Annotated in this window: 54 protein-coding genes (2 of these 54 running past the window's edge); 22 read left to right on the top strand and 32 right to left on the bottom strand. The window is 73.4% G+C overall.

The window, feature by feature from the left end:
• From ABTZ91_RS24850 to ABTZ91_RS24870, 5 genes are all read right to left on the bottom strand, one after another.
• On the bottom strand, positions 1 to 928 hold the 5' portion of the coding sequence (locus tag ABTZ91_RS24850; RefSeq protein ID WP_352079437.1) for an ABC transporter substrate-binding protein. Its footprint begins 701 nt before the window's first position; the window shows 928 of its 1,629 coding nt (coding positions 1-928); the start codon lies at positions 926 to 928; the stop codon falls past the left edge of the window.
• Between the two features lie 97 nt (positions 929 to 1,025).
• Positions 1,026 to 2,114 (bottom strand): acyl-CoA dehydrogenase family protein, encoded by a 1,089-nt coding sequence (locus ABTZ91_RS24855; RefSeq protein ID WP_352079438.1) that lies wholly within the window; start codon positions 2,112 to 2,114, stop codon positions 1,026 to 1,028.
• Positions 2,111 to 3,430 carry an acyl-CoA dehydrogenase family protein gene (locus tag ABTZ91_RS24860; protein WP_352079439.1) on the bottom strand — a complete coding sequence of 440 codons (1,320 nt, stop codon included), beginning with the start codon at positions 3,428 to 3,430 and terminating at the stop codon, positions 2,111 to 2,113. Before ABTZ91_RS24860 ends, ABTZ91_RS24855 begins: the two co-directional genes overlap by 4 nt.
• Positions 3,427 to 4,431, bottom strand: coding sequence for an NADPH:quinone oxidoreductase family protein (locus ABTZ91_RS24865; RefSeq protein ID WP_352079440.1), 1,005 nt, complete (start codon positions 4,429 to 4,431; stop codon positions 3,427 to 3,429). Before ABTZ91_RS24865 ends, ABTZ91_RS24860 begins: the two co-directional genes overlap by 4 nt.
• Positions 4,432 to 4,536: 105 nt before the next feature.
• Positions 4,537 to 5,121 carry an XRE family transcriptional regulator gene (locus ABTZ91_RS24870; protein WP_352079441.1) on the bottom strand — a complete coding sequence of 195 codons (585 nt, stop codon included), beginning with the start codon at positions 5,119 to 5,121 and terminating at the stop codon, positions 4,537 to 4,539.
• 63 nt (positions 5,122 to 5,184) lie between these two features.
• On the opposite strand from ABTZ91_RS24870, the gene ABTZ91_RS24875 reads away from it, so the two are divergent.
• The gene (locus ABTZ91_RS24875; protein ID WP_352079442.1) at positions 5,185 to 6,159 is read left to right on the top strand and encodes an NAD(P)/FAD-dependent oxidoreductase; all 975 of its coding nucleotides are present in this window, start codon (positions 5,185 to 5,187) and stop codon (positions 6,157 to 6,159) included.
• A gap of 151 nt (positions 6,160 to 6,310) precedes the next feature.
• Positions 6,311 to 7,090, top strand: coding sequence for a VOC family protein (locus tag ABTZ91_RS24880; RefSeq protein ID WP_352079443.1), 780 nt, complete (start codon positions 6,311 to 6,313; stop codon positions 7,088 to 7,090).
• 37 nt (positions 7,091 to 7,127) lie between these two features.
• On the opposite strand, the gene ABTZ91_RS24885 is transcribed toward ABTZ91_RS24880, so the two are convergent.
• The 3 genes from ABTZ91_RS24885 to ABTZ91_RS24895 form a co-directional block, all read right to left on the bottom strand.
• Positions 7,128 to 7,889, bottom strand: a complete 762-nt coding sequence (locus ABTZ91_RS24885) for a PIG-L deacetylase family protein (RefSeq protein ID WP_352079444.1) — start codon at positions 7,887 to 7,889, stop codon at positions 7,128 to 7,130.
• A gap of 67 nt (positions 7,890 to 7,956) precedes the next feature.
• On the bottom strand, positions 7,957 to 8,850 hold the full coding sequence (locus tag ABTZ91_RS24890) for an SIS domain-containing protein (RefSeq protein ID WP_352079445.1): 894 nt from the start codon (positions 8,848 to 8,850) through the stop codon (positions 7,957 to 7,959).
• A gap of 96 nt (positions 8,851 to 8,946) precedes the next feature.
• Complete coding sequence (locus ABTZ91_RS24895) at positions 8,947 to 10,068, bottom strand: substrate-binding domain-containing protein (RefSeq protein ID WP_352079446.1); 1,122 nt, start codon at positions 10,066 to 10,068, stop codon at positions 8,947 to 8,949.
• A gap of 207 nt (positions 10,069 to 10,275) precedes the next feature.
• Between ABTZ91_RS24895 and ABTZ91_RS24900 the strand changes: the two genes are divergently transcribed.
• On the top strand, positions 10,276 to 10,845 hold the full coding sequence (locus tag ABTZ91_RS24900; RefSeq protein ID WP_352079447.1) for a hypothetical protein: 570 nt from the start codon (positions 10,276 to 10,278) through the stop codon (positions 10,843 to 10,845).
• Complete coding sequence (locus tag ABTZ91_RS24905) at positions 10,842 to 11,435, top strand: TetR family transcriptional regulator (RefSeq protein ID WP_352079448.1); 594 nt, start codon at positions 10,842 to 10,844, stop codon at positions 11,433 to 11,435. The genes ABTZ91_RS24900 and ABTZ91_RS24905 overlap by 4 nt, the downstream gene beginning before the upstream one ends.
• 157 nt (positions 11,436 to 11,592) lie before the next feature.
• Here ABTZ91_RS24905 and ABTZ91_RS24910 read toward each other — a convergent pair whose 3' ends face one another.
• The 9 genes from ABTZ91_RS24910 to ABTZ91_RS24950 form a co-directional block, all read right to left on the bottom strand.
• Entirely contained in the window at positions 11,593 to 12,906 is a 1,314-nt protein-coding gene (locus tag ABTZ91_RS24910) for an alpha/beta fold hydrolase (protein ID WP_352079449.1), read from the bottom strand.
• 142 nt (positions 12,907 to 13,048) lie between these two features.
• Positions 13,049 to 14,521, bottom strand: coding sequence for a cellulase family glycosylhydrolase (locus tag ABTZ91_RS24915; RefSeq protein WP_352079450.1), 1,473 nt, complete (start codon positions 14,519 to 14,521; stop codon positions 13,049 to 13,051).
• 132 nt (positions 14,522 to 14,653) lie between these two features.
• Complete coding sequence (locus ABTZ91_RS24920; RefSeq protein WP_352079508.1) at positions 14,654 to 15,049, bottom strand: VOC family protein; 396 nt, start codon at positions 15,047 to 15,049, stop codon at positions 14,654 to 14,656.
• 143 nt (positions 15,050 to 15,192) lie between these two features.
• Entirely contained in the window at positions 15,193 to 16,023 is an 831-nt protein-coding gene (gene nadE / locus ABTZ91_RS24925) for an ammonia-dependent NAD(+) synthetase (protein ID WP_352079451.1), read from the bottom strand.
• A 100-nt stretch (positions 16,024 to 16,123) separates the two neighbouring features.
• The gene (locus tag ABTZ91_RS24930; protein WP_352079452.1) at positions 16,124 to 17,302 is read right to left on the bottom strand and encodes a sulfite oxidase; all 1,179 of its coding nucleotides are present in this window, start codon (positions 17,300 to 17,302) and stop codon (positions 16,124 to 16,126) included.
• Between the two features lie 53 nt (positions 17,303 to 17,355).
• Entirely contained in the window at positions 17,356 to 18,273 is a 918-nt protein-coding gene (locus ABTZ91_RS24935; RefSeq protein ID WP_352079453.1) for an amino acid ABC transporter permease, read from the bottom strand.
• Positions 18,270 to 18,935: an amino acid ABC transporter permease gene (locus ABTZ91_RS24940; protein ID WP_352079454.1), complete on the bottom strand. Its 666-nt coding sequence runs from the start codon at positions 18,933 to 18,935 to the stop codon at positions 18,270 to 18,272. Before ABTZ91_RS24940 ends, ABTZ91_RS24935 begins: the two co-directional genes overlap by 4 nt.
• A gap of 10 nt (positions 18,936 to 18,945) precedes the next feature.
• Positions 18,946 to 19,788 (bottom strand): glutamate ABC transporter substrate-binding protein, encoded by an 843-nt coding sequence (locus tag ABTZ91_RS24945; protein ID WP_352079455.1) that lies wholly within the window; start codon positions 19,786 to 19,788, stop codon positions 18,946 to 18,948.
• 132 nt (positions 19,789 to 19,920) lie between these two features.
• On the bottom strand, positions 19,921 to 20,676 hold the full coding sequence (locus ABTZ91_RS24950; protein WP_352079456.1) for an amino acid ABC transporter ATP-binding protein: 756 nt from the start codon (positions 20,674 to 20,676) through the stop codon (positions 19,921 to 19,923).
• Between the two features lie 243 nt (positions 20,677 to 20,919).
• On the opposite strand from ABTZ91_RS24950, the gene ABTZ91_RS24955 reads away from it, so the two are divergent.
• Complete coding sequence (locus ABTZ91_RS24955) at positions 20,920 to 21,447, top strand: hypothetical protein (protein WP_352079457.1); 528 nt, start codon at positions 20,920 to 20,922, stop codon at positions 21,445 to 21,447.
• A 150-nt stretch (positions 21,448 to 21,597) separates the two neighbouring features.
• On the top strand, positions 21,598 to 22,056 hold the full coding sequence (locus ABTZ91_RS24960; protein WP_352079458.1) for a cyclic nucleotide-binding domain-containing protein: 459 nt from the start codon (positions 21,598 to 21,600) through the stop codon (positions 22,054 to 22,056).
• A 39-nt stretch (positions 22,057 to 22,095) separates the two neighbouring features.
• Here the strand turns inward: ABTZ91_RS24960 and ABTZ91_RS24965 are convergent, their stop codons facing one another.
• Positions 22,096 to 22,599, bottom strand: a complete 504-nt coding sequence (locus ABTZ91_RS24965) for a GNAT family N-acetyltransferase (RefSeq protein ID WP_352079459.1) — start codon at positions 22,597 to 22,599, stop codon at positions 22,096 to 22,098.
• 173 nt (positions 22,600 to 22,772) lie between these two features.
• Here ABTZ91_RS24965 and ABTZ91_RS24970 point away from each other — a divergent pair, with 173 nt between their 5' ends.
• The 4 genes from ABTZ91_RS24970 to ABTZ91_RS24985 all read left to right on the top strand — a co-directional run bounded on the left by ABTZ91_RS24970 (position 22,773) and on the right by ABTZ91_RS24985 (position 26,509).
• Positions 22,773 to 24,320, top strand: coding sequence for a diacylglycerol kinase family protein (locus tag ABTZ91_RS24970; RefSeq protein WP_352079460.1), 1,548 nt, complete (start codon positions 22,773 to 22,775; stop codon positions 24,318 to 24,320).
• The gene (locus ABTZ91_RS24975) at positions 24,317 to 24,973 is read left to right on the top strand and encodes a phosphatase PAP2 family protein (protein WP_352079461.1); all 657 of its coding nucleotides are present in this window, start codon (positions 24,317 to 24,319) and stop codon (positions 24,971 to 24,973) included. The genes ABTZ91_RS24970 and ABTZ91_RS24975 overlap by 4 nt, the downstream gene beginning before the upstream one ends.
• 141 nt (positions 24,974 to 25,114) lie before the next feature.
• Positions 25,115 to 25,978, top strand: coding sequence for a MerR family transcriptional regulator (locus ABTZ91_RS24980; RefSeq protein ID WP_352079462.1), 864 nt, complete (start codon positions 25,115 to 25,117; stop codon positions 25,976 to 25,978).
• A gap of 99 nt (positions 25,979 to 26,077) precedes the next feature.
• On the top strand, positions 26,078 to 26,509 hold the full coding sequence (locus ABTZ91_RS24985) for a PPOX class F420-dependent oxidoreductase (protein ID WP_352079463.1): 432 nt from the start codon (positions 26,078 to 26,080) through the stop codon (positions 26,507 to 26,509).
• 104 nt (positions 26,510 to 26,613) lie between these two features.
• Here ABTZ91_RS24985 and ABTZ91_RS24990 read toward each other — a convergent pair whose 3' ends face one another.
• The 9 genes from ABTZ91_RS24990 to ABTZ91_RS25030 all read right to left on the bottom strand — a co-directional run bounded on the left by ABTZ91_RS24990 (position 26,614) and on the right by ABTZ91_RS25030 (position 37,118).
• Entirely contained in the window at positions 26,614 to 27,330 is a 717-nt protein-coding gene (locus tag ABTZ91_RS24990; protein ID WP_352079464.1) for a GntR family transcriptional regulator, read from the bottom strand.
• Positions 27,331 to 27,370: 40 nt separating this feature from the next.
• Complete coding sequence (locus tag ABTZ91_RS24995; protein ID WP_352079509.1) at positions 27,371 to 28,393, bottom strand: ornithine cyclodeaminase family protein; 1,023 nt, start codon at positions 28,391 to 28,393, stop codon at positions 27,371 to 27,373.
• Positions 28,394 to 28,506: 113 nt separating this feature from the next.
• Entirely contained in the window at positions 28,507 to 29,511 is a 1,005-nt protein-coding gene (locus ABTZ91_RS25000) for a proline racemase family protein (protein WP_352079465.1), read from the bottom strand.
• Positions 29,512 to 29,525: 14 nt separating this feature from the next.
• Positions 29,526 to 30,428: a dihydrodipicolinate synthase family protein gene (locus ABTZ91_RS25005; RefSeq protein ID WP_352079466.1), complete on the bottom strand. Its 903-nt coding sequence runs from the start codon at positions 30,426 to 30,428 to the stop codon at positions 29,526 to 29,528.
• Positions 30,429 to 30,501: 73 nt separating this feature from the next.
• A complete protein-coding gene (locus tag ABTZ91_RS25010; RefSeq protein ID WP_352079467.1) occupies positions 30,502 to 31,938 on the bottom strand; it encodes an NAD(P)/FAD-dependent oxidoreductase in 1,437 nt (478 codons plus the stop codon).
• Entirely contained in the window at positions 31,919 to 32,188 is a 270-nt protein-coding gene (locus ABTZ91_RS25015; RefSeq protein WP_352079468.1) for a (2Fe-2S)-binding protein, read from the bottom strand. The genes ABTZ91_RS25010 and ABTZ91_RS25015 overlap by 20 nt, the downstream gene beginning before the upstream one ends.
• On the bottom strand, positions 32,185 to 33,339 hold the full coding sequence (locus tag ABTZ91_RS25020) for an FAD-binding oxidoreductase (protein WP_352079469.1): 1,155 nt from the start codon (positions 33,337 to 33,339) through the stop codon (positions 32,185 to 32,187). Before ABTZ91_RS25020 ends, ABTZ91_RS25015 begins: the two co-directional genes overlap by 4 nt.
• 59 nt (positions 33,340 to 33,398) lie before the next feature.
• The gene (locus ABTZ91_RS25025; RefSeq protein ID WP_352079470.1) at positions 33,399 to 35,753 is read right to left on the bottom strand and encodes a collagenase; all 2,355 of its coding nucleotides are present in this window, start codon (positions 35,751 to 35,753) and stop codon (positions 33,399 to 33,401) included.
• Positions 35,754 to 35,999: 246 nt separating this feature from the next.
• On the bottom strand, positions 36,000 to 37,118 hold the full coding sequence (locus ABTZ91_RS25030; RefSeq protein ID WP_352079471.1) for a serine hydrolase domain-containing protein: 1,119 nt from the start codon (positions 37,116 to 37,118) through the stop codon (positions 36,000 to 36,002).
• Positions 37,119 to 37,292: 174 nt separating this feature from the next.
• Here ABTZ91_RS25030 and ABTZ91_RS25035 point away from each other — a divergent pair, with 174 nt between their 5' ends.
• The 3 genes from ABTZ91_RS25035 to ABTZ91_RS25045 all read left to right on the top strand — a co-directional run bounded on the left by ABTZ91_RS25035 (position 37,293) and on the right by ABTZ91_RS25045 (position 40,867).
• Complete coding sequence (locus tag ABTZ91_RS25035; RefSeq protein WP_352079472.1) at positions 37,293 to 37,967, top strand: TetR/AcrR family transcriptional regulator; 675 nt, start codon at positions 37,293 to 37,295, stop codon at positions 37,965 to 37,967.
• 89 nt (positions 37,968 to 38,056) lie between these two features.
• Entirely contained in the window at positions 38,057 to 38,650 is a 594-nt protein-coding gene (locus ABTZ91_RS25040) for a TetR/AcrR family transcriptional regulator (protein ID WP_352079473.1), read from the top strand.
• 147 nt (positions 38,651 to 38,797) lie between these two features.
• On the top strand, positions 38,798 to 40,867 hold the full coding sequence (locus ABTZ91_RS25045; protein ID WP_352079474.1) for a discoidin domain-containing protein: 2,070 nt from the start codon (positions 38,798 to 38,800) through the stop codon (positions 40,865 to 40,867).
• 93 nt (positions 40,868 to 40,960) lie between these two features.
• On the opposite strand, the gene ABTZ91_RS25050 is transcribed toward ABTZ91_RS25045, so the two are convergent.
• The gene (locus ABTZ91_RS25050) at positions 40,961 to 42,250 is read right to left on the bottom strand and encodes a YncE family protein (RefSeq protein WP_352079475.1); all 1,290 of its coding nucleotides are present in this window, start codon (positions 42,248 to 42,250) and stop codon (positions 40,961 to 40,963) included.
• 241 nt (positions 42,251 to 42,491) lie between these two features.
• Between ABTZ91_RS25050 and ABTZ91_RS25055 the strand changes: the two genes are divergently transcribed.
• From ABTZ91_RS25055 to ABTZ91_RS25070, 4 genes are all read left to right on the top strand, one after another.
• The gene (locus ABTZ91_RS25055) at positions 42,492 to 43,685 is read left to right on the top strand and encodes a hypothetical protein (RefSeq protein ID WP_352079476.1); all 1,194 of its coding nucleotides are present in this window, start codon (positions 42,492 to 42,494) and stop codon (positions 43,683 to 43,685) included.
• Positions 43,673 to 44,317 carry a response regulator transcription factor gene (locus ABTZ91_RS25060; RefSeq protein WP_352079477.1) on the top strand — a complete coding sequence of 215 codons (645 nt, stop codon included), beginning with the start codon at positions 43,673 to 43,675 and terminating at the stop codon, positions 44,315 to 44,317. Before ABTZ91_RS25055 ends, ABTZ91_RS25060 begins: the two co-directional genes overlap by 13 nt.
• 282 nt (positions 44,318 to 44,599) lie before the next feature.
• Entirely contained in the window at positions 44,600 to 45,361 is a 762-nt protein-coding gene (locus ABTZ91_RS25065; RefSeq protein ID WP_352079478.1) for a peptidase inhibitor family I36 protein, read from the top strand.
• Positions 45,362 to 45,363: 2 nt separating this feature from the next.
• Positions 45,364 to 46,842, top strand: a complete 1,479-nt coding sequence (locus ABTZ91_RS25070; protein ID WP_352079479.1) for a phosphodiester glycosidase family protein — start codon at positions 45,364 to 45,366, stop codon at positions 46,840 to 46,842.
• A 257-nt stretch (positions 46,843 to 47,099) separates the two neighbouring features.
• On the opposite strand, the gene ABTZ91_RS25075 is transcribed toward ABTZ91_RS25070, so the two are convergent.
• A complete protein-coding gene (locus ABTZ91_RS25075; protein WP_352079480.1) occupies positions 47,100 to 47,240 on the bottom strand; it encodes a hypothetical protein in 141 nt (46 codons plus the stop codon).
• Positions 47,241 to 47,482: 242 nt separating this feature from the next.
• Here ABTZ91_RS25075 and ABTZ91_RS25080 point away from each other — a divergent pair, with 242 nt between their 5' ends.
• The 3 genes from ABTZ91_RS25080 to ABTZ91_RS25090 all read left to right on the top strand — a co-directional run bounded on the left by ABTZ91_RS25080 (position 47,483) and on the right by ABTZ91_RS25090 (position 49,947).
• A complete protein-coding gene (locus ABTZ91_RS25080; protein ID WP_352079481.1) occupies positions 47,483 to 47,953 on the top strand; it encodes a TrkA C-terminal domain-containing protein in 471 nt (156 codons plus the stop codon).
• Positions 47,954 to 47,956: 3 nt separating this feature from the next.
• The gene (locus ABTZ91_RS25085; protein ID WP_352079482.1) at positions 47,957 to 49,267 is read left to right on the top strand and encodes a cation:proton antiporter; all 1,311 of its coding nucleotides are present in this window, start codon (positions 47,957 to 47,959) and stop codon (positions 49,265 to 49,267) included.
• 65 nt (positions 49,268 to 49,332) lie between these two features.
• Positions 49,333 to 49,947, top strand: a complete 615-nt coding sequence (locus ABTZ91_RS25090; protein WP_352079483.1) for a cysteine hydrolase family protein — start codon at positions 49,333 to 49,335, stop codon at positions 49,945 to 49,947.
• 1,119 nt (positions 49,948 to 51,066) lie between these two features.
• Here the strand turns inward: ABTZ91_RS25090 and ABTZ91_RS34175 are convergent.
• The 3 genes from ABTZ91_RS34175 to ABTZ91_RS25105 all read right to left on the bottom strand — a co-directional run bounded on the left by ABTZ91_RS34175 (position 51,067) and on the right by ABTZ91_RS25105 (position 52,829).
• A complete protein-coding gene (locus ABTZ91_RS34175; protein ID WP_407078022.1) occupies positions 51,067 to 51,519 on the bottom strand; it encodes a DUF397 domain-containing protein in 453 nt (150 codons plus the stop codon).
• Positions 51,426 to 52,121 (bottom strand): transcriptional repressor LexA, encoded by a 696-nt coding sequence (gene lexA / locus ABTZ91_RS25100; RefSeq protein WP_352079484.1) that lies wholly within the window; start codon positions 52,119 to 52,121, stop codon positions 51,426 to 51,428. The genes ABTZ91_RS34175 and lexA overlap by 94 nt, the downstream gene beginning before the upstream one ends.
• Before the next feature lie 87 nt (positions 52,122 to 52,208).
• Positions 52,209 to 52,829 (bottom strand): L-threonylcarbamoyladenylate synthase, encoded by a 621-nt coding sequence (locus tag ABTZ91_RS25105; RefSeq protein ID WP_352079485.1) that lies wholly within the window; start codon positions 52,827 to 52,829, stop codon positions 52,209 to 52,211.
• Between the two features lie 169 nt (positions 52,830 to 52,998).
• Between ABTZ91_RS25105 and ABTZ91_RS25110 the strand changes: the two genes are divergently transcribed.
• Both ABTZ91_RS25110 and ABTZ91_RS25115 read left to right on the top strand, forming a co-directional pair.
• Positions 52,999 to 54,156: an acyl-CoA dehydrogenase family protein gene (locus ABTZ91_RS25110; RefSeq protein WP_352079486.1), complete on the top strand. Its 1,158-nt coding sequence runs from the start codon at positions 52,999 to 53,001 to the stop codon at positions 54,154 to 54,156.
• 11 nt (positions 54,157 to 54,167) lie between these two features.
• Positions 54,168 to 55,084: the start of a thiamine pyrophosphate-dependent enzyme gene (locus tag ABTZ91_RS25115; protein ID WP_352079487.1), read on the top strand. Its footprint extends 925 nt past the window's final position; 917 of the gene's 1,842 nt are visible here — the first part of the coding sequence; it begins with the start codon at positions 54,168 to 54,170; its stop codon lies beyond the right edge, outside the window.

Consider the following 55,084-nt stretch of genomic DNA (forward strand, 5'->3'; position numbering starts at 1 on the left):
TCTTGTCGACCATGGCCTGCCGGTCGACGGCGAGGTCGAGGGCGCGGCGGATCGCGGTGTCGCCGGTGACCTTGTTGTGGGTGGGGAGGGTGACCGTGCGGTAGTCGTAGGTGGTGGCCGCGTAGGTCTTCTTCGCCTTGTCGGCCTTGAAGCCGGCGGCGAGGTTGGGCGGCAGGATGGCGGCGTCGAGGTCGCCGGCGCGCAGGCGGGTGGCGCGGACGTCGTCGTCCTTGATGACGGCCATGGTGAACTTCTTCACGGCCGGGGCGCCGCCCCAGTAGTTCGGGTTGGCCTGGAAGGTGAGCTTCTCGCCCTTGGACCAGCCGGTGAGGACGTACGGGCCGGTGCCGACCGGCTTGGTGGTGAAGGGGCCGGTGTTGACGTCCTGCCGGCCCGCGACGTGCTCGGGGGCGATGGCGAGGACGGTGCGCTCGGCGAAGGGGGCGTAGGGGTACTTGAGGGTGAAGACGACGGTGTCGTCGCCGACGGCCTTGACGTCCTTCAGGGCGTCGAGCTCGGTCCTGGACGGGTTGTTGGTCTTCGGGTCGAGCACCGTCTTGTACGTGAAGACGACGTCCTTGGCGGTGAAGGGCTTGCCGTCGCTGAACTTCACGCCCGCGCGCAGCTTGTAGGTGTAGGTGAGGCCGTCGGCGCTGACCGTGGGCAGGGCGGCGGCGAGGGCGGGCCGGAGCCTCAGGTCGGCGTCGAAGGCGAGGAGGCCGTCGAAGATCTTGGAGTTGCCGTCCTTGCCGTAGCCGAGGAGGGGGCTGAGGGTGTCGGGTTCGTAGGCGATGCCGACGACGGCGGAGTCCTTGGGGCCGCCGGAGCCCGCTGCGCCGTTGCCCGGGTTGGAGCAGGCCGCCGCGGTGAGGGCGACGGCCCCCGTGAGTATCGCGGCGGTCGCGCGGCGGACGGTTCGGGCGGCCATGGTGTCCACACCCCTCTTGAAGATCGACTGTTGTTGCGAATCGATCGCAATTAAACAGTATGTCAAGGGGTGCGGACACCTGGGGTCCTTACACGTCCTACGCGGGAGCGGGCAGGTCCATCAGGGCGGCGACGGTGTCGTGGTGCCGGCCGGGGGAACCGAGCGCCGTCCGGTCGGCCACGGCCCGCTTGAGCGCCAGGTGCGCCGGGTGCTCCCAGGTCATGCCGATGCCTCCGTGCAGCTGGACGCACTCCTCGGCGGCGTGCACGGCGGCCTTGGAGCAGTACGCCTGGGCGACGGCGACGGTCAGCGCGGCGTCCGGGGCGCCGGTGGCGAGCGCGTCGGCGGCGGCCCGGGCCGCCGCCCTGGCCCCGACCAGTTCCAGCCAGAGCTGGGCCATGCGGTGCTTCAGCGCCTGGAAGGAGCCGATCGGCCGGCTGAACTGGTGGCGCTCCTTGGTGTGCCGGACGGTCTCCTCCAGGCACCACGCGGCGATCCCCAGCTGCTCGGAGGCGAGCAGCCCGGCGCCGGCGAGCAGGCCGCGCCGGACGGCGTCCCGCGCCCGCTCGGCGTCGGCGAGGCGGGTGCCGCCGGCACCGCCCGCGTCGACGCGGGCGAGCGGGCGGGTGAGGTCGAGCGGGGAGAGCGGGGTGATCACCGCGTCGGCGGCGGGCACGGCGTACAGCCCGTCGGGGCGCGGCACGAGGAGCACGTCGGCGGCGACGGCGTCCGCGACGGCGGGGACGGGGCCGTCGGTCACGGGCGGCGGGGCGCCGGGGGCGGTGGAGAGCGGGACCGCGAGGACGGCGGTCGTCCCGCCGGAGGCGAGGGCGGCGAGCAGCTCGGCGACCGGCTCCTGCGCGGTGTCGAGCGCGAGCAGGGTCTCGGTCGCGATCACGGCGCTGGTCAGGTACGGGGCCGGGGTCACCGCCCGGCCGAGCTCCTCCAGGACCACCGCCGCCTCGCGGTGGCTCGCGCCCTGGCCGCCCAGCTTCTCGGGGACGAGCAGTCCGGCGGCGCCGATCCCGGCGCCGAGGGCCTCCCACAGTCCGGGGACGTAAGGGGCCGGCTCCTCGATCCGGCCGAGCAGGGTCTGCGCGTCGGCCCGGTCGGCGAGCAGGGAGCGGACCGCCGCCCGCAGGTCGTCCTCGGTCTCGGAGTAGAGGAGGTCCGGCGTTGCGTTCATCGGGCGAGGTCCTTCCAGGCGACGTCCTTGTCGTTGCGGGGCTCGGCGGGCAGGCCGAGGACCCGCTCGGCGACGATGTTGAGCAGGACCTCGGTGGTCCCGCCCTCGATCGAGTTGCCCTTGGCGCGCAGATAGCGGTAGCCCGCGTCACGGCCGGTGAAGTCGACCAGGTCGGGCCGGACCATCGCCCACTCGCCGTACAACAGTCCTTCGTCGCCGAGGAGTTCGACCTCCAGGGCGCTGATGGCCTGGTTGAGGCGGGCGAATCCGAGCTTCATGGCGCTGCCCTCGGGGCCGGGCTGGCCCACGACGAGCTGCTGGCGCAGCCGTTCGCCGGTGAGCCGGGCGACCTCGGCGTCCACCCAGAGGTCGAGGAGGCGGCGGTGCAGGTGGTGGGTGCGCAGTTCGGGGCGGTCGCGCCAGGTGGCGGCGGCCTTCCCGATCATGCCGCCCTCGCGCGGGATGCGGGAGCCGCCGATCGTGACGCGCTCGTTCATCAGGGTGGTCTGGGCGACTCGCCAGCCGTCCCCGACCTCGCCGAGGCGATGGGCGTCGGGGATGCGGACGTCGGTGAGGAAGACCTCGTTGAACTCGGCCTCCCCGGTGATCTGGCGCAGTGGCCGGACCTCGACGCCGGGGTCGGTCATGTCGCAGACGAAGTAGGTGATGCCCCGGTGCTTGGGCAGGTCGGGGTCGGTGCGGGCGATGAGGATGGCCCAACGGGCCACATGGGCGCTGGAGGTCCACACCTTCTGCCCGTTGACGACCCAGTCGTCCCCGTCGCGGACGGCGCGGGTGCCGAGGGCGGCGAGGTCGGAGCCGGCGCCGGGTTCGCTGAAGAGCTGGCACCAGACCTCCTCGCCGACCCACAGCGGTTTGAGGAAACGTTCCTTGACCTCGTCGGAGCCGTAGGCGAGGAGGGTGGGGGCGGCCATGCCGAGGCCGATGCCGATCCGGCGGGGGTCGTTGTCGGGGGCTCCCGCGGCGGCGAGTTCGGCGTCGACGACCGCCTGCAGGGCGCGCGGGGCGTCGAGTCCGCCGAGGCCGACCGGGTAGTGCACCCAGGCGAGCCCGGCGTCGAAGCGCGCGCGCAGGAAGGCGGTGCGGTCGGTGTCGGCCGGCGGGTGCTCGGCCAGGAACCGGCGGGTGAGGTCGCGCAGGGCGTCCGCGTCGACGCTACGAGCGGCACCGCCGGTGGAGGCGGTGGCGTCGGCAGGGACGGTACGGGCGTTGCGGGCGGCACCGCCGGTGGAGGCGGTACGGGCGTCACGGGCGGCGCCATCGGTGGAGGCGGTGGGGACGTGACGGGCGGTCATGCGCGGGCTCCTTCCGCAGGTCCGTCGGCGCGTCCGTCCGCGGTCCCGGCCGGCAGGACGACCAGGCGGCCGGTGGTGACGCCCTCGGAGAGGCGCTGCACGGCGTCGGCGGCGTCCTCGAAGGGGACGCGCTCGCTCACGTACGGCTTGATCAGGCCCTTGGCGGCGAGTTCGGTGAGGGTCTCGTGGCAGCGCAGCACGGCCGCCGGGTCCTTGAGGTTGTACAGGCCCCAGTGGAGGCCCATGATCGAGTAGTTCTTCACCAGGGCGTGGTTGAGGGCGGGGCTCGGGATGGTGCCGCTGGCGAAGCCGACGACCACGATCCGGCCCTCGAAGGCCACGAGCTTGGCGGACTGCTGGTAGGCGGCGCCGCCCACCGGGTCGTAGATCACGTCGGCGCCCCGGCCGCCGGTGGCCTCCTTGACGGCGGCGACGACGTCCTCGGCGTGCCGGTCGACGACGGTGTCGCAGCCGAGTTCACGGGCGGCGGCGGCTTTGTCCGCGCCGCCGACGACGCCGATCACGGTGGCGCCGGCCGCCTTGCCGAGCTGGACCGCGGCGCTGCCGACACCGCCCGCGGCGGCGTGCACGAGGAGGGTCTCGCCCTCCTTGAGCGCGGCCCTGCGGTGGAGCCCGAACCAGCCGGTCTGGTAGCCGATGTGGAGGGCGGCGGCCTCGGCGTCGTCGAGCGCCTCGGGCGCCGGCAGCAGCGCGGCCGCGTCGGCGATCGCGTACTCGGCGAGGCCGCCGTACGGCAGCGCGGGGGTCGCGATGACCCGGCGGCCGTCCTCGGTCTCGGCGCAGACCTCCACCCCGGGGGTGAAGGGCAGCGGCGGCCGCACCTGGTACTGGCCCCGGCACAGCAGCGCGTCGGGGAAGTTCAGGCCGGTGGCGCGGACCTTCAGCAGCACCTGGCCGGGCCCGGGCTCGGGCCGCTCCACCTCGTCGCGCTGCATCACCTCGCCCGGTTCGCCGTTCTCGTGCACTCGCCATGCCTGCATGCGAAAGGCCTCCCGCAGCCGTCGTGGTCCTGGGCGCCCGCGCGGTGGTTTTCGCGCGGGTGGATCGCATACTAAGCGGTCGCTTGGGCTGACGGAACCAGGCGCTCAGGACTTCTTGGGCCGCGCCCGTACGTGCATCCGCTCGCCCTGCGGTCCGAACAGGCTCAGGAACTCCACCGGACGGTCCCCCGCGGGCCCGAACCAGTGCGGCACCCGGGTGTCGAACTCGGCCGCCTCCCCCGGCCCGAGCACCACGTCGTTCTCGCCGAGGACGAGGCGCAGCCGCCCCGAGAGCACGTACAACCACTCGTAGCCCTCGTGCACGCGCGGGTCGGGCTGCTCGGCGCCCGGCTCGTGGACGACCTTGTACGCCTGGAGGCCGCCGGGCTGGCGGGTGAGCGGGTACAGGGTGCGGCCGTGGCGCACGATCGGCCGGTTCCTGACGCGGGGGTCGCCGACCGGCGGCGCGCCGACGAGCTCGTCCAGCGGGACCTGGTGGGCGCGGGCGATCGGCAGCAGCAGCTCCAGACTGGGCCTGCGCCCGCCGGACTCCAGGCGGGAGAGGGTGCTCACCGAGATGCCGGTGGCGGCGGACAGCTCGGCCAGGGTGGATCCGCGCTCGCGCCGGATGCGGCGCAGGCGGGGTCCGACCTCGTCGAGGACGGAGGCGATGCGTTCGTCTTCGGTCATTTCCCCATTGCAGAAATGGCAACTCCGTTTGTCAACTCCGCCACGCGCGGCGAAGCTCGTGGCATGGACGAGAACAGGAACGAGAAGACCGTGGACACGGAGCACCGGCCGTACGAGGTGGTGGTGGTCGGCGGCGGCGCGGCCGGCCTGAGCGCGGCCCTGGTCCTGGGCCGGGCCCGGCGCGGCACCCTGGTGATCGACGCCGGCGAGCCGCGCAACGCCCCCGCCGCCCACATGCAGGGCTACCTCTCCCGGGACGGGATGAGTCCGGCCGAGTTCCTGGCCGTGGGCCGGGAGGAGATCGCCGCGTACGGGGTGGAGTGGACGGAGGGCCGGGTGACGGCGGCCGCGCCGGACGCCCCGGAGGGCTTCACCGTGTCGCTCGCCGACGGCCGGACGGTGCGCGCCCGGCGGCTGATCGTGACCACCGGCCTCGTCGACGTGCTCCCAGAGATCGGCGGCCTCGCCGAGCGGTGGGGCCGGGACGTGCTCCACTGCCCCTACTGCCACGGCTGGGAGGTGCGCGACCGGGCCTTCGGCGTGATCGCCCACCCCGCCCTTCCGGCGCACCAGGCCCTGGTGGTCTCGCAGTGGTCGTCCGACGTGACGCTGTTCCTGCACACGGCCCCCGAGCCCTCGGCCGAGGACACGGCCCGGCTCGCGGCGGCCGGCGTGACGGTCGTGACCGGCGAGGTGGCGGACCTCGCGGTCGAGGGCGACCGGCTGACCGGCGTACGGATGAGGGACGGGCGGACCGTGCCGCGCGAGGTGCTGTTCGTCGGCACCAGGACGGTGCCCCGCGACGGGCTCCTCACCGCCCTGGGCGCGGCCACGCACGAGACCCCGTTCGGGCGCTTCGTCACGGTCGACGAGACCGGCCGGACGAGCGTGCCCGGGGTGTGGGCGGCCGGCAACGCGATCGGCGCCCACGAGCAGGTGGTCAACGCGGCGAGCGGCGGCTACCGGGCGGCGGTCGCGGTCAACGCGGAGCTGCTGATGGCGGACCTGGACCGGCGGGTGGCGGCGGGCACGCGGTGACGGACGGGGCGGCCCGACGGGCGGCGCCGGGGCCGAGCTGTGGGCCGAGTGGATGAAACCGGCGCCCGCGGGGCACGCGGACCGGAGGCAGGGCCGAGGATCGGCCATGGTGACGGGAAGACATCCTCCAGGGAAGGACGGAACTCACCCCATGCTCGGTACGGACTTCACGACGGGCTCCCCCAGCTGGATCGACCTCGGCAGCCCCGACACCGACGCGGCGGCCGTCTTCTACGGCCGGGTCTTCGGCTGGGACTTCACCCCGGCGGGCCCCGGCGCGGGCGGCTACGGCTTCTTCCGGCAGGAGGGCCGTACGGTCGCCGCGCTCGGCCCGCTCACCGAGGAGGGTGCGAGCAGCGCCTGGACCGTCTACTTCCAGACCCCCGACGTCGAGGCCACCGAGCACGCCGCCGAGGCCAACGGCGGGACCGTGCGCGTCCACGCCCTGGACGTCATGGACGCGGGGCGGATGGCGGCCCTGACCGACCCCGGCGGCGCCGAGTTCGCCGTGTGGCAGCCCGGCACGATCAAGGGCCTGGAGCGGACCTCGGAGGACAACACCCTGGTGTGGACCGAGCTGCACACCGGCGACCCCGAGGCCACGCTCGCCTTCTACCAGGCGTTGTTCGGCTGGCGCTGGCAGGCGATGGACACGCCGGGCATGACGTACCGGGTGATCTCCACGGCCGAAGGCGACCAGCAGGACGCCTCGTTCGGGGGCGTGGCGCCGCTGCAGAGCGGCGCGTCCCGGGCGCGCTGGGTGCCGTACTTCGCGGTGACCGACGCGGACGTGATCGCCACCTCGACCCAGGAGAGCGGCGGTTCGGTCCTGATGCCGCCGGCGGACGTGCCCGACGTGGGCCGCATCGCCTGGCTCGCGGACCCCTTCGGCGCGCCGTTCGCCGTCCTGAAGCCCGCGCCCATGCGCTGACGTGGGCCCGCGCCGACCTCGCCGCCGGGGTGCCGGGTCAGTGCGGGAACACCTCGAACGTCACCGCCGGCCGGCCGCCGAAGCGGGCGGCGGCCCGCTCGGTGGACTCGGTGACGAAGTCACGGCAGTACTCCTCCGCGTCCCGGTCGGTCAGCGCCTCGATGTACGTGCGGTGGGCGAGGAGCGAGCGGGTGGCGCGTTCCAGGCCCGGACGGGCGTCGACCGCGTGGGTCGGGAGGTTGGATCCGGCGACGGCCACCCAGCGGACCCCGTTCCAGGGGGCGAGGCCCTGTTCGGTCAGTTCGGGGAAGATCCAGCGGTTGCCGGCGTCGGCGGCCGCGTCGAGGGTGGCGCGGCCGACCGCCCGGTGGTCGGGGGTGTTCCAGTAGCCGCCGGGCTCCGGGCCCCAGGTGTCACGGTGGTTGAGCGTGATGACGAGTTCGGGCCGGTGCCGGCGGATGGCCGCGGCGATGTCGCGGCGCAGGCCGAGCCCGTACTCGATCACGCCGTCCGCGTGGTCGAGGAACTCCACGGTCTCCACGCCCACCACGGCGGCGCTCTCCCGCTGCTCCCGCTCGCGCAGCGGGCCGCAGGCGGCCGGGTCCAGTCCGTCGATGCCCGCCTCGCCGCGCGTGACGAGCAGGTAGGCGACCTCCTTGCCCGCGTCCGTCCAGCCCGCGACGGCGGCGGCGCAGCCGTATTCGAGGTCGTCGGGGTGGGCGACGACGGCGAGCGCGCGCTGCCAGTCGGAGGGCATCTCTTCCAGCTGCGGCAGCGCCTGTTCGGTCTTCTCGCTCATGGCGGCAGGATACGGGGACGGCCGCGGCCGTCCCGGGGGCTCGGGACCCTGACCGGCGGCCCCGGCCTCAGTTCGCCCCGGCGAGGATCACGGAACGGGTCAGGTGCCGGGGCCGGTCGGGGTTGAGGCGCCGCCGGCCGGCGAGGGCGACGGCGAGCCGCTGGGCGCGGACCAGGGCGGCGACCGGGTCGACGGCGTCGGCGACGAACCGGGCGCCGGTGGCGAGGACCTCGTCGGCGAGCCCCGAGGGGACGGGGCCCAGGCACCAGACCAGGCTGCCGGGGTCGCTGATGCTGATCGGGCCGTGGCGGTACTCCATCGCCGGGTAGGACTCGGCCCAGGCGCGGGCGGCCCCGCGCAGCTTGAGCGCGGCCTCGTCGGCGAGGCCCGCGGTCCAGCCGGTGCCGAGGAAGGTGAACTGGCGGTGCGCCGTCCAGGCGGCGGGCAGCGGCTCGTACAGGACGAGTTCGGCGTCCGTGACGGAGGGCCCGAGGTCGACGCCGAGTCCGGCGCGCAGCAGTTGGAGGGCGGTGGTGGGGAACCGGGTCTGGACGACGGAGCGTTCGTCGGCGAAGGCGAGGTCGAGGACGGTGTCGGCCCGGTGGGCGGCGGGGCTGTCCGGGACCGCGGTGAGCAGCAGGGTCGGGATCCGGCCGGCGGCGCCGTCGAGCAGGGCGGCGACCTCGGTGGTGGTGCCGGAGCGGGACAGGGCGACGATCCGGTCGTAGCGGCGGCCGAGCGGAGTGAGGTCGGAGGCGGGGAAGGCGTCGGTCTCGCCGGCCCCCAGGGACTCGCGGAGGGCCGCGTAGGAGCGGGCGATGAAGTACGAGGTGCCGCAGCCGACGACGGCGATCCGCTCGCCGGGCCGGGGCAGCAGGTCGGCCCGTTCGGCGGCGAGGACGGCGGCGCGGCGCCAGCAGTCGGGCTGGCTCGCGATCTCGGTGTCGACATGGGTCGTCATGGCGTCCGGTTTCCTCTCTCGGGGCTCCGGACGGATGTCTATCCCGTGGCGGCCGCGCACACCATGAGCAATCAGTGAGCACCGCTTGGACTTTTGTCAGGCGCCGGTGTCGCGGGCCGCGCCGCAGGAGGCGCGGACGACCAGCCGGGGCCGCAGCTGGACCTGGTGCAGCGGGGAGGCGTCGCCGTCGGCGAGCCGGCGCAGCAGGATCTGGGCGGCGAGGCGGCCGACCTGGAACTTGGGCGGTGACACGGCCGTGAGCGGGGTCTCGGCGACGTCCGCGAACTCGTTGTCGTAACTGATCAGGGCGAGGTCGTCGGGGACCCGCAGTCCGGCCCGGCGGGCGGCGGCGAGCACCAGTGCGGCCTCGCGGTCGCCGAAGCAGAGGGCGGCGCTGGTCCCGGCCTCGCGCAGGGCGGCCACGGCCCGGTCGGCGCGCTCCGGGTTCCACTCGGCCATCACGTCGCTCTGCCGGTGGGGCGCGGGCAGCCCGAGGTCGGCGACGGCGCGGGCGAAGCCCGACTCGATGGGCGCGGTGGTGGGGGCGTCGGAGCGGACGACGAGGCCGAGCCGCCGGTGCCCGAGGGCCCGCAGATGGCGTACGGCGTCGTAGGCGCCGCCCTCGTGGTCGGTGCACACGTGCTCGGTGGGGTCGCCGGGTCCGTGGGCGGCGAGGCGCCGCTCGACGAGGACGGCGGGCACCGGCAGGGCGAGCAGTTCCTCGGCCCGCCGCCCGGGGTCGGTGGCGGTGTGCAGGGTGGGCACGAGGAGCAGCCCGTGGACGCCGGCGGTGAGCAGCCGTTCGACGGCGGCGTCCTCCTCGGCGGGGTCGTAGTGGGAGCAGGCGAGGACCAGCCGGGCGCCGGCCGCGGTGAGCTCCTGTTCGATGCCGTGGAGGACGCGCGGGTAGTAGAAGGCGGTGTCGGGGACGAGGACGCCGACCACCCGGCGGTCGGGGCGTTCCTCCTCGGTGCGCGGGGCGGCGAAGGTGCCGGCGCCCTGGCGGCGTTCGACCAGACCGAGGGCGACCAGGTCCTCGTAGGCGCGGCGGACGGTGGTCACCGACACGCCGGTCTCGGCGGCCAGGGCACGCTCGGTGGGGAGTTTGCTGCCCGGCGGCCAGGTGCCGTCGAGCATGCCCCGGCGCAGCTGGGCGACCAGGGCGCGGAACTTCAGCTCGCGTCCGGCCGCGGGCGCGGGAATCCCGCGGTGTGCCATCGGGGCCCCCTGGTGCTCCGGTCGCCGGCGGCCGCGTCGCCGGTCGATTGCGCCGGGAATCCTATCCCCGTCCGCGCGGATTGCTCCCGTTCGGAACGGTGGCTTCCGGGCAGCGACTTCGAAGGGGCGGCTTCGAGCGGTGCCCGTCGGGGGCCGGTTCCTGCCGAACACGCCCCCGGCCACCCTCTACAGATGTAGAGTCGGGCCATGACGGGAATCGCAGGCACGTTCGTTCCCCGCCCGCACTTCGGATCGCGGTACCAGACCGTCGTCCCCGCTCCGGTGGAGACGGTGTGGGCGGCGTGGCGGAAGATGGAGCAGCCCGGCGGCGAGGGATGGGGGCCGGTCGTCCGGGCCCTGTTCGCCGTACGAGGCCGGCTCGGCCGCTGGAAGAACGGCCGGAAGGAGCCGGCGATGACGGAGGACGACCTGCGGAGCGGTTTCCTGCTGCTCGCCGAGGACCCCCCGCACGAGATCGTCCGCGGGATCGTGGGGCAGTGGTGGACCATGGCGGCGGCGACCTCCCGGCCGGACGTCACCGACGCGCGGGAGTTCGCCGCCTTCGAGGAACCGGGTTACGCGAAGGCGACGTTCAGCATGCGCTTCACGCCCGATCCGGCCACCGGCGGCACCAGGGTCGTGACCGAGACCCGCGTCCTGTGCCTCGACGAGACGGCCCGTCGGGCCATGGGGCGGTACTGGCGGCTCATCAGCCCCTTCAGCGGGCTCGTACGTCTGCTGATGCTGCGCAGGCTCCGGCAGCGGGCCCTCGCGTGAGCGGGACCCGAAGCCCGCGCGTACGGGCGCTGCTCGACGCGGCCGTGACGGTCATCGCGGAGGACGGGCTGCGCGGCCTGACCCATCGGGCCGTCGACGCGCGGGCCGATGTGCCGCCCGGCTCGGCCAGTTACTACTTCCGCACCCGCCAGGCCCTGCTCGCCGCCGTCGTCGGCTTCATCGCCGAACAGGAAGTGGCGGAGATCGAGGCGGCGACCGTCTCCGGAGCGATGGCGGACGCGCCGCCGCTGCGCCGGGCGGCCGATCGCTTCGCGGGCGTCCTCGCCCACTGGCTCGGCCCGCGGCGCGACCGGACCCGCGCCCGCCTGGAGATCGTCCTCCTGACCGCCCGGCGCCCGCACGACGACGTGGGGGCGGAACTGCACCGTGTCAGAAGGCGGTTCGTCGACCAGGCCCGGCTGCTCGCGTCAGCGGTCGGCAGCCCCGACCCGGAGGAAGGCGGACGGATCCTGGTCGCCTTCGCCGAAGGACTCGCCTACGACGGGGTGACACGACCGGGCCCCGACACCACGGACCGCGCGGCCCTGCGGCGGATGACGGAGAAGGTGCTGCACACGCTCGCCGGGTAGCCGCGCTCGACGGTCCGGGCGCAGCCGCACTCCGCCGTCCAAGCCGCGCCGCCGTCCGGGCCGTACCCCGCCGTCCGGGCCGTAGCCGTAGTCCGCCGTCCGGACCGCGCGCCGCCGTCCGGACCGTGCTCCGCGAAAGGGGCGGAGCACGCCCGGATCAGAGCTCGCCGCGGGCCAGGGCGAGGAGCCGGTCGAGGACGCGCGGGCCGCCGGCCCGTACGCCGTCGTGCTCGAACTCGTCGGTGACCCAGGTGCGCAGGCCGCGGATCGCCCGCGCGGTCTGCAGGGAGTGGGCGGTGTCGACGTACATGTCGTCGTGGTAGACGGCGGCGGCGACGGGCACCTCGTTGGCGGCGAGCCGGGCGGGGTCGTAGAGCGGTGGCCAGTCGGTGCGCGCGGCGAGGTGTTCGGCGGTCTCCCGCAGCGGGCGCAGTGCCGGGTCGGTGGTGAAGTGCCAGGGGTGGATCGTCTCGCCGGTGAAGAGGACGGGGCCGTCGCCGGCCGGTGCCTTGGCCGCGTCGAACTCGGGGAACTCGGCGCGGACGCGTTCGGCGGCCCAGTCGGTCGGCCCCTGGCCGCGACTCGGGCCCTGGGCGTAGATGGCCTCGTGGAGGACGGCGTAGAGCGGGTGGGCGGCGAAGGAGAGCTGGGCCTGGACGGCCTCGAGGAAGGCGTCGGAGAGGGCGGGGCCGGCCGGGGTGGGGACGAAGGCGTGCTCCAGGAGCAGGTGGAGCTGGTGGGTGCCGGTGCCGCCGCCGAGGAGGATGCCGAGGGACTGGAAGGCCTCGGGGGTGAGCAGTCCGCCGCCGGGCAGGGTGACCCGGTGCTCGTGGAGGTGCGCGGTGACGCGGCGGGCGCGCTCGACGTCCTCGGGGTGGCGGGCGTAGTGGTCCTCGTTCTTGCGCCGGACGCGCGGGTAGGCGGCCCGGTAGACCTCGTCGGCGGTGGCGTGCAGGGAGGGCAGACCGCCGGTGACGAGGACGGTGGCGAGGCCCTCGGGGGCGGCGCCGAGGTAGTGGGTGGCGCAGAAGCCGCCGAAGCTCTGGCCGAGGACGGTCCAGGGGGCGCCGCCGGTGACCTGGCGGCGGATCAGCTCGCAGTCCCTGACGATGGAGTCGGCGCGGAAGTGCGCGAGGTAGTCGGCCTGCTCGCGCGGGGTGCCGCGCAGCGGCAGGGTCTGCCGGTTGGCGGGCGTGGAGTTCCCGGTGCCGCGCTGGTCGAGGAGGAGGACCCGGAATTCCGCGACCGCCCGGCCGAGCCAGGCCTGCCGGCCGATGAAGCGGCGGGCCCCGAAGCCGGGGCCGCCCTCCAGGTACAGCAGCCAGGGCAGGTCGGTCCGGTCGGCCTTGTCGCTCGCGACGATCTCGCGCCCGTAGAGCTCGATCGACTCGCCCGTAGGACGGTCGTGGTCGAGGGGGACGGTGAACCGGCGGTCGGTGAGGACGAGCCCCGGCTGACGGTACGTGGACACGCTGACTGCTCCTGTTCGTGACACCCCCGCCAGGACAGTGGATCACATGGCGGGGGTGCGCACCGCATCAGGAGGCCGGCGGGGTCACGGAACCGTGTCAGGGGTCGTGGTCGGTCACGGGATCCTGGGCACGGGCTCGTGGTCAGGAGGTGGGGAAGTCGTCCGCCGTCCTGATCCGGTCGCGGATCCACACCCCGGCGGGCTTGAGCGAGGTGGTCCCGGTCCACGGTCCGTTGTTCGCGCAGGTGCCGGGCTTGAAGACGGCGCCGCTGCGGCCGTCGTCGGAGTAGTTCCAGTTGACCCAGCTGATCTTCTTCGCGGCCATGAGGTCGAGGTAGCGCTGGCTCATGGCGAAGTCGTCGCTTCCCTCGCCCGCGTAGTTCTGGGTGCCGAACTCGGTGACGAAGACGGGCAGCCGGTCGGCCGCGCGGGAGAGGGTGTTCAGGTACGCGTCCCGGTGGGAGTACGCGTAGAAGTGGAAGGTGTACATGATGTTGGCGGCCTTCACCGGGTCGGCGACCACCTCGGCCTCGCTGCCGCCCTCGGAGACGCCGAAGGAGGACCAGGCGCGGGTGCCGACCAGGACGGGTGCCTCCGGGTCCTTGGCGCGGATGACCGGGATCAGCTCCTCGGCGTAGGCCCGGATCCGGGACCAGGCGACGCCGCTGGGCTCGTTGGCGATCTCGTACAGGAGGTTGGTCTTGGTGCCGTGGCGCTGGGTGATCTCGGTGAAGAAGGTCTTGGCGCGGGCGAGGTTGGCGTACGGGTCGCCCGGGTCGAGCATGTGCCAGTCGACGATCACGTACATGCCGCGCGCGGTGGCCTGGTCGATGAGGCCGGAGGCGAGCTCGGTGTACTTGCGCGGGTCGGTCTCGTAGCCGCCCTCCTGGACGTAGGTGGAGACGCGCAGCACGTCGGCGTTCCAGTCCTTGGCGAGGGCGTCGAGGGAGCCGGTGGTGAGGCACTGCGCGTACCACTGGGTGCCGTGGCTGGACATGCCGCGCAGCTGGATCGGCTTGCCGTGGCGGTTGCAGAGCTTGGTGCCGCAGACCGTGAGCTGGCCGTTGACGGCGGCGGGGGTGCCGGTGGCGGGCGGCGGGGTGGTGGCGGTGTCGACGGCGAGGTGGTCGACGTTGGGGCCGCCGACGGCGGTGGTGGCGGTGGCGCGGACGGTGTTGGTGCCCGCCCGCAAGGCGGCGGTGAGGCTCGTGGTGGACCAGCCGGTCCAGGCGCCGGTGGGCGCGAAGGCCTTGTCGTCGGCGACCGGCGTGCCGTTGACGGTGATGTCCATGGGCCGGTTCGCGGTGCTGCCGTTGGCGTACCGCAGGGTGAGCGTGCCGGTGCCGGCGGCGGCCGCGTCGACCTTCCACTCGACGTAACCGCCGGTGGTGTTGTGGTAGTTGACGAAGCCGCCGCCGGTGAATCCGGTGTGGTTGGACTCGACCACGCCCTGCGAGACGGTGGCGCTCTCGGCCTCGTGGACGACGGCGGCGGTGGGGGCGGCGGGGGCGGTGGGGGCCGCCGCGGCTGAAGAGGGCGGGGTGAGGCCGATGAGGAGGGCGGCGAGGGCGGCCGAGAGGCCGCCGGCTATGTGGACCGATCGTGCCGAAGTCATGGGGTCTCCGCGGACGATGGACTGGAAGGAAACTTTCCTAACGGAGAGATAGCAGCATCGCCGCCCCACCCACAAGAGTCATGACGCAGGACGCCGTTCAGCCGACTGACCTGTCCGCTGAACGCCCGGGTCCTAGTCCTGCATGACGGCGAGGACGTTCCTCGCCGGATCGGTGAACCATGCGATGCCGGCCGGGCCTTCGTTCCCCGTGTTGCGGACGATGCCCTTGTCGTCGAAGTCGAAGCCCGGGTACCGCTGGAAGTCGACTCCCTTCGCCTTCAGCGCGGCGACGGCGGCGTCGATGTCGTCGACCTGGAAGTTCAGGACGGTGAAGCTCGCCGGTGCGTGCTGGTCGCCCTTCGGGTAGACGAGGACCTTCGCCCCGCCGGCGAGGGTGAGGAACAGCATCCGCATGTCCCCCGTTCCCTCCTCGGCGACCTGGAGGCCCAGGGTGTCGCCGTAGAAGGTGCGGGCCGCGTCGAGGTCGTCGACCGAGAAACTGCTGAAGGCCGGGGTGCTGCCGAACAACACGGGTGGTTCTCCCTTCGGTGGAACGCTGCTGGCGTCCCCTCAGGGCACACCACCGCGAAGGCGGCCGGCCGTCCCCGCCACGCGGAAACGGCCGGATGGTCCTCCGCCTGTCACCCTCGGGTGCGGACGGCACCGTGCGGTCAGGGGGCGATCGGGAGCCGGCGCTTGTGCTCGGTCAGCTGGTAGCGGCGCACGATCGCGGCGAAGGCGGCCTCGCCGACCGGCTTGCCCTCCAGGAAGTCGTCGATCTCGTCGTACGTGACGCCGAGCGCGTCCTCGTCGGGCTTGCCCGGGTCCAGGGTCTCCAGGTCGGCCGTCGGCGTCTTCCAGACCAGCTCGGCGGGGGCGCCGAGCTCGGCCGCGACGGCGCGGACGCGGCGCTTGGTGAGGCCGGTGAGCGGGACGACGTCGGCGGCGCCGTCGCCGTACTTGGTGAAGAAGCCGGAGACGGCCTCGGCGGCGTGGTCGGTGCCGACGACCAGGCCGTTGTGGGCGCCGGCGACCGCGTACTGGGCGATCATCCGCTGGCGGGCCTTGATGTTGCCGTGCACGAAGTCCTGGTGGTGGTCGTCGCGGAAGACGACACCGGCGGCGCGGGTGGCGTCGAGGGCGGCGTCACTGGCCGGCTTGACGTCCACGGTGAGCACCTCGTCGGCCTGGACGAAGCCGAGCGCGAGCTGCGCGTCGTGCTCGTCGGCCTGGACGCCGTAGGGCAGCCGCATGGCGTAGAAGGTGGCGTCGCCGCCCGCGGCCCGGACCCGCTCCACGGCGAGCTGGCAGAGCCGTCCCGTGGTGGTGGAGTCGACACCGCCGCTGATGCCGAGGACCAGGCAGCGCAACCCGGTGGAGGTGAGGCGCTCGGCGAGGAAGGCCACCCGGCGCTCGATCTCCTCGCGCGGGTCGAAGGTCTCGGAGACCTCGAGCTCCCGGGCGATCTGCTGCTGCAGGGCGGTGGTCTCCGGGTCGGTCACGGAATGCTCCTCGGTGGTGCGGTGGTGTGCGGTGGACGTCCCGGGTCGACTCTATCCCGGGCCCGGGCGCCCTCCGGAGTCCCGCACGCTCCCGACCGCGCTACGTGAGGCAGACCACCTCGACCCGCTGGACCAGGTTGTTCCCGAAGCCGCCCCGGTTCCAGGGCGCGGTGAGGGGCTGGGTGTGCCCGGCGGCGTCCGTGGCGCGGACGCTGAGCCGGTACGGGCCCGGGGTCGCCGTCCAGGTCGTGTGCCACGCGGCCCACGCCCAGGGCCGGGCCGGGTCGGCGGTGACCTCGGTGTCGGTCCAGGTCTCCTCGTCGTCGGTGCTGAGCTCCACGCGCTCCACGGGGCCGTGCCCGGACCAGGCCCGGCCGGCGAGCGGGACGGGGCCGGGGCGGACGACGCGGGCGCGGGACATGAAGTCGGGGAAGCCGGGCGGGATCATCAGGGCCCGTGGCTCGATGACGTCCACCGGTTCGCCGGGCTCGTCGGGCTCCTGGCGGTAGCGGTAGGCGACGGACTGCTGGAAGCCCGTGAACGGGGTGTCGGTGACGGTGATGTCGCGCAGCCACTTCACGGACGCCATCCCGTACCAGCCGGGCACGACCAGGCGCAGCGGATGGCCGTGCTGGGGCGGCAGCGGGGCGCCGTTCATCGCGTACGCCACAAGCACGTCCCGCGCCGGGTCGGCGGCGACCGTCAGCGGCAGGGCCCGCTGGTAGTCCTGTTCGACGCCGCGCTCGACACCGTGGTCGGCGCCGGTGAACACGACCTCGGCGGCGCCCTCGAAGGCCCCGGCCTCGGCCAGCAGACCGGCCAGCGGGACCCCGGTCCACTCGGCGGTGCCGACGGCCTCGACCAGCCAGGGCTGGCTGACCGGCCGCGGCACGAGCCGCGCCCGGCCGTTGCCCGCGCACTCCAGCGTGACCCGGCGGGTGACCGCCGGCCGCGCGCGCAGGTCGGCGAGGTCGAGGGAGAGCGCACGACGCACCCGGCCGCCGACGGTGAGCCGCCAGCCGTCGGCGTCGGCGTCGGGGATGTCGTAGTGCACCAGCACGTAGTGCAGACCGGGCGGCGTGACGTCGTACCGCAGCGCTTCGAGGGGCAGTCCGTGATTCCGCGCCGCGAGCGCCAGCTCCGCCCCGCTGACCCCCTCGTCGAGTCCGGCGAGCCGGCCGGGTGGGCTGACGTCCCGCAGGCCGGGGGCGCCCCTCGTCGCGCCGCCGCCCACCGGGGCGCCTTCGGCCCCGGGGCCGGGGGCCGGGGAGTCGTTCATGTCTTCATGGTGCGCCGTCCGCCCCGGCGGCACCATCGCGGCCGGCGGCCCCGTCACGTGGCGCCCCCGCCCCGTGGCGGCCCGTGCTCCCCCGGCGCCGCCAGTTCCTCCACCGCGTCGGCGCCGACCACCGCGCCGGTGGACTTCTTGGCACGGCGCAGCCGGGCCTCCAGCCAGGCGGCGAAGGAGGTCAGCAGGAAGTTGAGGGCGACGAAGACGACGGCGACCACGGTGAAGCTGGCGATGGTGTTGGCGCCGTAGTTGGCGCTCATGGGACGGACGGACGCGAGGAGCTCGGAGAAGCCGAGCATCGCGCCGCCCAGGGCCGTGTCCTTGACGATGACGACGAGCTGGCTGACGAGCGCCGGCAGCATCGCGGTGACCGACTGGGGCAGCAGCACGTACGTCATGGTCTGGCCCTTGCGCATGCCGATCGCCTTCGCCGCGTCGGTCTGGCCGGCCGGGAGGGCGAGGATGCCCGCGCGGACCACCTCGGCGAGGACGGACCCGTTGTAGAGGACGAGGCCGGTGACGACCGCGTACAGCGGCCGTGTCTCGGGGCTGACGTTCGTGAACTGGGCGTACGCGGCATTGGCGAAGAGCATCAGGATGAGGACCGGGATGGCGCGGAAGAACTCCACGACGGTGCCGGCGCCCACCCTGACCCAGCGGTGGTCGGAGAGCCGGCCGATGCCGAAGAGCGCGCCGAGCGGCAGGGCGATGACCATGGCGAGGGCGGCGGCGACGACGGTGTTCTTCAGGGCCGGCAGGACGTAGGTGGTCCAGACCCGGGAGTCGGTGAAGAAGGGCGCCCACTTGTCCCAGTCGAGCTGGTTCTTGTCGGCGAGGCTCGCCACCAGCCACCAGACGGCGAAGCCGAGGGCGACGAGGAAGACGAGGGTGTAGAGGAGGTTGCGGCGGCGCGCCCTCGGGCCGGGGACGTCGTAGAGGACGGCGGGTCGGGTCTTCACCGTTTCACCGCCACCTTCTTGGCGACCCAGCCGAGGATCAGCCCGGTGGGCAGGGTGAGACAGAGGAAGCCGGCGGCGAAGATCACGGAGATGAGGATGAGCTGGGCCTCGTTCTCGATCATCTCGCGCATCAGCAGGGCCGCTTCGGCGACGCCGATGGCGGCGGCGACGGTGGTGTTCTTGGTGAGTGCGATCAGCACGTTGGCGAGCGGGCCCACGACGGACCGGAAGGCCTGCGGCAGCACGATGAGCCGCAGCGTCTGCGTGAAGTTCAGTCCGATGGCGCGGGCGGCCTCGACCTGGCCGAGCGGGACGGTGTTGATGCCGGAGCGCAGGGCCTCGCACACGAACGCCGCCGTGTACGCGATGAGTCCGAGGACCGCGAGGCGGAAGTTGACGACGGTGAAGTCCCTGGCGCCCAGGTTCACGCCGAGGGTCTGGAAGAGGCCGAGGGAGGTGAAGACGATGATGACGGTGAGGGGGATGTTGCGGACGATGTTGACGTAGACGGTGCCGAAGCCCCTCATGAGGGGGACGGGGCTGACCCGCATCGCGGCCAGCAGCGTCCCCCAGAGCAGGGAGCCCACCGCGGAGTAGACGGTCAGCTGGACGGTCGTCCAGAACGCTCCCGGCAGGTCGTAGCCTTCGAGGAAGTCGAACACGTCGGCCCGCTCACTTGACCACGGTGCCGATCTTCGGGGCGGGCTCGTTCTTGTATCCGGCCGGGCCGAAGTTCTTCTGCACGGCCTTGTCCCAGGATCCGTCGGCAACCATCTTCTCCAGCGCCTTGTTGATCCGGTCCTTGAGCTCGCTGCCCTTCTGGACGCCGATGCCGTAGTTCTCGTTGCTCAGCTTGAAGCCGCCGAGCTTGAACTTGCCCTTGAACGCGTCCTGCGAGGCGTATCCGGCGAGGATCGAGTCGTCCGTGGTGAGGGCGTCGATCACCCCGTTCTCGAGTCCGGTCAGGCACTCCGAGTAGCCGCCGTACTCCTGGAGCTGGGCGTCGGGCGCGAGCTTGTCCTTGACGTTCTGCGCGGAGGTGGATCCGGTGACGGAGCAGAGCCTCTTGTCGTTGAGGTCGGAGGGCTTCTTGATGGAGTCGTCGTCGGCGCGGATCAGCACGTCCTGGTGGGCGAGCAGGTAGGGCCCGGCGAAGTCGACCTTCTCGGCCCGCTTGTCGTTGATCGAGTACGAAGCGGCGATGAAGTCCACGTCGCCTCGCTGGAGCAGCGTCTCGCGGTCGGCGCTCTTGGCCTCCTTCCACTCGATGTCGGCGGGTTCGTGCCCGAGTTCCTTCGCGACGTACGTGGCCACGTCGACGTCGAAGCCGGTGTACGTGCCGTCCGGCGTCTTGAGGCCGATGCCGGGCTGGTCGAACTTGATGCCGATGGTGATCTTGTCCTCCCCGTGGTCGGCGGGCAGTGCGGCGGCGTACGCCGTACCGGTGAAGGAGAGGGCGACCGCGGCTGCCGCGGTCACCGCGATCCTTCGGTTCCTGAGCGGGTTCATGGTCATCACCCCAGCGGTGAGACGGTCGGAGTCGGGTCGGAGTCGGTCGTGCGGGGGGGGGCGGAGTCGGTCGTACGGGGGTCGGAGTGGTTCGTACGGGGTCGGAGTGGTCATACGGGGTCGGAGTGGTCATACGGGTCAGTGGTGCAGGATCTTTGACAGGAAGTCCTTGGCGCGGTCGCTGCGCGGGTTGCCGAAGAACTCCTCGGGGGTGGCCGCTTCGACGATCCGGCCGTCCGCCATGAAGACCACGCGGTGGGCGGCGGACCGGGCGAAGCCCATCTCGTGGGTGACGACCACCATCGTCATGCCGTCCCGGGCCAGCTGCTGCATGACCTCCAGGACCTCGTTGATCATCTCCGGGTCGAGCGCCGAGGTCGGCTCGTCGAAGAGCATCACCTTCGGGTCCATCGCGAGCGCGCGGGCGATCGCGACCCGCTGCTGCTGGCCGCCGGACAGCTGCGCCGGGTACTTGTCCGCCTGGCTGGCCACCCCGACCCGGTCGAGGAGCGTGCGGGCGCGCTCCTCGGCCTTCCGGCGGTCCTTCTTGCGGACCTTGATCTGGCCGAGGGTGACGTTCTCGAGCACGGTCTTGTGCGCGAAGAGGTTGAAGGACTGGAAGACCATGCCGACGTCCGCGCGGAGCGCCGCCAGTTCCCGCCCCTCGGCCGGCAGGGGTCTGCCGTCGATGACGATGCTGCCGGAGTCGATGGTCTCCAGGCGGTTGATGGCGCGGCAGAGCGTGGACTTCCCGGAGCCGGAGGGCCCGATGACGACCACGACCTCCCCGCGATGGATGGTGAGGTCGATGTGCTGGAGCACGTGCAGCGTGCCGAAGTGCTTGTCGACGTCTTTCAGCACGACGAGCGCGTCGCCGCCGTCCTGGACGGGCATGACACCCTCCTGGGTCACCGCCCCCGCTTGCCGCTCCCTCCCTCTTCACGTTCATGCTCCGCCCTCCGCCGGACGGGCGCACGCCGGGCGGACGGCGGCGTTCGGGAAGGGCCGCCGGTGCCGGTCCGGGCGACGGTCGGTGACCGGTGACCGGTATGCGGGACGTGGCGCGAAAGGCCTTGCCGTCCGCGGCCCTCGCTTGCTTGGATCTTTTCCGCCCTGGAACAGCGCACGACCTGGCCGGTGTCCGCGCGGACGCCGAGGAGGGAGCTCGCCATCGCCGCCGCCATCCCGGAGTATCTGCGCGCCGAGGGCGCCGTGCTCACGGACTCGCTCATCCCGCTGGTGAACCGCTTCCGGGCCCGGCAGTCCGACGACGGCACGGTCCCCGCGCCCGACGAGGCCGACCGGGCGCTGCTGCTGCGGATTCGTCAGGAGGGCGCCGCCTGGTACCGGCGGCACGCGCTCGACGAGCAGGCCGCGGCCCTGGAGGCCGACATCGACGGCTGGCTGGCCGCCGGGCTCGACAGCCGTCCGCACTTCGGGCGCTCCCGCGCGGCGCTGCCCGGACCGGTGGCCGGCGAGACCGTGTTCCTCCTGGGCTCCGACCTCGGCGTCGACGGCGGCCCGACCGCGGGCGGGCGGCTGGAGTGCGGTTTCGCGCTGTACGAACAGGCACCGGCGGCGGAGTCCGGGCGCCCCGGTGACGCCCCGGTCCACGTCCTGATCGCCGGCAGCGAGGTCTTCGCCTCCGCCGCGGCCGGGCGCTGACGGGGCCGCCTCCGGTCGTCCAGGGGTGCGGCGGAGGGTGCCCGTACGGCGGACACCCGGTAGGAGGCGCGCGTGGTGCCTGCGTACGGGGCCGGGCGGGCGGACACTGGAGGCGGACGCACCGTATCCGCTGGTCCGAGGAGGTCCGTCATGAGCAGCGCCGCACCCAAGGTCAGCACTCTGCCGCCGGAGCACCGGGAGCGGCTGATGGCCTTCGCCGAGGACGTGTACTTCGAGGCGGGGCACCGGCTCTTCGAGGAGCAGGACCGCGCCGAGCGGTTCTGGATCGTCAAGACGGGCGCGGTGACTCTGGACGCCAGGGTGCCGGGGCGCGGCCGGCCGGTCATCGAGACGCTGCGGCACGGTGAGCTGGTGGGCGTGTCGTGGCTGTTCCCGCCGTATCTGTGTCAGTCGGGCGCGGAGGCGATGACGCCGGTCAGGGCGTACGAGTTCGACGGGACGGCCGTGCGGTCGATGTGCCGGACGGACCCGGAGTTCGGCTCGTCCGTGCTGTTCTGGGTCGGTCAGATCCTGGCCCGTCGGCTGCAGGTGACCCGGGTCAGGCTGCTCGACCTGTACGCGCCGCACGGGAGCGGGATGCCGGCCTGAGGTGCCCCGCGCCGGTGCGCGGCGGCAGGGGCGGGTCCTTCAGGGGCTCGTGAGGAGCCGTACGTACCAGTCCCAGAGGGTGCCGTCGGCGTGGCTGATCTGGCCGCGGCGGACGAAGCCGGCGCGCCGGGCGACGGCGGAGGCGGACACGGCGGAAGCGGCCGCGAGGGCGGACGAGGATCCGCCCGGGGCGGCCGCCGGACCGGCGGCGGGGACGAGGATCACGGCCCGGCGGGCGCCCTGCGCCCCGGCATGCGCGCAGGCGAGGCGGACCGCCCGGGTGGCGAAGCCGCGGCCGCGGGCCTCGGGAAGCAGGGCGTAGGACAGCTCGACGTCACCGTGGGCGAAACCGGTGGTCGCCGGGGACAGGCGGACGGTGCCGACCGGCCGTCCGGCCCCGATGCCGAAGGTGCGCGCGGGACCGTGGACCCGCCACACCGCACGCGAGCGGGGCCGGTGGAGGGTGGGGACGGGGTCCGGTGCGCCGGGGCCCAGCGGCGACAGGGTGACGACTCCGTCGGAGAGCTTCGCGTCTTCGTGCACCCCAGTGATCCTGTCGGCTCCGCGCACGCACCACAATCGGTATCCGGCCGCACACGCGGAGCTGTCCGGAGACGATCTCACTCACATGGATGTCCTCACCCGAACGGGCGTGTGGGGACTGTGCCGCGCCCCGCCGGGTACCAGGCTGGGGCCGAGACGGGGAGGGCCGGGACATGGAGAGACGGACGGTGACGTACACCGGAGTCGTGGCGGCGCGGGCGCGACTGCTCGCGCGGCTCGCGCTGCTGTGCGCGGCGGCGGCGATCGTCTCGCTCTTCGTGCCGTTCGGGAGCGGAGGGCTGCTGATCATCGGCCTGGGCCTCGCGGGGCTCGTCCTGTGCGCGGCCGGCACCTGGTGGTTCCTGGCGCACCGCGGGCCGGTGCGGCTCCTCGGGGCGCTGCTCGCGGCCGGCACGCCGGTGGGCGTGCTGCTGCTCTACGTCGACGGCGGTCTGTGGCGCTCGGCGCTCATCGCGCTCGGTCTGTGGGCGGCCGCGCTGCTGTGCGCCCGCTCGGCGCTGCGCCGGCCCCACCGGCCGCGCGCGGCCACACCGGCACCGCGTCCGCGGAGGCCGGTGCTCTTCATGAACCCGAGGTCGGGCGGCGGCAAGGTGGAGCGCTTCGGTCTCGTCGAGTACGCCGAGCGGCTCGGCGCGCGGGTCGTCCTCCTGGACGGTGGTGAGGCGACGGAGGAACGGACCCCACAGGAGGAAACGGCTGGGCGGGAGACGGCTGGGCAGGAGACATCCCGGCGGGAGACGGCTGGGCAGGACACCGCCGGGCTGGAGACGGGGCACGGGGCAGCGGCCGGATCCTCTGGCCCCGAACAGGGGGCGGCGGCCGGACCCTCTAGCCGGGAACACCGGGCGGCGGCCCAGTCCCGTGGCTCGCGGCAGGTGGACGTCGCCGCGCTCGCCCGTCAGGCCGTCGCGGACGGCGCCGACCTGCTCGGCGTGGCCGGCGGCGACGGGACGCAGGCCCTGGTGGCGGCGGTCGCGGCCGAGCACGACCTTCCGTTCCTGGTCATCAGCGCCGGCACCCGCAACCACTTCGCGATGGACCTCGGGCTCGACCGCGACGACCCGGCCCGCTGCCTCGACGCCCTCACCGACGGCGAGGAGCTGCGGGTCGACCTCGGCGACGTCGCGGGGCGGGCGTTCGTGAACACGGTGTCCTTCGGCGTGTACGCGGATGTCGTGCAACGGCCCGAGTACCGCGACGCCAAGGCGGGCACCGCCCTGAGCGTCATGCCCGACCTGCTGACGGGCGACGGCGGCCGCCGGTTCGACGCGGTCGTCGACGGGACGACGCTGCCGGACCAACAGGCCCTGCTCGTCAGCAACAACCCGTACGACGCCCCCGCCGACCCGCTCGGCTCGGGGCGGCGGCCCCGTCTGGACCGGGGTGTCCTCGGGGTCATCGCCGTCCGTGTGGAGGGCGCGGCGCAGGCGGCCGAACTCGCCGTCCGCGGCGCCCAGTCCCCCGGTCTGAACATCCTCGCCGCACGCCGCGTCGAGGTCACCGCCGCCACCGGCACGCTCCCCGTGGCGGTCGACGGCGAGGCCCTGGTCCTGCCCACCCCCGTCGTCTGCACCCTGCGGCCGCACGCCCTGCGCGTACGCGTCCCGCGCGACCGGCCCGGGACCGTACCGCCCGCCCCGCCGCTGCGCTGGCGCCGCATCGTCGCCCTGGCCTTCGGCCCCCGAGGAGAGACCCGATGAACGAACCCACACCCGACCGGACCCCGCACACCGCCTCCCCCACCGAGGGCGAAACCCCCCGGGCAGGAGCGCCCTGGCGCACCGTCCGAGCCGTCCTGTCGGACCTGCGTGCGGTGGACGGCGCGCTGTACGCGGCGGTGGCGGCGACACCGACGCCGACCCTCGACCGGACGCTGCGCCGTCTCTCGCACACGGCCGACCACTCCAAGATCTCCCTGTCCGTCGCGGCCGCGCTCGCCCTGCTCGGCGGCCGGGCCCGCACGGCGGCGGTCGTGGGCGTCGGGGCGGTCGCCGTGGCCTCGGCCTCCGCGAACCTGCTCGGCAAGCGGCTGGTCCGCCGGGCCCGTCCGGACCGCGAGGCGGCCCGGGTCACCGTCGACCGCCACGTGCCGATGCCGACCTCGGCCTCCTTCCCGTCGGGCCACACGGCCTCGGCGGTCGCCTTCGCCACGGCGGTGGGCGTGGTCCTCCCGCCGGCGGCGTTCCCGCTCGGGATCCTCGCGAGCGCCGTCGGCTACTCCCGCGTCCACACCGGCGTGCACTACCCCGGGGACGTCGCCGCAGGCGCCGTCCTGGGCATGGCGAGCGCCGCCGCGGCCCTGGCCGTCGCGCGCGCGACGGGCCCGGGAGCCCGGCTCGCCGCCCGCGCTTGACCCTGCCCCAGGGGCAAGGCCCACGCTCGTCACAACCGGAGGGACCGGTGGGACCGGTGGGACCGGTGGGACCGGTGGGACCGGTGGGACCGGAAGGACCGGAGCCACCGGAAGACCGGAGGGACCGGCGAGGATGGGGCCGTGACACAACTGACCATCGGGGAGTTCGCGGCCCGCTCGCGCCTTTCGCCCAAGGCACTGCGCCTGTACGACCGGCGGGGCCTGCTGACCCCGGCGCACGTCGACGAGCGGACCGGCTACCGGCGTTACGAGACGGGGCAGGTGGAGCGGGCGCGGCTGATCGCACAGCTGCGGCAGCTGGACATGCCCCTCGCCCGCATCGCGCGGCTGGTCGCCCTCATCGAGCGGTCCGGTCCGCAGGCGGCGGCGGAGGAGCTCGCCGCCTACTGGGCGGAGGTCGAGCGCGCCGTCGAGGCACGGCGCGGACTCGTCGCCCACCTCCGGGCCAGACTGTCGGGAGAGAGGTCGACGATGGACACGTACGAGATCAGGACCAGGGACGTCGGGGAGCAGACGGTGCTCACCGAACTCCGGCACGTGACGGCCGGGGAGCTGCCGTCCTGGATCCCCGAGGCGTTCGGACGGCTCGCGAAGGCCGTGACGGAGCGCTGCGGCGGTTTCGCCGGCCCGCCGTTCGTGGCGTACCACGCGGAGGTCGGCGAGGACGGCGACGGGCCCGCCGAGGTGTGCGTGCCGGTGGCCGACCCGGCGGCGGCCGCCGCGTACGCCGCCGAGGGCGGTCACGGTGCCCCCGTGAGCGTGCGGACGGAGCCCGCGCTGCGGCTCGCGTACGCCCGGCTGACCAAGGAGCAGATGGTGTATCCGCGCGTCCTCACCGCCTACGCGGCGGTGGAGGACTGGATGCGGGAGCACGGGGAGACGATCGCCGCGCCGGCCCGGGAGGTCTACACCGAGCCGGACTGGGACGGGGCCGGCCCGTCGGACGTGGTGGCCGACGTGGCGTTCCCGCTCGGGCGCGCCTGAGCGGGAACGCCACGTTCCCGCTCGGGCGCGCCTGAGCGCGGTGCCGGCGGGCGGAACACACGGGAACAAAGCACCGGGCCACGGGACTTGAACAGGGACATGACGACGACACGGTTCGACGCCCGCGCCCTTCTGGCCAAGAGCCGGCTCGGCGTCCTCGCCACCATCAAGGCCGACGGACGCCCGCAGCTCTCCCCCGTGATGCCCTACTACGACCCCGAGTCCGACACCGTCTACGTGTCGATGACCGAGGGCCGCGCCAAGACCGTGAACCTGCGGCGCGACCCCCGGGCGGCCCTTGAGGTCACCAGCGAGGACGGCTGGTCGTGGGCCACCGCCGAGGGGACCGTCACCCTGACCGGTCCGGGGACCGATCCGTACGGGCCGGAGGTGGAGGCGCTCGTGGAGTACTACCGGCTGGCCGCCGGGGAGCACCCGGACTGGGAGGAGTACCGGTCGGTGATGGTCTCCGACCGGCGGGTGCTCATGCGGATGCCCGTGGACCACGTGTACGGGGAGTCCGTGCGCTGAGCACCGCCGGGGCCGGTCGGGTCCGGCTCCCGGGTGTGGACGGGGAGTCCGTGCGCTGGACACCGCCGGGGCCGGTCCGGTCCGGCCCCGGGGGCGGCTGCGGGTCAGCCCTTGCGGACCGGGCCGAGGCGGCCGGCCGGGCGTTCCACCGGCTCGTCGCGGGCTTCGGCCCACAGCGAGCGGACATGGCCGAGGTGGCGGTGCATGCAGGCCTCGGCGGCCCGTACGTCGCCGGCGATCATCAGGTCCAGGAGCTCCAGGTGCTCCTCCGCCGAGGAGACCAGTTTGCCGGCCTCGTCGAGGCCGGTGAGGCCGTAGAGGCGGGAGCGCTTGCGCAGGTCGCCGACGGTCTCCACGAGCCGGTCGTTCCCGGCCAGCCCGAGGAGGGTGAGGTGGAAGCGGCGGTCGGCCTCCAGGTAGCCGATCAGGTTGTGCTCGCGCGCGTTGGTGACGATCTCCTCGGCGAGCGGGCGGAGCTCCTCCAGCTGTTCCGGGGTGGCCAGTTCGGTGACCCGGCCGACGGTCGGCACCTCGATCAGCATGCGCAGCTCGGTGCACTGGTCGAGCTCGCGCTCGCTGACCTCGGTGATGCGGAAGCCCTTGTTGCGGACCGGCTCGACCAGGCCCTCGCGGGCGAGGTCCAGCATCGCCTCGCGCACGGGCGTGGCCGACACGCCGAGCTCGGCGGCGAGCCCCGGCGCGGAGTAGACGCTGCCCGGCCGGAGTTCGCCCGCTATCAGGGCGGCCCGCAGGGCGTGGCCGACCTGGTCGCGGAGCCTCTCCTGGGCCTTGATGAGACTGTGCTGCTTCAGGTCACCCACGCTGATCCTCCGAGAACTCGCAGAGGGACAGCGTACAATGTCACGTTTCGCCGCTGGCTCCGCCCGCGCGGTGCGGTGACGGCACCGCCGGCGAGGGCGTCGGCGGTGACGGGAGCGCCGGCGGTGGCGGATCCACGGCCGAGGTGAGCGCCGCCCTGTGGACGGCCACCGCCACGGCCAGGTCCTCCCAGGCCATGCCCACGCTCTTGAAGAGGCGGGGCGCCGCCCCGTCCCCCGGCGGCCGGGACCGTCCCGTGACCAGGTCGGCCAGCGTGCCCGCGATGTGCCCGGGACCGATCGCGCCCTCGGCCAGCGGGACCAGCAGGTCTCCCGCCTCGCGCAGCGCCGCCGCGCGCGACTCCACCCAGACCGAGGAGCGGCGGACCAGGGCCGTGTCGGTCTCCCGGGCGCCTGGTTCGTGCGAGCCGACGGCCACCACCGTGGCGCCGGGCGCCACCAGCCGCCCGTCGAAGAGCGGGGTACGGGCCGTGGTGCAGCACACCACCAGGTCCGCGCCCGCCACGTCGCCGGCCGTTCCGGTACGGGCCTGCGGCACGCCGAGGCTCCGGGCGTGCGCGACGAGCCGCCGCCCGCGGTCCGGGTCCCGGGCGACGACCACCGCCTCGGCCACCTCGCGCACGGCCCGCACCGCCGCCAGGTGACCGTACGCCTGCGGCCCGGAGCCGAACAGCACCATGCGCAACGGCCGCTCGGCAGAGGTGAGGTGTCGGATCGCCAGGGCGGAGACGGCGGGGGTGCGCAGGGCCGTGAGCGCCGCTCCGTCGAGCAGGGCCAGGGGGCGGAGGGTCGGGCCGTCCAGGAGCAGATAGCCGCCGGTGATCCGGGGCAGCCCGGCGGCGGGGTTGCCCGGGGCCACCCCCGCGATCTTCACGCCCGCCCGCGCGCCCCAGGCGGCCGGCATCAGGAGCAGTTCGCCGGCCGGTACGGGCATCGCCGTCCGCTGCGGGCAGCGCTCCGGGTCGAGCCCTTCGCGCAGCACCTCGGCGAGCGCGTCGACGGCCCCGGCCGGCGGCAGCAGGCGCGCGACGGCCGGGGCGTCGATCCACGGCGGCCCGCCGCCGCCCCGCGTCGCCGCGGCGCTGGGGGGTTCGCCCGCGGTGCGGTGGTCCGTGGTGCGGTCCTCGGCCCGTGGCGGGGGCGGCGGCGCGGCGGGGCTCACAGCAGGAAGCCCGCCGGGAAGGGGTCGGCCGGATCGAGGAAGTACTGGGCGGTGCCGGTGATCCAGGCCCGGCCGGTGACCGTGGGCACCACGGCCGGGCGGCCCCCGACGGTGGTCTCGCCGACGAGCCGCCCGGTGAACTCCGTACCGATGAAGGACTCGTTGACGAAGTCGGTGTCGAGCGGCAGCAGTCCGCGGGCGTGCAGCTGGGCCATGCGCGCGCTGGTGCCCGTGCCGCACGGCGAGCGGTCGAACCAGCCGGGGTGGATGGCCATGGCGTGCCGCGAGCGGCGGGCGTCGGAGCCGGGGGCGGCGAGGTAGACGTGCTTCACACCGCTCTGGGCGGGGTCCTCCGGGTGGACCGGCCGGTCCGGGCCGCCGTTGACGGCGTCCATCACGGCGAGCCCGGCGGCGAGCAGGTCCTCCTTGCGGGAGCGGTCGAAGGGCAGGCCGAGCGCGTCGAGCTCCACGAAGGCGTAGAAGTTGCCGCCGTACGCGAGGTCGTAGGTGACGGTGCCGTGGCCGGGCACCTCGGCCTTGAGGTCGAGGCCGACGGAGAAGGCCGGCACGTTGGTGAGGGTGACGGCGGTGGCGGCGCCGTCCTCGACGCGTACGTCCACGCTGACGAGACCGGCCGGGGTGTCGAGGCGGACGGTGGTGACCGGTTCGGTCACCGGCACCATGCCCGTCTCGACGAGGACGGTCGCGACGCCGATGGTGCCGTGGCCGCACATGGGAAGCAGCCCGGACACCTCGATGAAGAGCACGCCGTAGTCGGCGTCGGGGCGGGTGGGCGGCTGGAGGACGGCGCCGCTCATGGCGGCGTGGCCGCGCGGCTCGTACATCAGGAGCGTACGGAGGTGGTCCAGGTGCTCGATGAAGTGCAGCCGCTTCTCGGCCATGGTGGCGCCGGGGATCACCCCGACTCCCCCGGTGATCACCCGGGTGGGCATGCCCTCGGTGTGCGAGTCGACGGCGTGGTAGACGTGACGGGTGCGCATGGGTTCCCCCCGGGTCAGTGGTGGCCGTCGGCCAGGGCCTTCTCGGTCGCGGAGCGTACGGCGCCCTCGGTGGCGCCGGTGAGCGGGAGCCGGGGCGGGCGGGTCGGGCCGCCGGGCCGTCCGGCGAGGTCCATCGACAGCTTGATGGCCTGGACGAACTCGGTCCTGGAGTCCCAGCGCAGCAGTGGGTGCAGCGACCGGTACAGCGGGAGGGCGGTGGCCACGTCCCCGGCCACGGCGGCACGGTACAGCTCGGCGCAGGAGGCGGGCAGCGCGTTGGGGTAGCCGGCGACCCAGCCCACCGCGCCGGCCAGGGCCAGTTCGAGGAGGACGTCGTCCGCGCCGATCAACAGGTCGAGCTCCGGGGCGAGTTCGGCGATCTCGTAGCCGCGGCGGACGTCGCCGCTGAACTCCTTGACCGCGACGATGCGGCCCTCGGCGTGCAGCCGGGCGAGCAGCGCGGGGGTCAGGTCGACCTTCGTGTCGATCGGGTTGTTGTACGCGACCACCGGCAGCCCGGCCGCCGCCACTTCCGCGTAGTGGGCGAGGACCGCGGCCTCGTCCGCCCGGAAGGCGTTCGGCGGCAGCAGCAGCACCGAGCCCGCGCCGGCTTCGGCGGCCTGCTCGGCCCAGCGCCGGGATTCGGCGCTGCCGTAGGCGGCGACGCCGGGCATGACCCTGGCTCCGTCGCCGGCCGCCGCGACGGCGGTGCGGACCACGCGGGCCCGCTCCTCGTCGGTGAGGGTCTGGTATTCGCCGAGCGAACCGTTGGGCACGACGCCGTCGCAGCCGTTCTCGATCAGCCAGTGGACGTGCTCGGCGTAGGCGTCGTAGTCGACCGAGAGGTCATCGCGCAAGGGGAGGGCGGTGGCGACCATGATGCCGCGCCAGGGGCGGTCGGGGGTCCAGCTGCTCATCCATGACTCCTTGGTAGGGTGTGACATTTTATTGAGGGGCGTACGACGGCCACAAGACCGCCTCGGCAAAAGATCAGTCCGTAGCCGGGGGAAGCTCCGCGAGTCGACGCAGCGGCACCGGGTACGCCAGTGGCCTGCGGTCCGGCGCCGGGCCCGCCCCGCACAGCGCCGCCACCGCCGGGCCGCACATCCGCCCCTGGCACCAGCCCATGCCGGCCCGGGTCAGCAGCTTCACCGTGCGCGCGTCCCGCGCGCCGAGCTCGTCGACCGCCTCCCGGATACGGCCGGCCGGCACCTCCTCGCAGCGGCAGACCTCCGTGTCGTCCCGCAGCCAGTCCCGCCACCCGTCGCCCGGCCGGTGCGCCGCGCCCATCGCGTCGGCGAAGGCCCGCAACCGGTCCCGGCGGCGGCGCAGCCGGGCGCCCTGGTCGGCGGCGGAGTCGGCACCCAGGGCTCCGGCGATCGAGCGGGCCGCCAGATCCCCCTCCACCAGGGCGAGTTGGGCGCCGCCGATGCCGCCGGTCTCGCCCGCCGACCAGATGCCCGGCACCGAGGTGCGCTGGTCCTCGGTCAGATCGAGGGCGACCGTGCCGTCGGCGGCCACACGGGTGGCGCAGCCGAGGGCCGTGGCGAGGGACAGTTCGGGGACCAGGCCGTGCCCGACGGCCAGGGAGTCGCACGGGATCCGGCGGCCGGAGCCGGGCACCGGGCGCCAGTCACGGTCCAGGCGGGCGACCGTCACCGCCTCCACCCGGTCCGTGCCGTGGGCCTCCACGACGGCGTGCCGGGTCAGCAGCCGCACCGGGTGACGGGCGAGGGCGGCGCCGAAGCGGGCGCCCTCGGCCAGCTTCGCCGGATTCCGCAGCAGGGTCCCGGCGCTGCGCGCGTATCCGCCGTACGCGGCCGCCTCCACCACGGCGGGGACCCGGGCGCCGGCGGCGGCCAGGGACGCCGCGACGGCCAGGAGCAGCGGTCCGCTGCCCGCGACGACGGTCCGCCGGCCCGGCAGCACCAGACCGCCCTTCAGCATGGCCTGCGCGCCGCCCGCGCCGACCACTCCGGGCAGCGTCCAGCCGGGGAACGGGAGGTGGCGTTCGTACGCGCCGGTGGCGAGCAGCACGGCGCGGGCGGTGACGGTGGTGGGCGCGGTCGTCGGGGCACCCGTCGGATCGGTGTCCTCTTCCGTGCGGGTGTGGAGCGCCCAGCCGGCCCCCTCCGGGACCACGGTCCAGACGTGGTGACCGGGCAGGTAGGTGATGCGGCGGGCGGCCTCATGGGCGCGCAGACGACGCTCGCGGGAGGTGAAGGCCCGCCAGTCGTGGTGATGCGGGGTCATATCGCGTCGCGTGGCGTGGAGTTCTGGCGCCGGGTGGCGGTAGTACTGGCCGCCGGGGCGTGCTCCGGCGTCCACGAGGGCCACCGAGAGGCCCAGGTCGGCGGCGGTGACGGCGGCGGCGAGACCGGCGGGGCCCGCGCCGACGACGGCGAGATCAGCAGCCGAGTGCGGCACGGCCGGTTCCCTCCTGGGTGGTGACGGTGTCGCCCGGCCTGGCCGGGACGAGACAGGCGCGCCGGTTGGGGCGGCCGTTGACGGTGACCAGGCAGTCGTGGCACTGGCCGATCCCGCAGAACGCGCCGCGCGGGGCGCCGCCGGCGCGGGTGGTGCGCCAGGCGAGGATGCCCGACGACCAGAGTGCGGCGGCGATGGACTGGCCGTCGTGGAAGGGGAGTTCGCGGCCGTCGAAGGTGAGGGTGCTCATGCGGGTGATCCTTCGAAGTCACGGTCCGGGCGGAAGGGCGTGGGGTCGAGGGGTGGCGGGCCGCCGGTCAGCGCGGCGGCGATGAGCGCTCCGGTGGCGGGGGCCAGGCCGATGCCCGCGCCCTCGTGGCCGCACGCGTGGAACAGGCCGGGGACGCGCGGGTCGGCGCCGATGGCCGGGAGGTGGTCCGGGAGGTAGGGGCGGAAGCCGTGGTAGGTGCGCAGGACGTCGACGTCGGCGAGGACCGGGAAGAGGGCCGTCGCCTGGGCGGCGAGGCGGCGGAGGGCTTCGAGGGAGAGGGAGCGGTCGAAGCCGACGCGTTCGCGGGTGGCACCGATGAGGACGGGGCCGGCGGGGGTGCCCTCGACGACCGCCGAGGACTGCAGCCGGGCCGAGTCGCTGGCGACGTCGGCGACGTAGTCGGCCGCGTAGACCTTGTGGCGGACCACGCGCGGCAGGGGTTCGGTGACCAGGACGAAGCCGCGGCGGGGCAGGACGGGCAGATGGGTGCCCGCGAGGGCGGCGATCCGTCCGCCCCAGGTGCCGGCCGCGTTCACGACGGCGGGGGCGAGGAGTTCACGGCGCGGGGTGCGCAGGCCGCGGACGGCTCCGGTGGGCGTGTGGAGGATCTTCGTGACCTCTTCGCCGAGGTGGGCCGGCACGCCGGCGGCCGCCAGGAGGCGGGCGGCGGCCCGGGCGGGCTGGACCTGGGCGTCCTGCGGATAGTGGAAGGCGCCGGCCATGGCGGGGTTGAGGTGGGGTTCGAGCTCGGTGAGAGCGGGGCCGGGGACCTCGGTGGCGAGGACTCCGGCGGCCCGCTGGCCCTCCGCGAAGGTGCGGAGGGCCTTGAGGGTGGTCTCGTCGGGCGCCACGACGAGACCGCCCTTGGGCTCGTACTCCATGTCCGGCGGGAGTGCGCCGGCGAGGTCGCGCCAGAGTCTCGTGGACAGCAGCGCGAGGTCGAGCTCGGGGCCCGCCCCCTTGTCGGAGACGAGCAGATTGCCTTCCCCGGCACCGGTGGTGCCGCCCGCGACGGGACCGCGGTCGACGACGGCGACGGAGAGGCCGGAGCGGGCCGCGTAGTACGCGCAGGCGGCTCCGACGACGCCGGCACCGATGATCACGGCGTCCAGGGAGTGTCTCTTGGGCACGGCAGTAATATGTCACATTCTTCAGGCGGTGCCCAGGGGTTGCCCCCTGGGCCGGTTCGTCAGCTGCGGAGCGGGCCTTCGCAGCGGTAGCTCGACGTGCCCGCCGCCTTGTCGGACCAGATCTCGATCGGCCCGAAGCTGCAGTTCATGTCGGCCAGGTTGTTCAGGCGGGCCTCGGCGGCACGGTCGAGGAGGAAGTAGTCGACCGTCTCGGACATGTCCTTGAAGTTCCGGTCGTCGCTGGTCGCGTCGGTCAGGTTCGCGGTGATCCGTCCGGTGCAGACGAAGCGCCGCTTGCCGGGGTCGCCGTTCTCGACGCAGTCCGGGTTGGTGTACGTGGCCCCGGCGAAGGCGGTCCGGACCCCCGCCACGGTGGAGTAGGTGAGCTGCTCGTTGGGCGTGAAGGTGGTGTTCGGGACGTAGAGGCGGTCGACCTGGGCGATCTGGGCGTCGAGGAAGCGGTCGTAGCCGGTCTGGAGGTTCGGGTCGGCGCTGAGGCGCTCGCGCCAGGCGTCGAAGCGGGCGACGTCGTTCGCGCGCAGGTGCCCGTACATCTCGCGGAGCAGGGAGGGGCGTTCGGTCCACAGGAACTCGAAGAAGGTGCCCGCGTAGCTGTAGAAGCGGAAGCCGTCGCCGCCGTAGGTGGCGTGCAGGATCTGGCGCACGGTCATCCGCGGGCCGCCGCCGGCGGTGTCGTTGATGATGCCGCGCACCAGGGACTTGCGGACGGCGATGCCGTCGTCGCGGGTGGCGCCGTCGAAGAACTCGGCGGTGCCCTCGTCCATGGCGGTGGTGCGGTCACGGTCGTACCAGGGGCCCTCGCCGAAGAAGCCGGGCACGGCGAAGCGGCCGTTGAGGTAGTGGACGTACTCGTGGCGGAAGAGCTCTTCCAGGGTGAGGGTCGAGTCCTGCGGGACGCGCCGCTGGTACGTGTAGAAGGTGGCGCCGTTCTCGATGTAGATGCCGCCGTTGTTCGTGTCGTACCCGGTCAGGATCGGGTGGTAGTTCTCGTAGTCGGCGCGGGAGGCGTACAGGACGATGTTCAGGACGGCGTTGGGGTCGCCGGCCAGGGGCTGTTCGGTGCCGAGCACGCGGTGGTACTGGGCCTTGACCTGCTTGCTCGCGTAGTAGAGCTGGTCGACGGTGGCCCGGTCGAGTCCGGTGCGGACCCGGATGGTGCCGTTGTCGTAGGTGTAGGTGAAGGGGAAGATGCGCTTTTCGATGTCGGCCTTGCAGACGCCGTAGGGCGCGCACGCCTCGTAGAAGTTGAGCCAGGTGACGAGCTTGGCCCAGGGCTGGCTGCCGGAGCCGAAAGCGGTCTCGACCGGGCGGAGGAGGGCGCCGAGGTCGGCGACGATCCGGCTCTCCAGGCCGGCTATCTGGCCGAAACGGCCGTATTCGGACAGGGCGTCGCGCACCACCCAGGCGTTGGCGGTGTCCTTCAGGTGGGTGTGGCCGGCGAATGCCTTGAAGGCGGACCGGTAGGCGGAGTCGGCCTTCACGGCGCTGTGGAAGGCGGTGTCCTGGTTGCCGGGATAGACGCCCAGGTAGTTGACGGAGAGCGCGGCGAGCGCGGCACCGGCCCAGGTGGGGTCCTGGTGGGTCGCGGGGTGCGCGGCGTCCATGGTGGCGAGGACCTTGACGATCAGGCCGAGCTGGTGCTGGCGCAGGCCGGGGGCGCTGCCGATGTAGAGGGCCTCGCGCAGGGTGCGGGCGTTCGAGGCGGTGACGTCGAAGGTGCGTGCGGCGTTGCCGAAGTCGGCGATGGCCCGGCGGATCGCGTCGACGGTGGGCGCGTCGGTGATGTCGATCTCGGTGCGGGAGAAGTCGTGGTAGGCGACCGCGTGGAGGTAGGTGAACATCTCCTCCAGGTGGGAGGAGTTGCGGCCGTCGTGGGCCGGGGCGAGGGACGAGATCCGGCGGGCGACGGCCTGCACGTGGGCGTCGGACATGACGGGTGCCAGGCGGGCGTCCCAGGTCCAGATCAGGTCGCGCAGACAGCCGTCGGCGGTGACGGCCGGGTCGGCGAGGAAGTCGGCGAGGCGCTCGGGGGCGAGGGTGGTGAGGCCGTCCAGGGTGCAGGGGACACCGGCCGCGAGGACGGGGGCTTCGGCGGTACGGGCCGCCTGGGACGGGTCCTTGGCGTGGGCGTCCTTGGCGGGGCCGGGGACGCGGGCGGCGGCGCCGGTGCCGCCGGGGGCCGGGGCCGGGGCGGGCTTGTGGGGCCGGGCGTTCGCCAGGTGGTCGACCTCGTCGAAGGGGTTGGCGGCGGTGGCGGCCACGGGGGCGAAGGTGGCGGGCACTTGTGCGGGCCGCTCGACGGCCTGGGTCGCGGCCTGTCCGGCGGTGGCGACGAGGGTCACCGCGACGGCGGTGGCGAGAAGGGAGGTACGCACGACTCTGCGCTGGGACACCTGGGCTCCTGGTCGGGGAGTAGTGGGGGATGTGGTGATGCGCACGGCGAACTCCCCCGGCTCACGGGAGAGTTGGCGGTCCCGGCCGCCGCGCCGTGAGCTGTAACATAGTAATGTGAAATTGCACTGACAAGGTCTGTGCACCCCTCAGTTCCGCCGCGTTCACCAGGCGTCCACGGGATTCCGCTCCGGTGCCGGGACCGGACGGGCCTGCCCCGCGGTCCCGGCACCGGCGGCGGTTCTGCGTCAGCCGTACATCGCCACGCGCTGGAAGGCGGCGAGCGCGTCGTCGATGGGATGGGGCTGCGGCCGGCCGGAGGCGTCGAGCCTGTTCCACCTCTGGAGGTTCACCGCCAGGGCCAACTGCCGTTCGCCGTCGGCACGGATCACGGCCAGCGCGCCACCGCCCCACACCGTGCCGCCATGTCCCCAGAAGACGTCCTGACCGGGAGCCGTCAGGGGATGCAGACCGAGGCCGTAGTCGATGATCCTCCCCTCCTGCGAGACGACCGGGACGGTGCGCCGCATCTGCGCCAGTGACGACGGGCTGATGATCTCGCCGGCCAGCAGCAGGCCGTAGAACCGGTTGAGGTCCGCGACGGTCGATATCAGCGAGGCCGACGGGCCCACCCATGACATGTCGTAGACGCTGTAGTCGCGCGGCGGGTCGATCATGCCGAACCACGCCTCGTAGAGCTGGGAGTGCGGCCCGTCCACGCACGGCCCGTCGGGCAGTTCGGTGTCCCGGAGCCCGGCGCGCTCGATGACGTTCCGGGTGATGTACCGCTCGGCCGTAGTGCCGGTCACCTGTCCCAGGAGTTCCACGAGGAGCAGGTAATTGGTGTTGGAGTACAGCCCCGGAGTGCCGCCCGGGGCTCCGACGGCGGGTGCGGCGACCCCCATCCCGATCAGTTCGACGTGGTCGAACCGCGTGAACCGGTGGTCGTCCAGGCTGTCGGGCCGGGTGTCCGCGAGGGCGGGGAACGCCTTGAGGGAGGGATAGGCGTACGGGAGGTACTCGGCGAGGCCGCTGGTGTGCTGGAGCAGCATCCGGACCGTGATCGCGTCACCGCGCGCTCCGGGGACCAGCTTCGGGAGGTAGCGGCCGATCGGCGCGTCCAGACCGATCTCGCCGCTCTCGACCTGCTGGAGCACGGCGGCCGCGGTGAAGGTCTTGGTGATGCTGCCGACGCGGTGCCGCATGCCGGCGGTGACGGGACGGCCGGTGGCCACATCGGCGACCCCGGCGGCGCCGCGCCACACATGGTCCCCGTCGCGCACCTCGGCGAACAGGCCGGGCATCCCGGCGCGGTGGACGTTCTCGAGGGCGGCGTCCAGCGCCGCCGGGTCCAATGGGTTCCTCACGTCATGCGTCCTTCCACGTCACGCCGGGGTGGGCTCCGCATCGCTCGCCCGCCCCGGGGCGACAGGGCACGAGGGGCACGCCGGCCCGCCCGGCATGCTCATGCCCTCATTATGCACGCGGCGCGTGCAACACCAAGTGCACCGGTAGACTGAACACCCGGCGAGAGGAGTGGGATGGCAGGCCGCAGGCGTTGGTCGACCGAAGAGATCCTGGACGCGGCGACGGAGCTGCTGCGCACGAGCGACGCGGACTCGTTCAGCGTGCGGAAGCTCGCCGCTGCCCTCGGGACCGACTCCTCCAGCCTCTACCGGCACTTCCGCAGCAAGACCGAACTGTTGCGGGCGGTCGCCGACCGGATCCTGGTGGCCGCGATGGACGGCTACCGCGCCGAGGGCGACTGGAAGCGGCGCATCACCGCGCTGGCCCTGCACGCACGGGAGGCCTTCGCGCGGCAGCCGCAGGTCGCCACGGTCTGGGGACGCTACGGAGCGAGCGGCACCGGTTCCCGGCTGGTCATGGAAGAGGCGCTCCAGGCCCTGCGCGCGTCGGGACTGCCCGACGAGGAGATCCCGGCGTGCTACCACCGGCTCGCGGTCCTCCTCGTCGGACTGATCGCCTCCGAGGCCGGAGTCAGCACCGTCGCCCCGGAAGAGCACGAGCAGGGCATGGAACTGTTCCGCGTCGCGGTGCTGGGCGCCGACCCCGAACGCTTCCCGGCCCTGGCCCACTTCGCCCGCGACATCCGCCCCCTCGGCGCGGATCGCCGCGCCGCCTTCGAGGACATCCTCGCCGCCCACCTCGCCGGCATCGAGGCCGCGATCCCCCCGGGCCGGCCGGCCGGTTCGTGAGCGTCGGTTCCGTCGGGCACGCCCCGTCGCCGTAACGGCGCGGGGCGGGGGCCCGGCGGATACCCTGGCGCCGGACCCGAGGAGGAAGCATGGCGCGGATGCCGTCGGCCGAGCGGCGCCGGCAGTTGGTGGAGGCGGCGGTCCGGGTGATGGCCAGGGACGGGGTGGCGCGGACGACGACCCGGTCGGTGTGCGCCGAGGCCGGGGTGTCGCTGAGCGTCTTCCACTACTGCTTCGACTCCAAGCAGGCACTCCTGGAAGCCGCCATCGAGACCATCACCGGCAGCTACGTGGCGCGGGTGATGTCGGCGGTCGAGCCGCGGGCGACGCTGCGCGAGACGGTCCGGGCCGCGCTCGGGACGTACTGGGACCATGTGACGGACCGTCCGGCCGAGCACATGCTGACCTACGAGCTCACCCAGTACGCGCTGCGCGAGGAGGGCTTCGAGCATCTGGCGCGGGCGCAGTACGAGCAGTACGTGGCGTCGGCGACCGCCCTGGTCGAGCAGGTGTGCGCGGTGCGCGGGGTGACGCCGAGGGTGCCGGTGGAGCTGCTCGCCCGGGTGCTCGCGGCGACCATCGACGGGCTGACCCTCCAGTACCTGGTGCTGGGCGACGAGCGGGCCGCGGCGGACCTGCTCGATGTGACGGCCGACCAGCTGGTGGCGCTCATCGAGGGCTGACCGGCCGTCAACAGGTCATCTGACCCGGACTCTTGACTCGCTCGGGGATCCTCGCGATCCTCGCCCCGAGCCGCTGTTACCGCGAGAAACCCCCACGGGACGGCTCACAGCCCGGTATCCCCCATGACCGAAGGCGTGGCTGACCACATGAAACGACCATCTACGCGCGGGGCGGGCGGCCGGTTCGCCCTCGTGTCCCTGTTCATCGCCCTGGCCACCGTCGTCTTCGGCGCGGGGCCGGTCCCCGCCGCCGACGCCGGCGCGAACTGGTGGGAGCCCGCCGCACGGCCGGCACCCGACTCGCAGATCAACGTCACGGGCGCCCCCTTCACGGGGACGGACGCCGACGGCAAGGTGCGCGGCTTCGTCGACGCGCACAACCACCTGATGTCCAACGAGGGCTTCGGCGGCCGCATGATCTGCGGCAGCACCTTCTCGGAGGCGGGCGTCGCCGACGCGCTCAAGGACTGTCCCGAGCACTACCCGGACGGCTCGGGGGCCATCTTCGAGCATCTGACGGGAGGCGACGACGGCCACCACGACCCGGTCGGCTGGCCGACCTTCAAGGACTGGCCCGCCCATGACTCGCTGAGCCACCAGCAGAACTACTACGCCTGGGTGGAGCGGGCCTGGCGCGGCGGCCAGCGGGTCCTGGTGAACGACCTCGTGACCAACGGCCTGATCTGCTCGCTGCTGCCGAGGGACCGCGGCTGCGACGAGATGGACGCCATCCGCCTGGAGGCGCGCAAGACCTACGAGCTGCAGGACTACGTCGACCGCATGTGGGGCGGCCCCGGCAAGGGCTGGTTCCGCATCGTGACCGACGCGGCGCAGGCCCGCTCGGTGATCGAGCAGGGCAAGCTCGCGGTGGTCCTGGGCGTCGAGACCTCGGAGCCGTTCGGCTGCAAGCAGATCCTCGACGTCGCCCAGTGCGACCGGACGGACATCGACAAGGGCCTGGACGAGCTGTACGCGCTCGGCGTGCGCAGCATGTTCCTGTGCCACAAGTTCGACAACGCGCTGTGCGGGGTGCGCTTCGACAGCGGCACCACGGGCGTGGCGGTCAACATCGGCCAGTTCCTGTCCACGGGCACCTTCTGGACGACGGAGAAGTGCGCGGGGCCGCAGACCGACAACCCGATCGGCCTGACGGCACCGCCCGCGATGGCGGCGAAGCTCCCGGCCGGGGTGAGCGTCCCCTCGTACGCCTCCGACGCCCGCTGCAACACGCGCGGGCTGACCCGGCTCGGGGAGTACGCCCTGAAGGGCATGATGCAGCGCGGCATGATGCTGGAGCTGGACCACATGAGCGTCAAGGCGGCCGGCCGGGCCCTGGACATCCTGGAGGCCGAGGAGTATCCGGGCGTGCTGTCCACCCACAGCTGGATGGACCTGGACTGGACGGAACGGGTCTATCGCCTCGGCGGCTTCGTCGCCCCGTACATGCACGGCGCCCAGGGCTTCATCGGCGAGGCCGCCCAGAAGGCGGAGCTGCGCAGGAAGTACGGGGTCGGGCTCGGCTACGGCACCGACATGAACGGGGTCGGCGGCTGGCCGGGTCCGGTCGGCGCCGGGGCCCCCAACGCGGTGAAGTACCCCTTCCGCAGCTTCGACGGCGGCTCGGTCCTGGACCGCCAGGTGACGGGTCAGCGCACCTGGGACCTCAACACCGACGGCGCCGCGCACAACGGTCTCGTACCGGACTGGATCGAGCAGATCCGGCTCACGCCCGGCGGCCCGGCCGTCGTGGAGGAGCTGGCGCGGGGCGCGGAGTCGTACCTGACCACGTGGAAGAGGACGCAGAGCCACCGGCCGGGCGTGGACCTCGCCGCCGGGAAGCCGACATCGGCCTCCACCACGCAGTGGTGGAACCCCTTCGTCGACCACTCCCCCGGGCTCGCCGTCGACGGCGACGCCGCCAGCCGCTGGGCCAGCGAGTGGTCGGACGACCAGTGGTGGCAGGTGGACCTGGGCGCGGTGCACCGGGTGGGCCGGGTGACCCTGGACTGGGAGCGGGCGTACGCGCGCGCGTACCGCATCGACGTGTCGGAGGACGGCAGGAACTGGCGCACGGCCTGGTCCACGGACTCCGGGGACGGCGGCTACGACACGGCGGAGTTCACCTCGCAGTCGGCCCGCTATCTGCGGGTCCAGGGGGTGGGGCGGGCGACCGGATGGGGTTATTCGCTCCACGAGGTGAAGGTGACGAGGTCCTGATCCCCGGCAGGGACCAGGTCCTGAACCTCTGCCGGTGAGATGACGAGGGGGCCCGCCGGACGTTCCGGCGGGCCCCTTCGTCGTGGCCGGTTCTCAGCCGGCCGCGGGTCCGGTCCAGTCGGCGGGCACGTGGGCGAGACGGACCCGCTGGGGGTGGTCGCCGACGTCCACGGTGGCCACCCGCTTCCCGGTGGCGAAGTCGATCGCGGTCACCCGGTCGGCACCGCTCTCGGACACGACGCAGGACCGGCCGTCGCCGCTGACCGTCGCCCAGTAGGGCTTGCTCACCTCGACGAGCGGGCCTTCCTGGAGGGTGGCGCGGTCGACGACGGTCGCGTAGTCGTCCATGGTGCCCGCGACGCACAGCTTGGTGCCGTCGGGGCTGATCGAGAGGCCGTGGTGGCGCGAGTCGTTGACCCAGGTGGTGCGATCGGGGTCGGTGGCCGGGTTGCCGGGGAGGTTCTTGAGGCGGGTGATGCGGTCGGTGGCGATGTCGTACTCCAGGAAGCCGTTCAGGAAGGAGACCTGGAAGTAGAGCTTCTTCTCGTCCGGGGTGAAGACGAGGGGCCGGACGGCGTCGGACAGGTCGCCGCGGCCGAAGGCGTCGAGGCGCTCGCGCATGTCGATGACGCGTACGGTGCGGAAGGTGGTCGCGTCGACGACGGTGATCTTCCGGTCGCCCTTGGTCCAGTCGAGCCAGGGCGCGTCGAGTGCGGTGGTGACCTCGCCGATCGACATGTTCCACAGCAGCCCGTCGGCGGTGAAGACGTTCTCGTGGGGCTTGTCGCCGGTCTTGAAGGAGCCGAGCTGGCGGCCGGTGACGATGTCGAGGACGTGGACGGTGTTGGCGGTGGATGCGGAGACGGCGACGCGGGTGCCGTCGGGTGAGACGGCCATGTGGTCGGATCGGTAGCCGGCCACCGGGAAGCGCCAGTTGATCCGGCCGGTGCGCAGGTCGACGGAGACGACGTCGGCGAAGCTGGGCCGGGAGACGACCATCGCCGTGCCGTCGGGGGTGGCGTACATGTCGTCGACGAACTGGTCGTGGCCCTCGCCCGGCCCGTTGCGCACGCCGAGGAAGAAGGCCAGCTTGATCGGGTCGAGGTGGATCTCGCGCAGCCGCTCCGCGCGGTCGGGGATGACGTTCACCCGTGCGACGCGGCGGAATTCGCCGCGGGCCTCGATGACATCGGCCGTGCCGTCCCAGTTGTTCCCGACGAACATCACCTCGCGCAGCCCCTCCGCGCCCTGCGGCCGGGGCGCGGCGGTGGCGCCGGTGCCGCCGAGGCCGGCGAGGAGCGCGAGGGCGGCCGCGAGGGCCACGCCGAAGCGGCGCCGTGCGCGCGGGCGGCGGGGAGGGCGGGGCAGGCGGGGAGAGGGCATGGGGGTTCCTTCTTCCGGCTCCGGACGACGACTTACCCGAGGTAACCATGGACATGCCACACCCAACAAGCCCTCGGGGACGCCCTGTTACCCTTCGGTACGACCGGCCCCCACACCTTCCGCACACCGCCTTCACACCGTCCGCGAAACGGCTGGTCGAAAGCGTGTCCCAGACCGCCCGCCCGGGCAGAATGCGGGGCGACGGGGACGGTCGCGACAGGGCGGGAGTCAAGAGATGGTCGTGGCGGAGGGGTCCGCGCCCCTGGCGCGGTGGCGCGCGCTGCGGGGGCCGAGCGGGACGGGTTCGGCGCTCCGGCGCGCCCGCTCGTTCATGATCCTGACCACCCTCCTCTACCGGGCGAGCCATCTCGTCGTCGGCGTCCTCGCCGTGGCCCAGCACCGCCCGGACCGCGCCGTGCCGTATCTGGGGCTCGCGGCCGCGCTGGGGCTGAGCATCCTGGTGTACGGGTCGGCCCTGCGGCGCGGCTGGTTCGACCCGCGCCAGGTCGGAGCGGACGTGCTGGTCACCGGGTGCGCGCTGCCCTTCGCGCTGTACGCCTGGGGCGGGGTGCGGGACACCCCGTCGATCGGCTGGGCCATGCTCCTCGGCGGCTCGGCGAGCGCCGTCGCGGCCATCGCCCTCTCCCGCCCGTACGCGCTCGCCGCCGTCGTCCTGCTCGTCGGCACCCACCTGTTCGGATACCACCTGGTGGGTGCGAGCCGGGCCGTCCTCGGCGGGCACCTCAACTCGCTGGTGTCCTCGGCCGTCATGGCCTGGGTGATGTGGTGGTACCTGCGCCGCCAGGGCCGGCTCCTCGACGAGGCGAACGCCCGCGCCCTGGCCGCCGAGGCGCAGAAGGCGCGGTACGCCGAGCGGCTCGCCCACCACCGCGCCCTGCACGACACCGTGCTCGCCACCCTGACCGCCCTCGCCGCGGGCGGCATCGACGCCAACGCCCCCGAGGTGCGGGAGCGCTGCGCCCGGGAGGCCGCCTACCTGCGCCGGCTCGTGCAGCGCGGCGCCGACGAGGAACCGGACGAGGGCATCGGGGCCGCCCTGGAGGAGGCGGTCCGCTCGGCCGAGAGCCTGCGGCTGCGGGTCACCGCGCAGTACCACGAGCTGCCCGAGGTGCCGCCGGAGGTCGCCGCCGCGTTCGCCGCCGCCACGCGCGAGGCGTTGAACAACGTACGGCGCCACGCCGGCACCGGACACGCCTATCTCACCGCCACGGGCTCCGCCGCGGGCCCGGACGGCCGGCCCGGCGCCGTCGTCACCGTCGTCGACCGGGGCCCCGGCTTCACCCCCGGCGACCGGACCTCCGGCTTCGGGCTGCGCCGCTCGGTGCACGGGCGGATGGCGGAGGTCGGCGGCCGGGCCGTCGTCGACAGCGCGCCCGGCGAGGGCGTACGGGTGGAGCTGAGATGGCCGGTCTGATCACCGTCGCCGTCGTCGACGACGACCGGATGCTCCTGGACGGCATGCGGGCCTGGCTGGGCGGGGTGCCGGAGCTGCGGCTCGTGGCGACCGCGGCCACCGTCGGAGAGCTGCTCGCGTCCGGCTCCGCCCCGCCGCCGCCGGACGTGGTCCTGCTCGACCTCGTCCTGCGGGACGGCTCCCTGCCCGCCGACAACATCCGGCGGCTGCTCGGCACCGGCAGCCGGGTCCTGGTCATCAGCACCGTCCCCGACCGGACCCGCGTCATCGAGTCGGTCCGGGCCGGCGCCGACGGCTATCTGACGAAGGACAACGACCTGCCCACCCTGGTCGCCGCCGTCAAGGACATCGCGGCGGGCCACGGCGCCCACTCCCCCGAACTCGCCTTCGCCTGCGCCCACGACACCAGCCCCACCCGGCCCCGGCTCTCGCCCCGCGAGCGGCAGATCCTGCTGGACTACGCCTCCGGCCTGACCCTCAAGTCGGCGGCCCGGCGCGCCGGCATCACGGTCCACACGGCGAAGGACTACCTCGACCGCGTCAAGGCCAAGTACCGCCAGGCCGGCCGCCCCGCGTACACGAAGATCGATCTGGCCCGCCGCGTCCACGAGGACCGTCTCGACGCGGGCTAGGACGCCTCGTGGGTCCGGCCCGGCTTCGCCCTTCGGCCCCGGCGGCCGAGGGAGTGGCGCGGGCCGCGGCGCAAGCCCCCCAAACGGGCGGCTGCATGAGGCGGGGCCGCGCCCCCTATCGTCGTGCCCGGCGCCGCGGCCGTACCCCCGTAGCCGCGGCGCCGCCAGAACTGCTCGGCGAGGGGGACGGGGAGGGGCGGCACGGGGAGTGCGGGGGTCTCCCCCGTGCCGCCCTCGAGGCCCGTGACGGCGGGGCGTTCTCTAGAGTTCACGACCATGCACATGATCAGAAGTTCACTCGGTCGCCTGGCCATCGCCGGACTGGCCGCCGTTCTCCTGGCCGCCTGCCTGGTGTGGTCACAGGCCGGACCGGCGCAGGCCGCGTACAACGACTGCCCGCCGAAGACGTTCTGCCTGTACACGGAGGCCGGTGGCCAGGGCCAGATGGTCCCGCTCGCGCCGAAGGACGGGCCCGTGCTCGACTACGGAACGGTCGAGAGCCTGAAGGACCGGACCTTCCTGTCGTTCCGCAACAACACCACCTCCTGGACGTGCCTCTACGACGACCCGGCGTACGGCGGCACCGACACCCAGGCCGTGCTGCCCGGGCACACCGGCGGCGACCTGGCCAAGGGCACCGACGGGCAGCCGAAGGTGACGGTGGCCTCGCACAAGTTCGCCCCGTCGAAGTCGCTCTGCCGGACCGGGTTCGACCGCTGCGAGGCCGGCCGGATCTGCATCTTCCAGGGCCCCAGCGGGCGTGGCGCCGGAGGCGTGGCGAGCCAGACCGAGGTCCTTCCCGACGGCGTCCTGGGCAACAGGGACTACGGCGTGACCTGGGACGACAAGCTGGTGTCCGTCGCGAACCGCTCGCACAAGGTCGCCTGCTTCTACCGGGATCCCGGATACTCCGGAACCTGGCAGGCCGGCAGCGTCGCGTACCGGGCGTTCGTCGTCCTGCCCGGCGAGGAGACGACCCTGCCCACCGACTACCAGCGGTCCGTAAGCTCCCACAAGCTCGCCGACGCGGAAGGCAAGTGCTGACCGTGAACCCCGCCACGAACTCCGCCGGCCGCTCACGCATGCGCCGCATCGCGGCCGTTCCCGTCGCCCTGGCGACACTGGCCCTGACGCAGAGCGCTGCGGTCGCCGACCCCGCCACCAACGACACCCCGTCGGTCCTGGACACCCTGACGGCCCATCACCTCACCGTGGCGGACGGCGTCAAGCGGACCACGTACTCCAGCGACTCCTCCGAGATCGTCGTCCGTGTGGCGGTCATCGACCCGGATCTGGGGGCGATATCCCTGGACAGCACGGTGGGCGCCGGGGTGAGCGTGAAGGAGTCCACCACCGCGATGCTGGCCACCGTCGGCACCACCGCGAAGGACGCGCCGTACGTCGGTGTGAACGGCGGCTACTCCGTCTCCGCCAAGGACGAGGACGACGCGACCGGAAAGAGCATCCCGGAGGAGCGGTCGGTCCCGATGGTGACCTCGGTCCAGGAGGACGTCGTGCAGGGCGCCGCCTGTCTGAAGGGGCAGAACTCCGTCGTCCTCCAGCACGGCCGACCGCACTTCACCAAGATCGCGACGACGTTGGGAATCACGTCCGACCGGAACACCCCGGACACCGCCGACGACGCCACGCGCGTGGTCGACGCCGTCAACCGGTACCCGGGCTGGATCGCGTTCTGCCCGCAGGAGGCCGGTGACCGGTCCCTCCCGTACACGACCGACGCGAACGGCAACGTCCAGCGGGTCGACCAGTACGGCAACGTCATCAAGGGCGGTCCCTACTATCAGGACTACAGCGAGATCGTCGTCTTCACCCCGGCCTACGGCCAGAAGACGCCGGAGCCCCGGCACACTCCCTTCGTGGCGGCGGACGACGCCGACGGTGTCGAGGTCGCCGTCGACGCGTCGGGCCGTGTCACAGCGGTGAAGTCCCCGCGCGGCGGAATGGACATCCCTCCGGGGGGCATGGTGCTCCAGGGCATCGGTGACGACGCCCAGACCGGGGGCGGCGCACAGTGGCTCAGGGAGCACGCCATGGTGGGCGCGAAGCTCACGTACACGCAGCGCGCCACGGACCTGGGCGTCGTCGAGGACCCGACCGACGACGTCGACCTGCCGCTCAACCCCGCGTACCCGTCGATCGACGTCGTCAACGGCACCCACGATCTGATGCGGCACGGCCGGGTCGTGGCCGAACCGACCGACAACGTCGCGAACGACCCGCGCACCGCCATCGGCGCCGACGGCTACGGACGCACCCTGCTGGTCACCGTCACCGCCAAGGACGAGGGCCTGCGCCGCGGTGTCCCGATCTACGACCTCGCGAAGATCATGGAGGACCTCGGCGCCGTCGACGCGCTCAATCTGGACGGCGGCGGGTCCACCACGTTCGTCGTCGACGGTCAGGTGAAGAACGTCCTCTCGGACGCGGGCGGGGTCGAACGGCCCGTCTACGACGCCGTGTACGCGGGACGCGGCGGCCACGGCCTGCCGGCCGGCGGCAACTGACGCCTCCCGCCTCGCGATCGCTCCGGGACCACCGCCCGGAGCGACCGCGGGCCGGCGTCGTCCACTCTGAGATCTGGCGTGGTCGGGACCGGCACGGGCCCCGCCGCGGGGACTGGCACGGGCCCCGCCGCCGAAACGCGCGGCAGCGAAGCGGGGCGGCCGGGCCGGGCGTCAGGCCGGGTACTTCAGCTCGGCGGCGGCCGCGCGAAAGGCGGCGTCGCTCGGGGTGGCGCCCGTCGGATCGGCGTTGTGGCTCATCACGTTGACGACGTACGGGTCGCCACCGGCCCCGCCGCGTACACCGTGCCGCCGCCCGCCACGAGTGCTCCCGCCGCGACGCCGGCTCCGGCCGTCGCCGCTCCTCGGATGACGGATCTGCGGTCCACGTGTCCGGTCATGTCTCTGCCCCCCCGTGTGGTGATCCTGGAACGACAGCGCATCCGATCGCCGGGGCCGTGCGTGCGCAAGATCCCACGGAGAGGGCTGAGTTGTGCGGATCTGCGCAGACTCGCCCGACAACCGGCCGATTTGTTTCCTGGGTAAAGTAATCGCCAAGACGCCCGCGCCGCCGACGGCTTCCGTCGGCATGCCCGCATCCGCCCCTGCCTGCCCCAGGAGAGCCACCGTGTCCGCTGCCCGAATGAGCCGTACCCCCCTGCCCGGAATCGGCGTCCGCTACGACCTGACCACCCGTGAGGACCGACGGATCTCGGTCGTCGCGAGGCGCGACGGAACCCGTGTGCTGAGTGCCTACCGCCGCGACGATCCCGACGAATGCTCCTTGTCGGTACGGCTGACCGCCGGGGAGTCGGAGGCCCTGATCGACGCCCTCATGCCCTCCCACCACAGCCCGAGTCTGCTCTCCACCACGGACCTCGGCCTGGTGGCCGAGCGGATCGCGCTGTCCTCCGCCTCCCACTGGAACGGCCGCCACCTCGGCGAGACCCGGATGCGCACCCGTACCGGCGTCTCGATCGTCGCCGTGCTGCGCCGCGCCGACGCCATCCCCTCCCCCGGACCCGACTTCCGCCTCGCCGGGGGCGACACGCTCATCGTCATCGGCACCCGCGAAGGGGTCGACGCCGCCGCCCTGATACTCGAAAGGGAGTGATCCATGCACTCGTCCGCCGTCTTCCTCATCGAGTTCGGTGCGATCATCCTCGGCCTGGGCCTTCTCGGCCGGATCGCCGGACGGCTGAAGTTCTCCCCCATCCCCCTCTATCTGCTCGCCGGGCTCGCCTTCGGCGAGGGCGGGCTGCTGCCGCTCGGCGCGAGCGAGGAGTTCGTCGCCATCGGCGCCGAGATCGGCGTCATCCTGCTGCTGCTCATGCTCGGCCTCGAGTACACGGCCACGGACCTGGTCACCAACCTCAGGACCCAGTACCCCGCCGGCCTGGTCGACGCCGCCCTCAACGCCCTGCCCGGCGCGGCCATGGCCCTGCTCCTCGGCTGGGGTCCGGTCGCCGCCGTGGTCCTCGCGGGCGTCACCTGGATCTCCTCCTCCGGCGTCATCGCCAAGGTGCTCGGCGACCTCGGCCGGCTCGGCAACCGGGAGACCCCGGTCGTCCTCAGCATCCTGGTCCTGGAAGACCTGGCCATGGCCGTCTACCTGCCCATCGTCACGGCGCTCCTCGCCGGCGTCGGCCTCGCCGCGGGCAGCGCCACGCTGGCCATCGCGCTCGGCGTGGCCGGCCTGGTGCTTTTCCTCGCGGTCCGCTACGGGCGGCTCATATCCCGCTTCGTCTCCAGCGACGACCCGGAGAAGCTGCTCCTCGTCGTCCTCGGCCTGACCCTGCTGGTCGCCGGGCTGGCCCAGCAGCTCCAGGTCTCGGCCGCCGTCGGCGCGTTCCTGGTCGGCATCGCCCTGTCCGGCGAGGTCGCCGAGGGCGCCCACAACCTCCTCAGTCCGCTGCGCGACCTGTTCGCCGCCGTGTTCTTCGTCTTCTTCGGGCTCCACACCGACCCCGCCAGCATCCCGCCGGTGCTGCTGCCCGCGCTCGCGCTCGCCGTCGTCACCGCCGCCACGAAGATCGCAACGGGCTACTGGGCGGCCCGGAGGTCCGGCATCTCCGTGAAGGGCCGCTGGCGCGCGGGAGGCACGCTGGTGGCACGCGGCGAGTTCTCCATCGTCATCGCCGGACTGGCCGTCACGGCGGGCATCGAGCCGTCCCTCGGACCGCTCGCCACCGCGTACGTGCTCATCCTCGTCGTCCTGGGCCCGCTCACCGCCCGCTACACCGAGCCCGTCGCCACCCGGCTGACCCGGCTGACCCGGCTGCTGCGCCGTCGCCGCCCGGCCGACGCGGTCGGCACCCCGTCCGCACCCGCCTCCGAGGAGGAGCCCGCCGTCTCCGCCGAGACGGACGCGGCGATGTCCGGATCTGCAACTCACATGACATTGCCGCCATCCCGAGGGGGTTCGTAGCGTGGGAGCACAGCCGCCGGGCCTCGGTCCGGGGCGGACCCATCGCACGATGAAGAAGGGCAGCCATGCCGACCACCACGCCTTCCACCACGACGTCGACCACTCTGCGCGAGCTCAGCGGCTTCGACCCGACCCCGGCCTCGCTGGCCGGCTCGACGCTGATCCTGGTCGACTACCAGAACACCTACACGCTGGGCGTGATGGAGCTGGCCGGCTGGGAGCCCGCGCTCGACGCGGCCGCGGACCTGCTCGCCCGGGCGCGGGCCGCGGGCGCCAAGGTCGTCCACGTCATCAACGACGGCGGCGAGGGCACCCCGTACGACATCCGTACCGAGATCGGGCAGATCCACCCCCGGGTGGCGCCGGTGGAGGGCGAGCCGGTGGTGGTCAAGACCGCGCCCGACGCGTTCGTCGGCACGGACCTCGGTGAGCACCTCGACGCGGCCGGCACGAAGGACGTCGTCGTGGCCGGGTTCATGACCCACATGTGCGTGGCGTTCACGACGGCCGGCGCCTTCCTGCGCGGCAACCGTCCCACCGTCGTCGCCGACGCCTGCGCCACCCGCCCGCTGGCCACCACGGGCGGCCACGTGTCCGCGGAGCAGCTCCACCGGGGCGCGCTGGCGACGATCGGCGACCTGTACGGGGTGGTGGTGCCGGACGCGTCGGCACTGACCTGACGGTACGGGAGGGGGGAAGGGCCCGCGGGGCGGGGGGGCGGGATGGTGCGGGTGCGGGTGCGGGTGCGAGCTCGGGTTCTCGGGGTGGGGGTTTCGGGTGCGCTTCTGGTTCGGCCGCCCTCTCTCCGAGTGTGGCCCCCTCCACCGGCCCCTCAAGGGCGCTCCTCCGTCGCGTCGCTACGCGATTCCGCTTCGCTCCACCCTTGACCGCCCGGTTCCGGGGTCCTTTACACACTCGGAGGGCGGCCGGGGGGCGTGGCCACGCGGGCAGGCCCGGGGAGCCGCTGGGCGCCGTGGGCGCCTGCGGGTTGGTGGGGGGTGCGCGGTTGTTGAGTGGGGTGCCCAATCCTGGTTCGGCGGCCAGCGGCCGTCGTTGCGCTGGGATTCAGGCCCCGCTGGTCACTGTGGGTGGGTGGAAGAGGCCCAGCGGTGTGGCCCGGTGGTGCAAAGTGGTCCCTCGCGGGCTGCCGTGTGACGGCAGTGAACTCCCGTGACGAGGGAGGCATTTCGACTGTCTCCGCAGCGGGGTTTGCACCGCCCGGCAGGGCGAAGTCGCCGAAGTCCGGTGCCCGTGTGACGTGAGGGGACTGCTGGGGCGGGAGAGGCACGCCGACCGCCCACTCGGGCGGAGTCGCGTCGCCTCGGTGGTGCTAAGTCCGTCCTCGCGGGCCGATCCGTGACGGGTGTGTCTGGTGTGACTTCAGAGGCGCACTCCCGCCCGCGAGAACGCAGTCTGCACCACGACCGGCCCTCCCCACCCACCGGGAGTGACCAGCGGGGCTTGAATCCCAGCCCAAAGGCGGCGGCCGGCCGCCGAGCCTGGATTCGGCACCCCATTCAACGACCGCGCACCCCCCACGGCGGGAAAGCGCATCCCCGGCCTCGGCCACAAACCAAGCCCCCACCCACCCAGGCGCAGGCGCAGGCGCCCACGGCGGGAATGACTCCCCCGCCTCCCCGCGTGGCCACGCCCCCCGGCCGCCCTCCGAGAGTTTTTGCGCGCCTGGATCCGCCGGGTCAAGGGTGGCCGAAGGCCATCGCGCAGCGACGCGACGAAGGAGCGCCCTTGACGCGGCGGCGGAAGGTGCGACTCTCGGAGAGAGGGCGGCCGTACCGCGCCTACTTCAGGGCGTCCACGAAGACGGACCAGGAAGCAGTGCGGAACACGAGCTTCGCACCGCCCGGAACCCTCGAGTCACGGACCGAGACGACGCCCGGGTGCCCGACTTCATGGTCGTAACCCTCCCGGATCCCCCGGAGCGTCAGTTCAAGGTGAGCGGGGAGTACGCCTCCCGATAGCCCGTGCCCGGCGGCGGCATGGCGGACGCCGTGGTCCTCCAGTCGGGCCGTTCGGACCGTACGCCGTGACGTCGTCGTGCAGCGAGTCCCCCGCCCGCACGACGAGCGGGGCCGCTGCCGTCGAAGGAGTCCTCCACCCGGGGGTGGAGGACCTCGTCGCTGAGTACGGTCACCCGCCCTCAGAGGCGGCGGAACACGGACACGACCTTGCCGAGGATCGTCGCCTCGTCGCCGGGGATCGGCTCGTAGCGCGGGTTGGCCGGGAGCAGCCAGACGTGCGGGCCGTCGTGGGAGAGGCGCTTGACGGTGGCCTCCCCGTCGAGCATCGCCGCGACGATGTCGCCGTCGTCCGCCGTGTCCTGGGCCCGCACGACCACGACGTCGCCGTCCTCGATGTGGGCGTCCCGCATCGAGTCGCCGACGACCGTCACGGCGAACAGCCGGCCCGCGCCGACGACCTGGGCGGGCAGCACGAGGGTGTCCTCGACGTGCTCCTCGGCGGTGATGGGCGCACCGGCCGCGATCCGCCCGACGAGGGGCACGGCCACGGCCCGCCGCTCCCCCTCCCCCGCCAGCGGGCCCTCGGCCCCGCCGCCGGTCGCCTCGGTGTCCGAGCCGCCGTCGGCGAGCACGTACGCGCGCGGGCGCTGGGGGTCCTGCCGCAGGACGCCCTTCTTCTCCAGGGCCCGGATCTGATGGGAGACGCTGGACGTGCTCAGGAGCCCCGCGGCCGCGGCGATCTCCCGCATCGAGGGCGGGAAGCCCTGCTGCCGCGTGTGCCGTCGGATGATGTCCAGGATCTGCTGCTGTCGCTGGGTCAGCCCGTCCCGGTTCGTCCGGGTGCCCGGCGGCCGGCCGGCACGGTTCCTGCCCATGGTCGGCCTCCGTTCTTCAGCTTCGCCGATGAGGGCACACTAACCCGGACCACCGGCATCACAGCAGGTCGGGGGTCGCGGATCGGATCACTCGAAGCGCGAGGGGTCCCCTGCGCCGCGTCGTACGACCTCGGCCCCGCCGCCCGAGAAGTCCACCACCGTCGTGGGCTCGGTGCCGCAGTCGCCCGAGTCGACGACGGCGTCGAGCACGTGGTCGAGCCGTTCCTTGATCTCCCAGCCCTGGGTCAGCGGCTCGTCCTCGTCGGGCAGGAGCAGCGTGCTCGACACCAGGGGTTCGCCCAGCTCGGCGAGGAGCGCCCGGGCGACGGGGTGGTCCGGGATCCGCACACCGACGGTCTTCTTCTTGGGGTGCATCAGCCGGCGCGGGACCTCCTTGGTGGCGGGGAGGATGAAGGTGTAGCTGCCCGGGGTCGCCGCCTTGACGGCGCGGAAGACGTCGTTGTCGACGTGCACGAACTGGCCCAGCTGGGCGAAGTTCTCGCAGACCAGGGTGAAGTGGTGCCGGTCGTCCAGGCGTCGGATGGATTTGATCCGCTCCAGGGCCTCGTGGTTGCCGATGCGGCAGCCAAGGGCGAAGCAGGAGTCGGTGGGGTACGCGATCAGGGACCCCGACCGGAGGCTGTCGACCACCGTGCCGATGGTGCGCGGCTGCGGGGACTGCGGATGGACGTCGAAGTACTTGGCCATTTTCCGACCCTACGGGATGGGCCGCGTCCGGACTCCGTGACGGCGGCGCGCTCCCCTCTTCCGGACGGGTGGATCCGGTGCGTTGACAGCGTCGCTCAGGGCTCCGGATACTGACTGATGGTTCAGTCAGTAACCGAGCCGGTCACCCGTTGCCGCATCTGGAGGCACCATGTCCGACCTCCCCACCGAGCTGGTTCCGTTCACCCCCGAGCAGCGTGGCATCGTCGAACTCTCCCGGACCTTCGCCCGCGAGGAGATCCGCCCCCGCGCCCGAGCCGTGGACGAGGCCGACGTCGAGACCCCGTGGGACCTGTGGCACAAGGCGGCCAAGGTGGGGATCACGGGCTTCATGCTCCCCGAGGAGTACGGGGGCGGCGGCTTGACCGACGTCTTCACCCAGTGCCTGGTGCAGGAGGAGCTGTGCGTCGGTGACCTCGGCATCGGAAACCTGCTCTGCTCCAACGGCTTCTTCGCCGACCCGCTGCTCGAACTCGGCACCGAGGAGCAGAAGCGGACCTGGCTGACCCCGCTGACCGGCGCCGACTCCCCGATGACGGCCCTCGCCACCACGGAACCCGGCGCCGGATCCGACGCCGCGTCCATCGTCACGACGGCGACCCGCACCGACGGCGGCTACCTCCTGAACGGCCAGAAGTCCTGGATCTCCAACGCGGGCGAGGCCGAGCAGTACGTCGTCTTCGCCAAGACCGACCCCGCCCTGCGTTCCCGGGGCGTGACCGCCTTCCTGCTCCGCAAGGACACTCCCGGGCTCGCGTTCGGCGAGCCCATGCGGAAGATGGGGCAGCGCGCGATCGTCTGCCGCGAGATCTTCCTCTCCGACGCCTTCGTGCCCGAGGAGAACCGCCTCGGCGAGGAGGGCCAGGGCTTCCAGGGCCTGATGCGCACCTTCGACATCTCACGCACCGTGCTCGGCGCGGCGGCGACCGGCGTGGCGCGGGCCGCGTACGAGTACGCCCGCGACTACGCCCGCACACGCGAGCAGTTCGGCAAGCCGATCGTCGAGCACCAGGCCGTCGCCTTCCGGCTCGCCGACATGCGCACCCGTATCGAGCAGGCCCGCCTGATGACCTGGCGCGCGGCAAAGCGCCTCGACGCCGGCCTGACCGCCACGACCGAGGCCGCCATGGCCAAGCTGACGGCGTCGGAGACGGCCGCGTACTGCACATGGGCGGCGGTGCAGACGCTCGGCGGCTGGGGCTACTCCCGCGAGTTCCCGGTGGAACAGTGGATGCGGGACGCCAAGCTGGAGGAGATCGAGGAGGGCACCTCGGACATCATGCGGCTCGTCATCGCGCGGGGGCTGTGATGAGCGGCCCCGTGGCGGACCGCACGGATGACGGCACCGGTACGGAGGACTGGAGCGACGCGGACGGCCGGCCGGGCCGCAGCCTCAGCGGGAGCCTCAGCGGGGGCGAGGCGGTCGTGCGGGCGCTCGCCGCGCACGGGGTCACCGACGCGTTCGGGATCCCCGGGACGCACAACCTGGAGATCTACCGCCATCTCGGTCCGTACGGCATCCGCCATGTGACGACCCGTCACGAGCAGGGAGCCGGCTACGCCGCCGACGGGTACGCCCGGGTGTCCGGGCGGCCCGGGGTGGCGATCACCACGACCGGGCCCGCGCTGCTGAACATCGCGGCGGCGGTGGGCCAGGCGTACTCCGACAGCGTGCCGCTGCTGGTCGTCTCACCCGGCATGCCGCTGCGGCACCCCCGGCAGTCCACCGGCCTCCTGCACGAGACGCGCAGCCAGACGGAGGCCCTGCGCGGGGTCGCCGCCTTCAGCCATCGGGTGGGGTCGGTGGCCGAGATCGGGGCGGCGGTGGCGCGGGCGTTCACCCTCTTCCGTACGGGACGGCCCCGGCCCGCCCACATCGAGGTGCCGCTGGACCTGCTGGAAGCGGTGGAGCCGCTCGGCCCGGCCCGGCTGGCGCCGCCCGCCGGGCCGCCGGCACCGGATCGCGCCGCGCTCGCGGCGGCGGTCGCCGCCCTGCGCGGGGCCCGCCGTCCCGCGCTCGTGCTCGGCGGCGGCGCGCGGTCGGCCGCGCCTGAGTGCCGGGCGCTCGCCGAGGCGCTGGGCGCGCCCGTGGTCACCACGGCCAACGGCAAGGGAATCGTGGACGAACGCCACCCCTTGTCGGTGGGCGTGGCGCTGCACAGTCCGGCCGTACGGAAGTGGCTGGCGGACCGCGATGTCATCCTCGCCGTCGGCACGGAACTGGCCGAGTCGGACAT

It is taken from the genome of Streptomyces sp. NPDC126499, from assembly GCF_040302485.1.
In the GTDB taxonomy this organism is placed as follows: domain Bacteria; phylum Actinomycetota; class Actinomycetes; order Streptomycetales; family Streptomycetaceae; genus Streptomyces.

Excerpts from the sequence above, each read along its gene's own strand:
- ABTZ91_RS24855 (WP_352079438.1), bottom strand. The coding sequence starts at position 2,114 with ATGAACGCAACGCCGGACCTCCTCTACTCCGAGACCGAGGACGACCTG.
- ABTZ91_RS24860 (WP_352079439.1), bottom strand. The coding sequence starts at position 3,430 with ATGACCGCCCGTCACGTCCCCACCGCCTCCACCGATGGCGCCGCCCGT.
- ABTZ91_RS24865 (WP_352079440.1), bottom strand. The coding sequence starts at position 4,431 with ATGCAGGCATGGCGAGTGCACGAGAACGGCGAACCGGGCGAGGTGATG.
- ABTZ91_RS24870 (WP_352079441.1), bottom strand. The coding sequence starts at position 5,121 with ATGACCGAAGACGAACGCATCGCCTCCGTCCTCGACGAGGTCGGACCC.
- ABTZ91_RS24875 (WP_352079442.1), top strand. The coding sequence starts at position 5,185 with ATGGACGAGAACAGGAACGAGAAGACCGTGGACACGGAGCACCGGCCG.
- ABTZ91_RS24880 (WP_352079443.1), top strand. The coding sequence starts at position 6,311 with ATGCTCGGTACGGACTTCACGACGGGCTCCCCCAGCTGGATCGACCTC.
- ABTZ91_RS24885 (WP_352079444.1), bottom strand. The coding sequence starts at position 7,889 with ATGAGCGAGAAGACCGAACAGGCGCTGCCGCAGCTGGAAGAGATGCCC.
- ABTZ91_RS24890 (WP_352079445.1), bottom strand. The coding sequence starts at position 8,850 with ATGACGACCCATGTCGACACCGAGATCGCGAGCCAGCCCGACTGCTGG.
- ABTZ91_RS24895 (WP_352079446.1), bottom strand. The coding sequence starts at position 10,068 with ATGGCACACCGCGGGATTCCCGCGCCCGCGGCCGGACGCGAGCTGAAG.
- ABTZ91_RS24900 (WP_352079447.1), top strand. The coding sequence starts at position 10,276 with ATGACGGGAATCGCAGGCACGTTCGTTCCCCGCCCGCACTTCGGATCG.
- ABTZ91_RS24915 (WP_352079450.1), bottom strand. The coding sequence starts at position 14,521 with ATGACTTCGGCACGATCGGTCCACATAGCCGGCGGCCTCTCGGCCGCC.
- ABTZ91_RS24930 (WP_352079452.1), bottom strand. The coding sequence starts at position 17,302 with ATGAACGACTCCCCGGCCCCCGGCCCCGGGGCCGAAGGCGCCCCGGTG.
- ABTZ91_RS24945 (WP_352079455.1), bottom strand. The coding sequence starts at position 19,788 with ATGACCATGAACCCGCTCAGGAACCGAAGGATCGCGGTGACCGCGGCA.
- ABTZ91_RS24950 (WP_352079456.1), bottom strand. The coding sequence starts at position 20,676 with ATGCCCGTCCAGGACGGCGGCGACGCGCTCGTCGTGCTGAAAGACGTC.
- ABTZ91_RS24960 (WP_352079458.1), top strand. The coding sequence starts at position 21,598 with ATGAGCAGCGCCGCACCCAAGGTCAGCACTCTGCCGCCGGAGCACCGG.
- ABTZ91_RS24970 (WP_352079460.1), top strand. The coding sequence starts at position 22,773 with ATGGAGAGACGGACGGTGACGTACACCGGAGTCGTGGCGGCGCGGGCG.
- ABTZ91_RS24975 (WP_352079461.1), top strand. The coding sequence starts at position 24,317 with ATGAACGAACCCACACCCGACCGGACCCCGCACACCGCCTCCCCCACC.
- ABTZ91_RS24985 (WP_352079463.1), top strand. The coding sequence starts at position 26,078 with ATGACGACGACACGGTTCGACGCCCGCGCCCTTCTGGCCAAGAGCCGG.
- ABTZ91_RS25000 (WP_352079465.1), bottom strand. The coding sequence starts at position 29,511 with ATGCGCACCCGTCACGTCTACCACGCCGTCGACTCGCACACCGAGGGC.
- ABTZ91_RS25005 (WP_352079466.1), bottom strand. The coding sequence starts at position 30,428 with ATGAGCAGCTGGACCCCCGACCGCCCCTGGCGCGGCATCATGGTCGCC.
- ABTZ91_RS25015 (WP_352079468.1), bottom strand. The coding sequence starts at position 32,188 with ATGAGCACCCTCACCTTCGACGGCCGCGAACTCCCCTTCCACGACGGC.
- ABTZ91_RS25035 (WP_352079472.1), top strand. The coding sequence starts at position 37,293 with ATGGCAGGCCGCAGGCGTTGGTCGACCGAAGAGATCCTGGACGCGGCG.
- ABTZ91_RS25040 (WP_352079473.1), top strand. The coding sequence starts at position 38,057 with ATGGCGCGGATGCCGTCGGCCGAGCGGCGCCGGCAGTTGGTGGAGGCG.
- ABTZ91_RS25045 (WP_352079474.1), top strand. The coding sequence starts at position 38,798 with ATGAAACGACCATCTACGCGCGGGGCGGGCGGCCGGTTCGCCCTCGTG.
- ABTZ91_RS25050 (WP_352079475.1), bottom strand. The coding sequence starts at position 42,250 with ATGCCCTCTCCCCGCCTGCCCCGCCCTCCCCGCCGCCCGCGCGCACGG.
- ABTZ91_RS25060 (WP_352079477.1), top strand. The coding sequence starts at position 43,673 with ATGGCCGGTCTGATCACCGTCGCCGTCGTCGACGACGACCGGATGCTC.
- ABTZ91_RS25065 (WP_352079478.1), top strand. The coding sequence starts at position 44,600 with ATGATCAGAAGTTCACTCGGTCGCCTGGCCATCGCCGGACTGGCCGCC.
- ABTZ91_RS25075 (WP_352079480.1), bottom strand. The coding sequence starts at position 47,240 with ATGACCGGACACGTGGACCGCAGATCCGTCATCCGAGGAGCGGCGACG.
- ABTZ91_RS25080 (WP_352079481.1), top strand. The coding sequence starts at position 47,483 with ATGAGCCGTACCCCCCTGCCCGGAATCGGCGTCCGCTACGACCTGACC.
- ABTZ91_RS25085 (WP_352079482.1), top strand. The coding sequence starts at position 47,957 with ATGCACTCGTCCGCCGTCTTCCTCATCGAGTTCGGTGCGATCATCCTC.
- ABTZ91_RS25090 (WP_352079483.1), top strand. The coding sequence starts at position 49,333 with ATGCCGACCACCACGCCTTCCACCACGACGTCGACCACTCTGCGCGAG.
- lexA (WP_352079484.1), bottom strand. The coding sequence starts at position 52,121 with ATGGGCAGGAACCGTGCCGGCCGGCCGCCGGGCACCCGGACGAACCGG.
- ABTZ91_RS25105 (WP_352079485.1), bottom strand. The coding sequence starts at position 52,829 with ATGGCCAAGTACTTCGACGTCCATCCGCAGTCCCCGCAGCCGCGCACC.
- ABTZ91_RS25110 (WP_352079486.1), top strand. The coding sequence starts at position 52,999 with ATGTCCGACCTCCCCACCGAGCTGGTTCCGTTCACCCCCGAGCAGCGT.